The 57,671-nt window shown below is 57.8% G+C and carries 48 protein-coding genes, 1 tRNA gene and 1 pseudogene (2 of these 50 cut by a window edge); 19 read left to right on the plus strand and 31 right to left on the minus strand.

Annotation, left to right across the window (positions count from 1 at the left end; translation table 11 throughout):
• From BUC36_RS01700 to BUC36_RS01800, 21 genes are all read right to left on the minus strand, one after another.
• A protein-coding gene (locus BUC36_RS01700) for an alanine/glycine:cation symporter family protein (protein WP_073270820.1) crosses the window boundary here: on the minus strand, window positions 1-1,123 show its 5' portion. It extends 536 nt beyond the left edge of the window; only the first 1,123 of its 1,659 coding nucleotides appear in the window; its start codon is at window positions 1,121-1,123; its stop codon lies beyond the left edge, outside the window.
• A gap of 110 nt (window positions 1,124-1,233) precedes the next feature.
• Entirely contained in the window at window positions 1,234-2,256 is a 1,023-nt protein-coding gene (locus tag BUC36_RS01705; protein ID WP_073270823.1) for a D-cysteine desulfhydrase family protein, read from the minus strand.
• Window positions 2,257-2,384: 128 nt separating this feature from the next.
• Window positions 2,385-2,717, minus strand: a complete 333-nt coding sequence (gene yajC / locus BUC36_RS01710; protein WP_073270825.1) for a preprotein translocase subunit YajC — start codon at window positions 2,715-2,717, stop codon at window positions 2,385-2,387.
• Window positions 2,718-2,829: 112 nt separating this feature from the next.
• On the minus strand, window positions 2,830-3,276 hold the full coding sequence (locus tag BUC36_RS01715) for a helix-turn-helix domain-containing protein (RefSeq protein ID WP_073270827.1): 447 nt from the start codon (window positions 3,274-3,276) through the stop codon (window positions 2,830-2,832).
• A 439-nt stretch (window positions 3,277-3,715) separates the two neighbouring features.
• Window positions 3,716-4,192 (minus strand): thioredoxin-dependent thiol peroxidase, encoded by a 477-nt coding sequence (gene bcp, locus BUC36_RS01720; protein WP_073270829.1) that lies wholly within the window; start codon window positions 4,190-4,192, stop codon window positions 3,716-3,718.
• A gap of 81 nt (window positions 4,193-4,273) precedes the next feature.
• The gene (locus tag BUC36_RS01725; RefSeq protein WP_073270831.1) at window positions 4,274-4,795 is read right to left on the minus strand and encodes a DUF2244 domain-containing protein; all 522 of its coding nucleotides are present in this window, start codon (window positions 4,793-4,795) and stop codon (window positions 4,274-4,276) included.
• 248 nt (window positions 4,796-5,043) lie between these two features.
• Window positions 5,044-6,024: a malate dehydrogenase gene (locus BUC36_RS01730; protein WP_073270833.1), complete on the minus strand. Its 981-nt coding sequence runs from the start codon at window positions 6,022-6,024 to the stop codon at window positions 5,044-5,046.
• A gap of 133 nt (window positions 6,025-6,157) precedes the next feature.
• A complete protein-coding gene (locus BUC36_RS01735; RefSeq protein ID WP_073274421.1) occupies window positions 6,158-6,781 on the minus strand; it encodes a dUTP diphosphatase in 624 nt (207 codons plus the stop codon).
• A gap of 47 nt (window positions 6,782-6,828) precedes the next feature.
• Window positions 6,829-7,605 carry a TatD family hydrolase gene (locus BUC36_RS01740; protein ID WP_073270835.1) on the minus strand — a complete coding sequence of 259 codons (777 nt, stop codon included), beginning with the start codon at window positions 7,603-7,605 and terminating at the stop codon, window positions 6,829-6,831.
• 7 nt (window positions 7,606-7,612) lie between these two features.
• Window positions 7,613-7,966, minus strand: a complete 354-nt coding sequence (locus BUC36_RS01745; protein WP_073270837.1) for a PilZ domain-containing protein — start codon at window positions 7,964-7,966, stop codon at window positions 7,613-7,615.
• A 563-nt stretch (window positions 7,967-8,529) separates the two neighbouring features.
• Complete coding sequence (locus tag BUC36_RS01750; RefSeq protein ID WP_073270839.1) at window positions 8,530-9,549, minus strand: DNA polymerase III subunit delta'; 1,020 nt, start codon at window positions 9,547-9,549, stop codon at window positions 8,530-8,532.
• A 52-nt stretch (window positions 9,550-9,601) separates the two neighbouring features.
• On the minus strand, window positions 9,602-10,222 hold the full coding sequence (gene tmk, locus BUC36_RS01755) for a dTMP kinase (RefSeq protein WP_073274423.1): 621 nt from the start codon (window positions 10,220-10,222) through the stop codon (window positions 9,602-9,604).
• A 2-nt stretch (window positions 10,223-10,224) separates the two neighbouring features.
• Window positions 10,225-11,286 carry an endolytic transglycosylase MltG gene (gene mltG / locus BUC36_RS01760; RefSeq protein ID WP_073274425.1) on the minus strand — a complete coding sequence of 354 codons (1,062 nt, stop codon included), beginning with the start codon at window positions 11,284-11,286 and terminating at the stop codon, window positions 10,225-10,227.
• Window positions 11,283-12,053, minus strand: a complete 771-nt coding sequence (locus tag BUC36_RS01765) for an aminotransferase class IV (RefSeq protein WP_073270841.1) — start codon at window positions 12,051-12,053, stop codon at window positions 11,283-11,285. The genes mltG and BUC36_RS01765 overlap by 4 nt, the downstream gene beginning before the upstream one ends.
• A 48-nt stretch (window positions 12,054-12,101) precedes the next feature.
• On the minus strand, window positions 12,102-13,343 hold the full coding sequence (fabF, locus tag BUC36_RS01770) for a beta-ketoacyl-ACP synthase II (RefSeq protein WP_073270844.1): 1,242 nt from the start codon (window positions 13,341-13,343) through the stop codon (window positions 12,102-12,104).
• A 194-nt stretch (window positions 13,344-13,537) separates the two neighbouring features.
• Window positions 13,538-13,774 carry an acyl carrier protein gene (gene acpP / locus BUC36_RS01775; protein ID WP_067080870.1) on the minus strand — a complete coding sequence of 79 codons (237 nt, stop codon included), beginning with the start codon at window positions 13,772-13,774 and terminating at the stop codon, window positions 13,538-13,540.
• Window positions 13,775-14,012: 238 nt separating this feature from the next.
• The gene (gene fabG, locus BUC36_RS01780) at window positions 14,013-14,768 is read right to left on the minus strand and encodes a 3-oxoacyl-ACP reductase FabG (RefSeq protein WP_234994862.1); all 756 of its coding nucleotides are present in this window, start codon (window positions 14,766-14,768) and stop codon (window positions 14,013-14,015) included.
• Window positions 14,769-14,816: 48 nt separating this feature from the next.
• Window positions 14,817-15,761 (minus strand): ACP S-malonyltransferase, encoded by a 945-nt coding sequence (fabD, locus tag BUC36_RS01785; protein WP_073270846.1) that lies wholly within the window; start codon window positions 15,759-15,761, stop codon window positions 14,817-14,819.
• A gap of 45 nt (window positions 15,762-15,806) precedes the next feature.
• Complete coding sequence (gene plsX, locus BUC36_RS01790) at window positions 15,807-16,796, minus strand: phosphate acyltransferase PlsX (protein WP_268778188.1); 990 nt, start codon at window positions 16,794-16,796, stop codon at window positions 15,807-15,809.
• A gap of 27 nt (window positions 16,797-16,823) precedes the next feature.
• Window positions 16,824-17,015: a 50S ribosomal protein L32 gene (gene rpmF / locus BUC36_RS01795; RefSeq protein ID WP_069947959.1), complete on the minus strand. Its 192-nt coding sequence runs from the start codon at window positions 17,013-17,015 to the stop codon at window positions 16,824-16,826.
• A gap of 74 nt (window positions 17,016-17,089) precedes the next feature.
• On the minus strand, window positions 17,090-17,632 hold the full coding sequence (locus BUC36_RS01800) for a YceD family protein (RefSeq protein ID WP_073270850.1): 543 nt from the start codon (window positions 17,630-17,632) through the stop codon (window positions 17,090-17,092).
• 105 nt (window positions 17,633-17,737) lie between these two features.
• Between BUC36_RS01800 and BUC36_RS01805 the strand changes: the two genes are divergently transcribed.
• Window positions 17,738-18,331, plus strand: a complete 594-nt coding sequence (locus BUC36_RS01805; RefSeq protein WP_073270853.1) for a Maf family protein — start codon at window positions 17,738-17,740, stop codon at window positions 18,329-18,331.
• Here the strand turns inward: BUC36_RS01805 and BUC36_RS01810 are convergent.
• Together BUC36_RS01810 and rluC are read right to left on the minus strand one after the other, a co-directional pair.
• On the minus strand, window positions 18,328-18,972 hold the full coding sequence (locus BUC36_RS01810) for an HAD-IA family hydrolase (protein WP_073270855.1): 645 nt from the start codon (window positions 18,970-18,972) through the stop codon (window positions 18,328-18,330). The genes BUC36_RS01805 and BUC36_RS01810 overlap by 4 nt on opposite strands.
• Window positions 18,973-18,988: 16 nt before the next feature.
• Window positions 18,989-19,984: a 23S rRNA pseudouridine(955/2504/2580) synthase RluC gene (gene rluC / locus BUC36_RS01815; RefSeq protein WP_073274429.1), complete on the minus strand. Its 996-nt coding sequence runs from the start codon at window positions 19,982-19,984 to the stop codon at window positions 18,989-18,991.
• An 803-nt stretch (window positions 19,985-20,787) separates the two neighbouring features.
• Here rluC and rne point away from each other — a divergent pair.
• Both rne and BUC36_RS01825 read left to right on the plus strand, forming a co-directional pair.
• Window positions 20,788-23,697 carry a ribonuclease E gene (gene rne, locus BUC36_RS01820; RefSeq protein ID WP_073270857.1) on the plus strand — a complete coding sequence of 970 codons (2,910 nt, stop codon included), beginning with the start codon at window positions 20,788-20,790 and terminating at the stop codon, window positions 23,695-23,697.
• 188 nt (window positions 23,698-23,885) lie between these two features.
• Window positions 23,886-23,973, plus strand: a tRNA-Ser gene (locus BUC36_RS01825).
• A 340-nt stretch (window positions 23,974-24,313) separates the two neighbouring features.
• On the opposite strand, the gene BUC36_RS18680 is transcribed toward BUC36_RS01825, so the two are convergent.
• The 3 genes and pseudogenes from BUC36_RS18680 to BUC36_RS19365 form a co-directional block, all read right to left on the minus strand.
• The gene (locus tag BUC36_RS18680; protein ID WP_143186848.1) at window positions 24,314-24,868 is read right to left on the minus strand and encodes a hypothetical protein; all 555 of its coding nucleotides are present in this window, start codon (window positions 24,866-24,868) and stop codon (window positions 24,314-24,316) included.
• A gap of 12 nt (window positions 24,869-24,880) precedes the next feature.
• Window positions 24,881-33,004: an RHS repeat-associated core domain-containing protein gene (locus BUC36_RS01830; RefSeq protein ID WP_234994948.1), complete on the minus strand. Its 8,124-nt coding sequence runs from the start codon at window positions 33,002-33,004 to the stop codon at window positions 24,881-24,883.
• A 2,075-nt stretch (window positions 33,005-35,079) separates the two neighbouring features.
• A pseudogene (locus tag BUC36_RS19365) lies at window positions 35,080-35,244 on the minus strand (phage integrase central domain-containing protein); the annotation flags it as partial.
• Between the two features lie 1,277 nt (window positions 35,245-36,521).
• Here BUC36_RS19365 and BUC36_RS01840 point away from each other — a divergent pair.
• The 4 genes from BUC36_RS01840 to BUC36_RS01850 all read left to right on the plus strand — a co-directional run bounded on the left by BUC36_RS01840 (window position 36,522) and on the right by BUC36_RS01850 (window position 39,611).
• A complete protein-coding gene (locus tag BUC36_RS01840) occupies window positions 36,522-38,264 on the plus strand; it encodes a cytochrome-c peroxidase (RefSeq protein ID WP_159435964.1) in 1,743 nt (580 codons plus the stop codon).
• Window positions 38,265-38,783: 519 nt separating this feature from the next.
• Window positions 38,784-38,960: a hypothetical protein gene (locus BUC36_RS18935; protein ID WP_159435965.1), complete on the plus strand. Its 177-nt coding sequence runs from the start codon at window positions 38,784-38,786 to the stop codon at window positions 38,958-38,960.
• A 40-nt stretch (window positions 38,961-39,000) separates the two neighbouring features.
• A complete protein-coding gene (locus BUC36_RS01845; protein WP_073270868.1) occupies window positions 39,001-39,348 on the plus strand; it encodes a MarR family winged helix-turn-helix transcriptional regulator in 348 nt (115 codons plus the stop codon).
• Window positions 39,345-39,611 carry a hypothetical protein gene (locus tag BUC36_RS01850; protein WP_073270870.1) on the plus strand — a complete coding sequence of 89 codons (267 nt, stop codon included), beginning with the start codon at window positions 39,345-39,347 and terminating at the stop codon, window positions 39,609-39,611. Before BUC36_RS01845 ends, BUC36_RS01850 begins: the two co-directional genes overlap by 4 nt.
• A gap of 227 nt (window positions 39,612-39,838) precedes the next feature.
• Here BUC36_RS01850 and BUC36_RS01855 read toward each other — a convergent pair whose 3' ends face one another.
• The gene (locus BUC36_RS01855; protein WP_073270872.1) at window positions 39,839-40,117 is read right to left on the minus strand and encodes a hypothetical protein; all 279 of its coding nucleotides are present in this window, start codon (window positions 40,115-40,117) and stop codon (window positions 39,839-39,841) included.
• 554 nt (window positions 40,118-40,671) lie between these two features.
• Between BUC36_RS01855 and BUC36_RS01860 the strand changes: the two genes are divergently transcribed.
• The 9 genes from BUC36_RS01860 to BUC36_RS01900 all read left to right on the plus strand — a co-directional run bounded on the left by BUC36_RS01860 (window position 40,672) and on the right by BUC36_RS01900 (window position 49,672).
• A complete protein-coding gene (locus tag BUC36_RS01860) occupies window positions 40,672-41,379 on the plus strand; it encodes a TVP38/TMEM64 family protein (protein ID WP_073270875.1) in 708 nt (235 codons plus the stop codon).
• Window positions 41,379-43,619 (plus strand): hypothetical protein, encoded by a 2,241-nt coding sequence (locus BUC36_RS01865; RefSeq protein WP_073270877.1) that lies wholly within the window; start codon window positions 41,379-41,381, stop codon window positions 43,617-43,619. The genes BUC36_RS01860 and BUC36_RS01865 overlap by 1 nt, the downstream gene beginning before the upstream one ends.
• A gap of 9 nt (window positions 43,620-43,628) precedes the next feature.
• Complete coding sequence (locus BUC36_RS01870; protein ID WP_073270879.1) at window positions 43,629-44,903, plus strand: glycosyltransferase; 1,275 nt, start codon at window positions 43,629-43,631, stop codon at window positions 44,901-44,903.
• Window positions 44,904-44,916: 13 nt separating this feature from the next.
• On the plus strand, window positions 44,917-47,352 hold the full coding sequence (locus tag BUC36_RS01875) for an endonuclease/exonuclease/phosphatase family protein (protein WP_073270882.1): 2,436 nt from the start codon (window positions 44,917-44,919) through the stop codon (window positions 47,350-47,352).
• Between the two features lie 196 nt (window positions 47,353-47,548).
• Window positions 47,549-48,226 (plus strand): Bax inhibitor-1/YccA family protein, encoded by a 678-nt coding sequence (locus BUC36_RS01880; protein WP_073270886.1) that lies wholly within the window; start codon window positions 47,549-47,551, stop codon window positions 48,224-48,226.
• Window positions 48,227-48,294: 68 nt separating this feature from the next.
• Complete coding sequence (tusD, locus tag BUC36_RS01885) at window positions 48,295-48,687, plus strand: sulfurtransferase complex subunit TusD (RefSeq protein ID WP_073270888.1); 393 nt, start codon at window positions 48,295-48,297, stop codon at window positions 48,685-48,687.
• A gap of 2 nt (window positions 48,688-48,689) precedes the next feature.
• Complete coding sequence (tusC, locus tag BUC36_RS01890) at window positions 48,690-49,052, plus strand: sulfurtransferase complex subunit TusC (protein ID WP_073270890.1); 363 nt, start codon at window positions 48,690-48,692, stop codon at window positions 49,050-49,052.
• 3 nt (window positions 49,053-49,055) lie between these two features.
• Complete coding sequence (gene tusB / locus BUC36_RS01895) at window positions 49,056-49,337, plus strand: sulfurtransferase complex subunit TusB (protein ID WP_073270892.1); 282 nt, start codon at window positions 49,056-49,058, stop codon at window positions 49,335-49,337.
• Window positions 49,337-49,672, plus strand: a complete 336-nt coding sequence (locus tag BUC36_RS01900) for a TusE/DsrC/DsvC family sulfur relay protein (RefSeq protein ID WP_073270894.1) — start codon at window positions 49,337-49,339, stop codon at window positions 49,670-49,672. The genes tusB and BUC36_RS01900 overlap by 1 nt, the downstream gene beginning before the upstream one ends.
• 6 nt (window positions 49,673-49,678) lie before the next feature.
• Here the strand turns inward: BUC36_RS01900 and BUC36_RS01905 are convergent, their stop codons facing one another.
• Window positions 49,679-50,083 carry a secondary thiamine-phosphate synthase enzyme YjbQ gene (locus BUC36_RS01905; RefSeq protein WP_073270897.1) on the minus strand — a complete coding sequence of 135 codons (405 nt, stop codon included), beginning with the start codon at window positions 50,081-50,083 and terminating at the stop codon, window positions 49,679-49,681.
• A 64-nt stretch (window positions 50,084-50,147) separates the two neighbouring features.
• On the opposite strand from BUC36_RS01905, the gene trmA reads away from it, so the two are divergent.
• Complete coding sequence (gene trmA, locus BUC36_RS01910; protein ID WP_073270899.1) at window positions 50,148-51,236, plus strand: tRNA (uridine(54)-C5)-methyltransferase TrmA; 1,089 nt, start codon at window positions 50,148-50,150, stop codon at window positions 51,234-51,236.
• Between the two features lie 84 nt (window positions 51,237-51,320).
• Here the strand turns inward: trmA and BUC36_RS01915 are convergent, their stop codons facing one another.
• Genes BUC36_RS01915 through rmuC form a run of 3 tightly spaced genes read right to left on the minus strand, consistent with a single transcriptional unit; the run spans window position 51,321 to window position 54,103 of the window.
• Complete coding sequence (locus tag BUC36_RS01915; RefSeq protein ID WP_073270901.1) at window positions 51,321-51,785, minus strand: DUF2489 domain-containing protein; 465 nt, start codon at window positions 51,783-51,785, stop codon at window positions 51,321-51,323.
• Window positions 51,782-52,714: an AEC family transporter gene (locus BUC36_RS01920; protein ID WP_073270903.1), complete on the minus strand. Its 933-nt coding sequence runs from the start codon at window positions 52,712-52,714 to the stop codon at window positions 51,782-51,784. Before BUC36_RS01920 ends, BUC36_RS01915 begins: the two co-directional genes overlap by 4 nt.
• A gap of 6 nt (window positions 52,715-52,720) precedes the next feature.
• Window positions 52,721-54,103 (minus strand): DNA recombination protein RmuC, encoded by a 1,383-nt coding sequence (rmuC, locus tag BUC36_RS01925; protein WP_073270907.1) that lies wholly within the window; start codon window positions 54,101-54,103, stop codon window positions 52,721-52,723.
• Window positions 54,104-54,178: 75 nt separating this feature from the next.
• Here rmuC and murI point away from each other — a divergent pair, with 75 nt between their 5' ends.
• Both murI and BUC36_RS01935 read left to right on the plus strand, forming a co-directional pair.
• The gene (murI, locus tag BUC36_RS01930) at window positions 54,179-55,006 is read left to right on the plus strand and encodes a glutamate racemase (protein WP_073270909.1); all 828 of its coding nucleotides are present in this window, start codon (window positions 54,179-54,181) and stop codon (window positions 55,004-55,006) included.
• An 88-nt stretch (window positions 55,007-55,094) separates the two neighbouring features.
• Window positions 55,095-57,671: the 5' portion of a PD-(D/E)XK nuclease family protein gene (locus BUC36_RS01935; RefSeq protein WP_073270911.1), read on the plus strand. Its footprint extends 123 nt past the window's final position; the window shows 2,577 of its 2,700 coding nt (coding positions 1-2,577); its start codon is at window positions 55,095-55,097; the stop codon falls past the right edge of the window.

Here is a 57,671-nt window from a genome sequence, read left to right on the forward strand (position 1 = left end):
CGCTGTAAGGTTTCACGTCGCTTTCACTGCCACTCAGGAAATGGAACAACTTCTGCACGTCTTCCGGTTTTTGATCGTTGTAGCTGCCAGCGACAGCAACCAGGTCGGCACGCTCAAACTTGTTCATGTGCTTTTCTGTCCAGACACCCGAAGACAGAATCACCAGACCGGTCAATGTACAGATGATGATGGTGTCGATAAAAGGCTCGAGCAGGGAAACCATGCCTTCGGAAACGGGCTCGTCGGCGCGCGCCGCGGCGTGCGCAATCGGTGCAGAGCCCTGCCCCGCCTCGTTCGAGAACAGGCCGCGGTTTACGCCGCGATTAAACGCGTAGGCAAAGCTGGCACCAAGGAAGCCACCAGCGGCGGCGCTGCCATTAAATGCATCGCGGAAGACGGACACGAATGAGGGGATGATGTTCTCATAGTTATACAGGATGACCGCGAGTGCGCCGATAATATAGAACACAGCCATCACCGGCACGATGGTAGAGGTTACTTTGGCGATACGGGTAATGCCGCCAATAATCACCATGCCGAGCAGGATCGCGAGCACACCGCCCGTCAGTTCCTTGTCGAGACCAAAGGTATCGTTCATCGCCTGAGCGATATTGTTGACCTGTGGCAGGCTGCCGGTGCCGAAAGAACTGATCACAGTGGCGACAGCAAACGCCACCGCAAGCCACTTCATATTCAGGCGGCGTTCCATATAAAACATGGGTCCACCGGCATAGTAGCCGTCCGCCGCTTTGATTCTGTATTTATGCGAAAGGGTCACCTCGACAAATTTTGTCGTCATACCGAGGAAGGCGGTCATCCACATCCAGAATAGCGCCGCAGGACCACCGAGAAAGATCGCCAGGCCCACACCACCGATGTTGCCGGTACCCACGGTGCCGGACAGCGCGGTAGACAGGGCTTGGAAGTGGGAGGTGTCACCGGGATCACCTGGCTTATCGTATTTGCCCTGCACGATCTTGATCGCATGGCCGAAATAACGGAGCTGCGGGAAGCCGAGGTAAATTGTGAAAAAGAAACCGACGCCGAGCAGCACCCAGGGGAACCAGGGTGCCGAACCTAGCATGCCGTCCAGTGACAACAGCAGTTGATTAAAGGATTCCAAACTAACCCCCACTACTCTGACTTAATTCTGATTGTTTTGTGTACAGTTTCAACTGTGATTTGCTGCGCAGGTTAGCAGCTTCCGCAACAGTAGAACAGTAACAGGACTTTTTACAGCAGGAACGGAAAGTTTTCCCGGTGAGGAAACAGGCCGAATTGCCCACCGGTATGTACAAACACCAGGTTTTGGCAGTCCCGATAAGTGCCTTTGTGCAGTTCCTGCAACAAACCGTAAAAGGCCTTGCCGGTATAGACAGGGTCCAACAGTAACCCTTCCAGGCTGGCCGCCTCGGCAATCGCACGGTACACCGGTTCTTCGGCAATCGCGTAGCCCGGCCCGATATAGTCTGCGTTAACATTTATAGATAAAGCGGATTCATCCACGGCGTTGCCACTTAAGCTGCTCCAGTGGCGAATATCTTCGCGAACTTTCTGCTGGAAGTACTCCGCATTGTCACAAACAGCATAGCCTGTCACACGGGCCGTCGAACCGAGCAGCTGGCAACCCAGCGTCAGGCCGGCCTGGGTGCCGCCGCTACCCGTCGCACAAACGATATGTTCGGGCACAAAACCGCGATCTCGGCAATTTGCCAGCAATTCCTCAGAGCCAGCGATATAGCCCCAGATGCCGAGCCCGTCACTGGCTCCGGTGGGAATACAAAATGCCTTGTGGCCCCGCTCGGCATAGAAATCTCGCCAGTGCTCGAAAAGTTTTTCGAGATCTGAGAAATACTCCCGCGGTGGATAGAAGGCGGTCGCCGCTCCGGCCAGCTGATCGACCAGGAGATTGCCATCGGGAATGCCTTCAAATTCACCGCGCAAAATCAGCTGTACCCGCATCCCCAGGCGCGCGCCGACCAGGGCCGTTGTGCGGCAGTGATTGGACTGCACGCCGCCGCAGGTAATCAAGGTGTCACAGCCCTGCGCACGCGCTTCACCAGCAACAAATTCCAGTTTGCGCAGTTTATTGCCGGACATGGCCGTTTCCGTCAGGTCATCTCGCTTGACCCAGATGCGGGGCCCGCCATGGGGGGTGGAGAATTTCTCTGTTATGCGATCCAGTGGCTGCAACGGAGTGGGCAAATGGGCCAGATTCACGCGCGGGGGATAGGAGAGTGGCTTTTGGGTGACCAAGTGTGGTGCCTCCTGGCTTGAAGTCCTTATTTTTCCGGCGCAAAGTCACGAAAGGATAAAACCGCCTCACTCGACACAAAAAACCCGGCAACAGCCGGGTTTTTATAATCGAGGCGACAGCAGACGCCTTAGATCTTCTTGATGGTACCTTTCGGCAGAATTGCGTGAACGGCTACCTTCTGGAACTTGAGTGACATATTGTCGGCAACCTCAAGAACGATGTAGTCGTCATCGACTTTGTCGACACGCCCCAACATACCGCTGGTCATTACCACTTCGTCGCCCTTTTTCAGCGCGCCCACGAGCTCCTGGTGCTCCTTCTGGCGCTTGCGTTGCGGGCGAATAATAAAAAACCACATAAATGCAAACAGGCCCGCGAACATCAACAGGGTTATCATCGGATTACCCTGCGGCGCCGGAGCGGTCTGTTGTGCCACAGCAGCGGGAATAAAAAAGCTCATGCAGAACCTCAAAGAGTCAGCCTATAAATTTGTCGCCAACTCTAACGGGTTTACCCTGCCGAGGCAATGGATCGGGCCGGTTCCGGGAGGTTCCGGCCGTCTATCCGCCCGGTCAGAAACGTTGACGCACCTGGCGGCGGTAGCCAGTTGGTGACATGCCGGTCCAGCGCTTGAAGGCACTGGTAAAACTGGTCCGGTCTGAGAAGTCCAGGATACGCGAAATGCCGTCCACACTGAGCGCGGTATCTTTCAGGAAATGCACCGCGTGGCGGAAACGCACATGATCGCGCAATGAGGCGAAACTCAGATTGTGCTCCTGCAGCCGACGCTGCAGCGTGCGAGTTGACATACTGAGGTCTGAGGCCACCGGACGGATGGCCAGAGAAGCCTTACCGATACGTTGCTCCAGTACGTCGATTACCCGCGCCGCAATACCGAAGCTGGTCGCTTCCGGCGGTGCCAACAGCTGGTCGAGAATATTCGGGTCACCGGATATCCTGGCCTGCTGAAGTGGTTTGTCTTCTGAGAGCGAAGTCTGGTCGGGCTGAATGTGATTCATCGAGCTGCTCCTTTTAAGTTCCGTGAGCCGCAGTTATTTTTCTATGTCCGCTTCCTGCGAACCCCTTATTCCTCAACCTGCCCTTGTTACTGTTTACCAGAGCGGGCTACTACCCGGGTGCGGGGAGGCACCTGAAACTGACATGGAATCCTTCACAGAGCTGTACATTTTTTAAACTTTTGCCCCGGCAATATCCCGTCGGGATACAACTCTCCACCGGCGCACCTTTCCTTCACATCAGGCAGTATAGACCAAGAATTCAAAATGCAAGGAACGTCAACAAATTTTTTTTGCCCGCTGTCACATAAGGCATAACGCGCCATATGTGCACAAATGTACCTGTTGTCACATGGTAATGGTGAAGTAAGCGCAAATAGGAGGGAGATCGATGCCAGGGACGAAAATTGAGTCATCCCCGGCGAGGAACGAAAGTACCAGATTAGTCGAGATTGTCGCCAATCCAACCGAGTACATCGTCGTGGTGTGTTTTCGTTTTTACCTTGTCGATGATATGGCACAAGCGCCCTGCTTTATCGATGATAAATGTGGTCCTCAGCAACCCCATATATTCCTTACCCATAAACTTCTTCAGTCCCCAACAGCCATACTTGTCGGCGACCTTGTGGTCTTCATCGGAGAGCAGATCAAAGTTCAGTTCGTGTTTCTCGATAAACTTCTGCAACTTCGCCTCAGGGTCCGGGCTGACACCCAGTACCACTGTATCGACGGAGTCGAAGCCCGCAGCGCTGTCGCGAATACCGCAGGCCTGGGTGGTACAGCCCGGTGTTAACGCCTTGGGATAGAAATAGAGCACCACGTTACTCGTGCCGCGAAAGTCCTTTAGCGACACTTTCTCGCCATTCTGGTTTGTAAGAGTAAAAGCCGGCGCAAGGTTGCCGATCTTGGGAAATGCCATACTAACCCCCGTCAATGCTGCAGATATGAGGGCGCGATTATAGCGAAAATTACGGGTGGTAAGCGCTGTTGATAGTTGCAGTCAAAACTCCTGCAGCCGATATTCCCTTTCGCGCCGTGCGCAGATGCCGCACTGATTGAGCTTTTGTATCAGCTCTGCGCGCTCTGCATCGGTGAGGAAGTCACCCACTTCCAGACAGCCCTCAGGTCCACTGAAACAAACTGAGGCCGGTTCGGTGGCACTGCCCCCCATTCTCACCAGAATCGCCAGACTCTCGCGGGAAAACTCCTGGTGATAGACACTCTGCTGTCGGTGCCCTTTGCAGCAATCGAGTATCACACGCTCGTTGCTGATGCGAATCACTTCCCGTCGTGTCCCCTCCAAATAGACGTAGCCGAACAAGACGGCGAGCAATGCCAGTTCGAGACCGGCAAACGGCAGTATCATCCAGGCCCCGGCCAGGGCAAACGCGAGACTGATACCCAGGGATACCGCAACCAGAGAGACGAATACCCACAGGTTGCCAGAGAGGGAGAGGGACTGATTTGGCTGCAGCAGTATGCAGGCACAGCGCGATGAATTGCGGCCGACTTCAGTAACCATAGCGCGCAGCTCCGGAAAGCACTTGAATTCAGTGTAGTGCGGTTCCCCAGCCTGAACACATTGCACCGCTCGTGCCACTGTCCTCGCGGGGGCCAATAGCGGCGACGTCATCGGGGTATCTTCGATTTTTTCGGTTCTTCTCCCGTGAATTGCCCGAGATAAGAGTGATTAGATCGAACATATTCCCATAAAAAAACCCGCACCTGAGTGCGGGTTTTCCGTCTGCCGGAGCTGAGCGACTGCGGCTGTTACGGCAGCAGGTGTGCTACGGCATCACGCTCTTCCGCCAGCTCCTGCTCAGTGGCCGCCATCTTCTCGCGAGAGAACTCATTGATGTCGACACCCTGAACAATTTCCCAGTCACCGTTTTTACAGGTGCACGGGAAAGAGTAGATCAGGCCTTCCTGGATACCATAGGAGCCATCGCTGTACACGCCCATGCTGGTCCAGTCACCTTCGTTGGTGCCCAGTGCCCAGTCGCGCATATGGTCGATCGCCGCGTTGGCTGCAGATGCCGCGGAAGAGGCGCCGCGGGCTTTGATGATTGCCGCACCCCGTTGCTGGACGGTCGGAATGAAATCATTCTCGTACCACTCCTGGTCCACCTTATCCATCGCGGCCGCACCGGCCACTTTGGCCTGGTACAGATCCGGATACTGAGTGGATGAGTGGTTGCCCCAGATGGTCATGTGGGTGATGTCGTTGACGCTTGAACCGGTCTTGCCCGCCAGCTGCGACAGTGCGCGGTTGTGGTCCAGGCGGGTCATGGCGGTAAAGTTGCGCGGATCCAGGTCCGGCGCATTGCGCTGAGCGATCAGTGCATTGGTATTCGCCGGGTTGCCGACTACCAACACTTTCACATTGCGCGAGGCAACGTCATTCAGCGCCTTGCCCTGAGCAGAGAAGATCGCGGCGTTGGCTTCCAGCAGATCTTTACGCTCCATGCCCGGACCGCGCGGACGCGCACCAACCAGCAGCGCATAGTCGGCGTCTTTGAAGGCCACGGTGGCGTCATCAGATTGCACAATACCGGCCAGCAGCGGGAAGGCACAATCATCCAGCTCCATGGCCACGCCTTTCAGCGCTTCCAGGGCGGGGGTGATTTCCAGCAGCTGCAGGATAACCGGTTGATCTTTACCCAGCATTTCGCCGGAGGCGATGCGGAACAGCAGAGAATAGCTGATCTGGCCGGCGGCGCCGGTCACAGCAACACGAACAGGTGCTTTCACGATTCTTCTCCCTCGTTTGTAAGCGGCCCGCATTATAGAGACTTGCGAGCAAATTTCATCTCGCGCGGCGAGATTCTAGACCTAAGTATTAGGATGAATTGAATAACGATTGATCAATTAGCGAAACTTGAGCCTATGCCGGCGCGGTTTCGCTGTAGCGCGCCTGCAGCGCTCGGTAGATCTGTGCGCTGTAGTCAGACGCGGTGGTGTCCAGTTGAGTGGCTATCTCGGCGAGGTGCTCGTTGTCCTCCCGACCGGCCCAGTTCTTTACGTAACTCCCGTCCTTGTAGCCGTTGTCCTGACGGAAGCGATTGAGCACATTCTTGCCCACATAGCGCTGGTAAAGCTCGTCAAAAGTCAGCTCTGCGTCGGCCAACAGCTGCGCGAAACCGACCAGGTCGAACTGCTTGCTGGCCAGAGTATTCAATGTGAAGGCTTCCAGGTTACTGCGGAAGTCACCGGCTTTGCGCTGCCCTGCCCCCAACTCTGCGAGCATGTCGGCCGCTACCTGTTGAGGACTGCCCTGCTGCAGCTCCAGGCTGAGGCCAAAATGCCAGATGTCGACCAGTTCGAGCTTGACCTGGTCCATATCAGGCTCCTGCTTTTTCCACCACTTCCAGCCGTAGTGATCCAGCAGCTCGGCGCTTTCCACCCAGATCGCGCGATACCAGGCAAAATTCTGTGCGCGCCAGTTGTCGTTAACCAGCGTATTGATCTCATCTTGCAGCGCCAGCATGGTCTGCAACTGTTGTTTCATCATTGGGGAGGGATTCCTGTACTGAAATGGGTACCCTGTAGCCGGGCTCAGGCTGCCCGGGGGAAGAGTCGATAAAAGTTTTCCGTGGTGATCTCTGCCAGCTGCTCAAACGGCATGCCGCGGAGTTCGGCGATGAATTCCGCAACTTCGCGCACGTAGGCCGGAATGTTGGGCTTGCCCCGGTAAGGGGCCGGCGCCAGATAGGGCGAGTCGGTTTCCACCAGCAACCGATCGAGCGGCACACGGCGCGCCACATCGCGCAGCTCTTCGGCATTCTTGAAGGTGACAATACCGGACAGGGAAATATAGTAATTCAGATCCAGTGCGGCCCTGGCCATTTCCCAGCTTTCGGTGAAGCAGTGCAGTACACCCGCATGCTCGCTGTCACCGTGCTCGCGAATCAGGTCGATCGTATCCTCGCGGGCGTCGCGGGTGTGAACGATCACCGGGAGTTGCGCGCGGCCCGCCGCCTGTAGGTGCGCGATAAAGCTCTGCTGCTGCACCTCTTTGGTGTCCGTGCTGTAGTAATAATCGAGCCCGGTTTCGCCCAGCGCGACAACATTCGGCTTCCGCGCCATTTCGACCAACTCGTCGACACCGGCCAGGCCCGAATCCACATCCAGCGGATGCACGCCGACGGAACAGACTACGTCGTCGTATTGGCCTGCGAGCTCCACTACCCGTTCGACATTCTCAAGACTGATTCCGACACACAGGAACTTGCCGACGCCGCGACTGCGGGCGAGGTCTAGCACCGCATCGAGGTCACCGTCGAATTTGTCGAGTTTGAGCCTGTCGAGGTGACAGTGAGAGTCTACAAGCATGAATCAGTTACAGCGTGTGGGTCGGCCGGCTGGATTCGAGCGATCCCGCCAGATAGGTTTCGATTTTGTTCTGGGCAACATTGTCCTTGTCACTGAACTGCACACCAATACCCGGTGTGCGGTTCCCCTGCGCGCCACTCGGCGTAATCCACACAACCTTGCCGGCAACCGGGACCTTTTCCGGTTCATCCATCAGGCTGAGCAGCAGGAAGACCTCGTCGCCGAGGTTGTACGATTTGTCGGTGCTGATGAACAGGCCACCATTTTTCACAAACGGCATATAGGCCGCATAGAGTACGGACTTATCCTGTATCTTCAGCGAAAGGATGCCGTTGCGGGCACCGCCCCCCATGGCCTTCATAGCCGGACCTCGTTGTTCTTGATTTACGGTAAGGTATCTGAGCACTTCGGTTGTGTCCAGAAATCCGGCCGGCGGACTTGACGCAGCACCCGGCCAGCCGGTCGATCCGAGCTATTCTCAAGCAGCCCTCCCTGGGGCAGAGCCCGGCCCGGCCATCCATGGCCGGTCGCGAAACTGTACAGCGAGCGGTGCCACACAGAGCGTTGTTCTCAAGCAGCCCTCCCTGGAGCAGAGCCCGGCCCGGCCATCCATGGCCGGTCGCAAAGTTGTACAGCGAGCGGTGCCACTCAGGGCGTTATTCTCAAGCAGCCCTCCCTGGGGCAGAGCCCGGCCCGGCCATCCATGGCCGGTCGCAAAGTTGTACAGCGAGCGGTGCCACTCAGGGCGTTATTCTCAAGCAGCCCTCCCTGGGGCCGAGCCCGGCCCGGCCATCCATGGCCGGTCGCAAAGTTGTACAGCGAGCGGTGCCACTCAGGGCGTTATTCTCAAGCAGCCCTCCCTGGGGCCGAGCCCGGCCCGGCCATCCATGGCCGGTCGCGAAACTGTACAGCGAGCAGTGCTCGCTAGACGTACAGTTTCGCCCAGCGAATCATCAGTTCTTCGATCAACAGGCGCTTGTTGGGGTTGGCGCCGCTAATCAACGCCTGCCGCCCCAGCAGGAGTTGCTCGTAGAAGCCAAACAGCGGGCGCAGGCCCTCTTCACCGCTGCCCGGCAAACGCTGCAACAGAACCATCACCTGTTCGTCGGCCGTCAGATCACAACTCCGGGCCCGCAGCATCTGTGCCAGCCACTGCTGCCAAAACTGCAGCAGCTGGCTGAGCTCTACTCCATCTGGAGGACTCTCCCAGCGTCCCGCCAGCGATACGGCGCTCGCGGCACCCTGTGCCAGCGCAGTCAGATCAGCCAGAAACTGCTCGCGGGCCTCCCGCGCTTCCGGTTCTGCCAACTCCAGCGCCAGCAGCGGTGCGCCGCCCGACAGCGCCAGCGCGCGACGCGCAGCCTGGCCGTCCAGCCCGCCCTTCTCCAACCACCGCAGTGCCGACTCCTCGCCCGGTGCCGGAAACCCGATGGATTGGCAGCGGCTGCGTATGGTCGGCAACAGCCCCGATGGTGAGTCGGTGATCAACAGGAAAATGACCGAAGCCGCGGGCTCCTCCAGGTTTTTCAGCAGTGCATTGGCCGCGTTGACGTTCATGGCCTCCGCCGGCGCCAACCAAACCACCCGCGCGCCCCCGCGACCGCTGGTGCGGCCAACGAACGCACCCAGCTGGCGAATCTGCTCCACTTTGAGCGGGCCACCGGGCTTCTCCGGTTCCACCCGCAAAAAATCCGGGTGCGAGCCGGCCTGCCACAAACGGCAGCCGCGGCACCTGCCGCAGGCGAGCCCCTCGCGCGGCTGTTCGCACAGTATCAGCGCGGCAAACGCCTCGGCAAAGCGGCGCTTACCCAGACCCGCCTGCCCACTGATCAACAGTGCGTGAGGACAGCGTCCCGCATGCCACTGTGCGCCGAGCCGCTGCCACTGACTGGCCTGCCAGGGTAGCGGCGATGGGATGGTTGAATGTTCGACGTTTTCAGTCACTTGTTTTCGTCTAGTGGTTGGGTGCGATCACCGCTATGGCCGCACAAATACGCTATACAAGCTGTTCCAGTTCGCGACGCAGCTGTTGCTGTACAAGCTCCAATGACACGCCCGCGTCGATCACCGCATAACCCTCCGGAAAGGCTTCTGCCCGTTCGCAATAGGCGGCGCGTACTCGCTGAAAAAAAGCCAGCTGTTCGCTTTCGAAGCGGTCCGCCGCACCGGTGTTGGCAGCGCGCGACAACCCCACCTCGGGGTCCAGATCCAGGAGCAGGACCTTGTCCGGTCTCAGCTCGCCCTGCACTGTCTGTTCCAGCTGCGCGATCAGCGCCCTGTCGAGGCCCCGGCCTCCCCCCTGGTAGGCGTAGGTCGCATCTGTGAATCGGTCGCAAATCACCCAGTCTCCACGCGCCAGCGCCGGCGCGATCACCTGTGCCAGGTGCTGTGCCCGCGCAGCGAAGACCATTAGCAACTCCGCGGTGGGATCCACGGCTTCCTCGCGCCTGGCGAGCAGCAACTCCCGCAGCTGTTCCGCCAGCGGCGTACCGCCTGGTTCGCGGGTCTGAACAAAGGAGATACCCTGCTCGCGGAGCCAGTCGGTTACAAACTGCAGATTGGTGGACTTGCCCACCCCTTCAACACCTTCCAGGGTGATAAATTTTCCGCGTTGCAAAATCAATTTCCTTTTTCCGGACTGGACCGGTAATCGGCACGCCGCTTCAACTGATACTCTCGCACAGCCCGGTTGTGTTCCGTCAGGGTGGCCGAGAAATGGTGAGAGCCATCCCCCTTGCCGACAAAATAGAGACTGTCCCCCGACTTCGGGTTCAGCGCCGCGCGGATTGAGTCCCGGCCGGGCAGCGCGATCGGTGTCGGTGGCAGACCGCTGATCGTGTAGGTGTTGTACGGCGTTGGCTGGCGCAGGTGCGCGCGGGTCAGGTTGCCATCGAACTCCTCGCCCAGGCCGTAGATAACCGTGGGGTCTGTCTGCAGGCGCATACCTTTGTTGAGCCGACGGACGAAGACCCCGGCGATCTCACTGCGTTCCGACGGCTGACCGGTCTCTTTCTCGATGAGCGACGCCATGATCAGCGCCTCGTAGGGAGATTTGTACGGCAGATCCACGTCGCGCGCGCGCCACTCTTCATCCAGCACCCGCTGCATGCGCGCGTGCGCCTGCCGCAACAGCTCGATATCTGTGGTGCCGGAGCGATAGATATAGGTATCGGGAAAAATCCAACCTTCGGCGCTGTCCTCTTCCACCCCAAGCGCGCCTGTGGCCGTTGCGACGCTGCTACCGGCATCGGACTTGACGATATTGCGGCCGGCGCGCACCTGCTCGAGCGCCTGGCGGAAAGTCCAGCCCTCAACCAGCGTCAGGCGGTAGCGGGTCACATCGCCACTATGCAACCGCGCAACCAGATCCATGGCATTGCTGCCGTAGGGCAACAGATATTCGCCAGCATGAATGCCGGTTTTTTCCTGCCAATAGGCGTAGGCCAGCACCAGGCGTGGCCATTTGATGACGCCCTCATCCGCCAGATTCCGCAGTGCCCGGGACAGATTGCTACCGGAATCGACCTGGAAACGCAGACCATCGTCACCGACGGCGAGGGGCTGCACCAGTGCCGTTCTGGCAACCCAGAGCCCGGCGCCGGCTGCCATAACCAGCAACAGGACAGCGCCGCTGACATAGCGCCAGATGCGCGTGCGGGACTTTGCTTGTTTTTTCTTCACCACAATTCTTCCGCTATCAACTGCTGTAACCGTCGCACTTCGGGGCCCAGAGGCCAGCGACACACGCCGATCAGTTCCGTCACAGGCATCACGCCGCGCACACTATTGCAGAGCGCCACTTCCTCGGCCGCACAGAGGGTGTCGAGATCCATGTCCCTCTCGGCAAGCGCAAAATGACCACCCAGCCAGCTCATCATGACACCCCTGACGCCACATCGGTGCAGATCGGGCGTTATCCACTGGCCATCTCGCCAAGCGAGCAGATTACATCTCAGGCTTTCTATCACCCTGCCCCCACTGTCGCGCAACAACCCGTCGACCGTGACCCCGGCAGGTAACTCGGTACTGGCGCGATTATATCGCGTCCGCTGCAGTGTTTTGCAGCCGGGATTGGCAGTTTCGACAATTTCGAGCCGCGTTTGACACGGGAAAAGACGAATCCCCTGCTCCAGCTCTGGTGTCGCCTCCAGTGGCAACAGGCTCAGATCCCATTGCTGCCGGCCTTCGACAAGCCCGCAGCGCAAGCGCAGCTTGGCGGACTCCAGCGGGCACTCCGCAGCGATCTCCGCGATCACCGAACCCATGTCGGCCAATTGCTGTGCGGTTACCCTCCCGCTGCGCAACAGGCGCTGGCGGTGGAGCGGCCACAACGGCACGGAACCATGCTGGCAGCGCATAGTCTCCAGCAGCCCATTTGAATAGTCGTCGTCCGACGGCAGTGTGGGAGCGGCCGTGCCGCACAGAAAGAATTGCGGGAGCTTAGACATGCTTCCCTCGGAAAGAGCTGCGCCCGCCAAATCGGCGGGCGCAGTAGATCAGACGCGCTTGAAAATCAGCGAACCGTTGGTACCACCGAAGCCAAAGGAGTTGGACAGTACCGCATCAATGCTGGCTTCCTGCGTCTCCATGGGCACCAGATTGATGCCGTTGCAGGCTTCGTCCTGATTCTCCAGATTGATGGTGGGCGGCGCCACCTGATCGCGGAGCGCCAGCACCGAGAAGATGGCCTCAATAGCGCCAGCGGCACCCAGCAGGTGGCCGGTCATGGACTTGGTGGAGCTAACAGCCAGCTTATCTGCAGCGCTGCCGAAAACGGAGTGCACCGCCTTGATTTCCGCCTTGTCGCCCAGCGGCGTGGATGTGCCGTGGGCATTAATGTACTGAATGCCATCCGCCGTCAGGCCGGCATCGTTGAGGGCATTCTGCATGGACAGCGCTGCGCCGGCGCCATCTTCTGGCGGTGACGTCATGTGGAAGGCATCGCCGCTCATGCCGAAGCCGCTCAATTCTGCATAGATCTTGGCACCGCGCGCCTTGGCCCGCTCGTACTCTTCCAGCACCAGCACGCCGGCACCCTCACCGAGGACAAAACCATCGCGGTCCCGATCCCAGGGGCGACTGGCCGCCTGAGGATCATCGTTGCGCGTTGACAGCGCACGGGCGGCACAGAAGCCACCGAGGCCAACGGGCGTGGTTACCATCTCGGCACCGCCGCACACCATGACATCCGCATCACCGTACTGAATACAGCGCATTCCCAGGCCGATCGCATGGGTACCGGTCGTACATGCAGTCGTGGTCGAAAGGTTCGGCCCCTTCAAACCGTATTTGATGGACAGGTTACCGGCGACCATATTGATGATGGCCCCCGGAACAAAGAAGGGGGATACGCGGCGCGGCCCTTTTTCAGCGATCAACATGGCGTTATTTTCAATCGCCTGGATACCGCCCATGCCGGAACCGATACACGCACCAATGCGAGGGGCATCCTGCTCACTCACTTCGATCCCACAATCTTCCATAGCCTGGATGGCTGCCACCAATCCATACTGTAGAAACACGTCCATCTTGCGCGCTTCTTTTTCCGGCATATAGGGCGTTGGGTCGAAGTTTTTCACCGTGGCCGCAAAGCGGGTGGAAAACGCCGAAACATCAAAGGTCTCAATCGGTGCTGCACCACTGGTGCCCGCGAGGACGGCTGACCAGGTCTCGCCCAGGGTATTGCCCAGCGGACTCACCATGCCCATCCCGGTTACGACAACTCTTCTACGCGACACTCGTATTCCCCCGAATTTCACTACTGCCCGCTGACAACACCTCGAAAAGGCCGCCGAACAAAGCCGGCATCAGCGGTCACAAATCCTTAGAGCCAATAAAAGGAGAGCCGCGCTATGCAACATAGAACGGCTCTCACAAATCATTTGGTTGCGGATAGCAAGCGGCTATCCGAACCTAAACTACCCAGCGGGGATTAACCAAGGTTTTCCTTGATGTAATCGATAGCCAGCTGAACAGTAGTAATCTTTTCGGCTTCTTCGTCGGGAATTTCAGTTTCGAATTCCTCTTCCAGAGCCATTACCAACTCAACTGTGTCGAGGGAGTCAGCGCCCAGATCTTCAACAAAAGAGGCTTCAGGCTTAACGTCTTCTTCCTTCACGCCCAGTTGTTCAGCAACGATCTTTTTAACGCGCTCTTCAATGCTGCTCATGATTCAATTTAACTCCTAGTGGATAAAAATCTGTTGTAGTCGTTATTGTTCCCTGATTTTTGGGATTGGACCGCATTGAGTTGCGGAGATAACGACCGGCTCACACAGCTTCTGGTTAATGCGAGGCGGCATTGTACCCCAACTTTTTCGGGATGTAATGCGCAGCCTTTCATTGCCGTAAGCTTGAATATAAAAACCTTTTAAATCAATACGTTACATGGATTTTTGAGAAAAAATCTCACGCCATGTACATGCCACCGTTAACGTGGATAGTCTCTCCGGTCACATAACCGCCAGCATCACTGGCCAAAAATGCAACAACAGAAGCGATTTCTTCGGGCGCCCCGAGGCGGCCCAAAGGGATCTTGCTCATCAGTGATTCACGCTGGGCTTCAGGCAAAACTTTGGTCATATCGGTATCGATAAAGCCGGGAGCCACAGTATTGACCGTAATGCCGCGGGAGCCAACTTCAGCAGCCAGGGAGCGCCCAAAACCAGCCACGCCCGCCTTGGTCGCAGCGTAGTTGCTCTGACCCGCATTGCCCATGCTGCCGACAACGGAACTGATATTGATGATGCGGCCCCAGCGCGCCTTGGTCATGTCCCGCAGACAGGCTTTGGTCACACGATAAACAGCGGACAGGTTGGTATCGATGACCGATTCCCACTCGTCGTCCTTCATGCGCATCAGCAGATTATCTTTGGTGATACCAGCGTTGTTGACGAGGATGGTCGGCGCGCCGAATTCATTCTTGGCTGATTCCAGCAGCTCGGCCAGGCTTTCCGGGCTGGTAACGTCCAGGACCTTGCCGGCACCTGCGATACCCTTTTCCGCAAAGCGCGCGCTGATCTTTTCAGCACCGCCAGCACTGGTTGCAGTACCGATAACTGTGGCACCCAGACCGCCGAGCGTGTCGGCAATGGCGGCACCAATGCCGCGGCTGGCACCGGTTACCAGTGCCACCTTGTCATTCAGGGAAATTGTTAGTGTCATTGTTACTCCACGTAAATTCGGCAAAAGGTAAATTCGCCAGAATCGCGCTTAACCGGCGGCAGCCAGTAAAGCCTCATTCAATTGTGCCGGCGTGTCGATATTGTGGGCACTGAGGCCGCGATCGATTCGTTTCGCCAGGCCAGCCAGCACTTTGCCGGGACCACACTCGACCAGCTGCTCTGTACCCGCTGCAGCCATCGTCTGCACGCAAGCGGTCCAGCGCACCGGGCTGTAAATCTGCTCGATCATCAGCGCCTTAATCGCCGCCGGGTCTGCTTCCGGCTTGGCGTGCACATTGTGAATGACCGGGATTTCAGGGGCGTGAAAAACGGTAGACTCGATCTGCGGAGCCAGCTTTTCCGCCGCCGGGCGCATCAGCTCGGTATGGAAGGGCGCGCTGACCGGCAGCGGCATAGCGCGCTTGGCACCAGCAGCCTTACAGGCCTCGATCGCCCGGTCTACCGCAGCGGCGCTACCGGCAATAACCACCTGGCCCGGAGAGTTGTAGTTGACCGCCGCAGCCACTTCGCCCTGCGCGGCTTCCGCACAGGCGGCTTCCACCGCGGCGTCATCGAGACCGATCACAGCTGCCATCGCGCCCTGCCCGGCCGGTACCGCCTCCTGCATCAGGCGCCCGCGCTCTCGCACCAGTCGCACCGCATCAGTAAAGGCCAGAACCCCGGCACACACCAGAGCGGACCACTCGCCCAGACTATGCCCCGCCATCAGCGCCGGACGGGCACCGCCGTGGGCACACCAGACTCGATAAAGCGCGACACTGGCTGTCAACAGCAGCGGCTGGGTACGCTCGGTCATGTTGATATCGGCCTGTTCGCCCGTCTGGCACAGGTCCCAGAGGTCGTAGCCAAGTACGCTGGACGCCTCGGCAAAAGTCGCGTGGATTTCGGGAAACTCAGCCGCGGCATCCGCCAGCATACCAATCTGCTGGGAACCCTGGCCGGGAAAGACGAATGCGAGCCTTGCATTGGTCATGGCACATCCTTTGAAGCTGGTTTGCAGTATCTGAAAGGGGGAGTCTTAAGACTGCGCCATCGCCTGGCCGACCCTGGCCGCCAGATCGGCTTCGGCGCACTCTTTGGCGGTGATCATTGCCCGGTAAAATGCCTCACTACTGGCACCGCCGTGACTCTTGATCACATTGCCTTTCACCCCTAAAAAGCTGGCGCCATTATAGCGGGCGGGTTCCACCTGTGTACGCCATTTTCGCAACAGCTTTATGGCTAATTGGCCAAAAAATCGCTTGAAATACCCACTTTTCTCGATGGTGAACGCTTTTTGACCCATCAGTCGAATGACGCCTTCAGCGGATTTCATCGCCACATTGCCCATCAGCCCGTCGCAGACTACGACATCCACTACGCCGGTAAAGATATCGTGACCCTCAACGAAGCCAGCGTAGTCGATTTTTGCATCCCACTCTAAGAGTTCGGCCGCACGGCGGATCTCTTCGGTGCCTTTATGTGGCTCAGCGCCGATATTCAGCAACGCCACTTTGAGATCGCGCCTGCCGGTATGCACCCGCTGGGCCTCTATCCCCATGCGCGCAAACTGCAGTAGATCCTCGGCGCTGCAGTCGATATTGGCCCCCAGATCGAGCAGGAAACAGGAGCCCTTCTCCGTGGGAAGGGATTTCCCCAAAGCCGGCTTCCGCACTCCCTCGATATTGCCGAGAATGCTGCGACTCAGAGCCAGCAATGCACCGGTATTACCCGAGGTGACCACTGCCTGGGCTTCACCCCTGGCCAGTGTTTGCAGTGCCAGTGCCATGGAGGATTCGCGCTTGTGGCGCAGGGCATGAAGCGGGTTACAGCTTTGGGTAATGACCTGCTCGCAGTGAGAGATTTCGAGCCGACTGCTCAGTTGAGGCTGGCGCTCCGCATCAATCAGGCTTTGGAGCTGAGGGCTAGGGCCGAATAACTTCAGCTCTGCTTCGGGGAATTTCTTGAGGAATCTGATACAGGCCGGAACGACAGAGCGGGGACCTAAGTCCCCGCCCATCGCATCCACGGCCAATCGCAATTGGCTGGACAAAGTTTACTCTTCTTCAGAGCCGCCGACTTCGATCACTTTGCGACCGCGGTAGAAACCGTCTTTGGTCACGTGGTGACGACGGTGCTTCTCACCGGTAGTCGGGTCAACGGACAGGGTCGCACCGGCGCCCAGGGCGTCGTGAGAGCGACGCATACCGCGACGGGAACGAGTCTTTTTGTTTTGCTGAACAGCCATGGCTTGCTCCTAAAATAAACAAATTACACTGGAACCGGGGCGCCTACCGGCGAGCCCAAACTCATCGAACCGCCTTACGACTTGTTCGATGAACCCTTCAACTGTTCCAGCACTTTAAAGGGGTTTTCCCGCTGCTCACCCGCCTCAGCGGACTCTTCCCCGAACTGGAAGCGGTCGCGGGCGACACACTCCTGCTCGTGGTAGGCCACCATCGGCAGATTGAGCAAAATCTCATCTTCAAGCACCTGGTACAGGTTCAGCTCATCACTGTCCTGCACCACCGGGTCCAAATCCTTGGGCAGCGCTTTGCCCTGCTCTTCAGACCACACAATCCCCCAGTGGAATTCCGCTTCGACCTGCTCAGGCATCGGCTGCAGGCAGCGCTGGCATTCCAGCTGCACCTGACAGTGCAACTTGCCGCTGACTGTCAGATGACCCTGCAGGTTCCGCCCGAACTGAAGTTCGGCGCGGATATCCCCATCGATCGACTCCACCGCGGCGTTCAGTCGCTCGAGCGACTCGTGCGGCAGAGTGCCGATCAGTTGCTGCTCGCGCTGCACCAATTTGCGTGCATCGACGCTCTTCGGAAGCGCTGCTGTAGAGGGGGGTATCGACATAAGCGCGCAATTCTATGGACAAGCCCTACCCTTGTCAAAACAATTCAATCGCCGCAGTATCGGGCCCTGCAATCCATTTCTCTCAGCACCCGCGGACGCTTTTTTATGGCTCGCCCCTTGATTCTAGCCTCAAGCTCTCCCTACCGAAGAAACCTGCTCCAACAGTTGCGGATACCCTTCGACAGCGCAGCCCCCCATATAAAGGAAGAAGCATTGCCCGGCGAGCAACCGCGCGCACTCGCACGCCGACTCGCACAGGAAAAGGCACTCGCCCTGGCCGCCGACTTCCCCGACGCCCTGATAATCGGCTCCGACCAGGTAGCCGAATGCGAGGGGCGCGCACTGGGAAAACCCGGCAGCCGGGAGCGCGCCATAACGCAACTCGAATCCTGCAACGGCAAGAGAGTGCATTTTCACACCGGCATCAGCGTGCTGGATACGGCCAGCGGCCACCAGCGCACCGAAGTGGAAACATTTACCGTTTATTTTCGAAATCTGACCGAGGACCAGATCCGGCGCTACGTCGAGCTGGAGGCTCCGTATGACTGTGCCGGGTCCTTTAAAGTCGAAGGGCTTGGTATCGCTTTATTCGAAAAAATGGAAGGTTCGGACATGAATTCCCTGGTCGGCCTTCCATTAATTCGATTGGTAGATCTGTTGCAGGAATTCGGGATCAATCCTTTGGTGACTCGCGATTAAGGCACCAGCGGCGGCCAGCGCAACAACTCCGAGAAGTGATCGATGATCACCCGGGGGCGCAATGTTTCGAGCCGCTCCGGCGTGTGCACGCCGTAACTCACACCAATGGACGCCATGCCGGCCGCCGCGGCCATCTCGAGGTCATATACGGTATCACCCACCATGACGGCGTCATCGACTGCACGACCGGTCTCGACAAGGAGTTCGCGCAGCATCAGCGGATTGGGTTTGGAGGCCGTCTCATCGGCGCAGCGACTGGCGACAAACAGCTCACCCAGGCCATGCTCCTCAAACTCGCGATTCAGGCCCCGCCGGCTCTTGCCGGTCGCCACCGCCAGTTGATGCCCGGCACCCAGCAGCTGATCGAGAGTCTCCAGCACCCCGTCGAACAGCGGCAGCGGCTCAGTGCGCGCCGCCAGCCACTCCTCTGCATAGTATTCCCGCATCTGCTGGCGCTGCTCGCTGACCGCCTCGGGGAATAGCGACAAGATCGCCTCCGGCAGACCGAGCCCGATAATGTTGCCGATCGCCTCCGGCGCCAATACCGGCAGCCCCACCCTCTCGGCCGCGCGCTGCATACAGGCAACGATGCGTGCCTCGGAATTACATACGGTGCCATCCCAATCGAGGATTACCAACATGACGGTCAAACTGCTCCTATTGCTTCCGCAGCGCCACCAGCACCGCCTCCAGCTCATCCGCAAGCGGCGCCTTGACCTCTACCTTGTCACCGTTCGGCAGGGTGCAGCGCACCATTGCCGAGTGCAGGAAAAGGCGCCTCAGGCCCAGCTCGCGAAACTCCCGGTTAATCTCGTCGCCGGTGTATTTCGCATCGCCGGCCAGCGGACAACCGACAAATTGTGCGTGCACGCGAATCTGATGCGTGCGGCCAGTTACGGGCTCTGCGGACAAGAGTGTGGCCCCCTTGAACCGCTCCAGCACCTGAAAGCGGGTTTCAGAGGGCTTGCCTTCGGGATTGACGGAAACCATGCGCTCGCCGCTTTTCAATGTATTTTTCCGCAGGGGCGCCTCGACCACGCGGCGACCCCGCGGCCACTTGCCAGCCGCCAGCGCGAGGTACGACTTGCCCACCCGGCCACTGCGCAGCTCCGCCTGGACGTGCTGCAGCACCGAGCGCTTGCGCGCCACCATGATCGCGCCGCTGGTATCCCGGTCCAGCCGGTGAACCAGCTCGATAAACGGGCTTTGCGGATACATCTGTCGCAACACCTCGATAAGCCCCAGGCGCACACCACTGCCGCCATGGACCGCCAGTCCCGCCGGCTTGTTGATGACCAACAGCCCGTTCGCATCATAGAGTATGGATTCTTCCACCAATTGACGCAGTGGATCCCCCGCAACCGGAGCGGGAGCCTGTTCGGCCGCCCGAATGGGGGGCACCCGCACGATATCGCCCGCGGCCAACTTGTATTCCGCCTTGACCCTTCCTTTATTTACCCGCACCTCCCCTTTTCGGAGAATCCGGTAGATCCGGGAGCGCGGCACACCCTTGAGACGCGCCTGCAGAAAGTTGTCGATGCGCTGACCCGCCAGTTCGTCGGGCACAGTCAGAAGCTGCACGCCACCAGAGGGATTCCAGGTATCGGTGGGATTGGCCGCTGCGGCCGTATCGGAGGGGGGTCTACTTCGCATGGGGCGCATCATAGCGCCGCTGCCACAGCAATTGAAGCACCCCGCGGCCCGTGCTATATTCGGCCGGCCTGAATTGGGCTGGTTTTCGGCCATGCGCGGCTTCCCAAAGAGAAGTGACAGCCATGGTTTCAGAGAAAATACCGCCAATCGGCCGGGGCGCGCCTCTCCATTCGAGCAAGGCCGCGTCATTGAAAAAACTTCGCCGATTAGGTCTGCCCCAATCTAGAGAATCCGGGGCGCCTCGCCGGCTACAACCTCCCGCCATTGTGCGGGCAACTATCGCGAAGGTAAGACGGGCCGCAGCCCGCAGCGCTTGAAGGACGACTCATACACTTGCGTCCCGCTCTGTAAGAAGCCGCCAGCGACCGCACTGGCAACCCGGGCAGCGAAGATATCCGCAAACCCGGCGACACAACATATAGAGAACTGAGGGGAATCGGCCAAAAGCCGACCGACAGAGCCAAAGAAGGACGCAAAACCTCGCCGCCCGCACCAACTTTTATTGGAGGGTGGCGCCCAGCGAGAACGCACCCAAATACCAGGGGCGCGAAACCGGAACTGGGTAGTACTACATAAAAGGTGCTAAAGGTACCAACGAATGCCCCGCCAATTGCGCGCATTCGGAGTTAATGCAGTGGACTATTGGGTACAGACCCGCTTTGCCCCGCCCGAGTCAGTATCGGCGGAAGGCAGCACAAGCCCATAGTCCCTGCCCGCCCCACGGTCATTTCCGTGCGGCAGAACCCACAAGCCTGCGAACTCCGCTGTCCTGCCTTTGCGCAACGCAAGGACACATGACACGCATGAAGAGAATGCTAATCAACGCAACTCAGCCTGAAGAGTTGCGTGTAGCGCTGGTCGATGGCCAGTGGCTATATGACCTGGACATCGAAAACCGCACCCGCCAACAGAAAAAAGCCAACATCTACAAGGGCAAGATCACCCGCGTAGAACCCTCCCTGGAAGCCGCCTTTGTCGACTACGGTGAAGAGCGCCACGGTTTTCTGCCGCTGAAAGAAATTTCCCGTGAATACTTCGCCAAACAGCCCAAAGATATCGAAGGCCGCTTCAAAATTAAGGATGTGGTCAAAGAGGGCATGGAAGTTATCGTGCAGGTGGACAAAGAGGAGCGCGGCAACAAGGGTGCGGCGCTGACCACTTTTATCAGCCTCGCCGGTCGCTACCTGGTTCTGATGCCAAACAACCCCCGCGCCGGCGGTATTTCCCGTCGCATCGAGGGTGACGAACGCTCCGATCTGCGCGATGCCCTATCCAACGTGGAAGTGCCCTCCGGCATGGGCATCATCGTGCGCACCGCCGGCGTCGGCCGCAGCGGTGAAGAGCTGCAATGGGATCTGAATTACCTGCTGCAGTTGTGGGACGCCATCAAGAAAGAAGCGGACGGCTCAAAGGCCCCGCACTTCCTGTTCCAGGAAAGTAACGTCATCATCCGCGCCATCCGCGACTACATGCGCGACGATATCGGCGAGGTCATCGTCGATGACAAGGGCGCTTACCAGCTGGCCGCGGAATTTGCGCGTCAGGTGATGCCGCACTACGCCAACAAGGTGAAGTACTACGAAGACGCCATCCCGCTGTTCAACCGCTACCAGATCGAAAGCCAGATCGAAACCGCGTTCGAACGCGAAGTGAAGCTGCCCTCCGGCGGCTCTATCGTGATCGACGTGACCGAAGCGCTGGTATCCATCGACATCAACTCCTCCCGGGCCACCAAAGGCGGCGATATCGAGGAGACCGCGCGCAATATCAACCTGGAAGCGGCCGATGAGATCGCCCGCCAGCTGCGCCTGCGCGACATGGGCGGCCTCGTAGTAATCGACTTTATCGACATGCAGAGCAAGTCCAACCAGCGCGACGTTGAAAAGCGCATGGAAAAGGCCCTCGGCATGGATCGCGCCCGCGTCCAGATCGGCCGCATATCCCGCTTCGGCCTGCTGGAGATGTCACGTCAGCGCCTGCGCCCGTCCCTTGGTGAGACCACCTTCCGCGTCTGCCCGCGCTGCAGTGGGCAGGGCACCATCCGCGGCACCAAGTCGCTGGCGCTGTCCATCCTGCGCCTGGTGGAGGAAGAGGCGAAGAAGGAGCGCAGTGCAGAAATCCGGGCCATCACCCCGGTCAACGTCGCTACTTATCTGCTCAATGAGAAGCGCAAGACAATCTCCAATATTGAAGCCCGCAACAATACCCGCGTGGTAGTGGTGCCCAATGCCGAAATTGAAACGCCGCACTTCGAAGTGCAGCGCCTGCGCGACGACGAAACCGGCACGGTGGAAACCTCCTACAAGATTTCCGGCACAGTCGAAGACACCAGCGCCAAGCTGGAAGAGGAACCCACGCGCGCGCCTGCGCAGCCCGCGGTACAGCAGATTGCGCACACCGCCCCAGCGCCGACACCGGAGAAGAAACCGGAACCGGGCCTGTTCAGCCGCCTGATCAGCGCCATCGCCGCGCTCTTTACCGGCGAAGGCGACAAGACCAAGAAGCACAAGAAAAGCAAGGGCCGCGGCAAGGACTACAAGAACCAGCGCAGCCGCACCCAGCGCGGCGGTCGCGGTGCACGTGGTGGCCGCCCCTCCCGTCGCCGGGACGAGCGACGCGACGAAGGCAAGCAGGAAGCCAAGCGCGACGAGCGCCGTGAGGAACAACGGGAAGAGAAACGCACTCCCAAGCGTGAAGAAACCCGTGAAACCACTGCTGAGAGAGCTGCCGGAGAAGGCCAGCGTCGCCGTCGCCGTCGCCGCGGTGGCGAGGGACGTCGCCGTCGGGAAGAAGGCCAGACTGTAGCTGCAGAGACCGAAGTATCCGCAGTGACCACAGAAGAAACCGTCGAGCAGCCGGAAGAGTCTTCCGAGCAGCGCCCGGCACGCCGTCCGGGCAACGTCCGTGGCCGCCCGCAGGCACGCCGTCGCGGTCGCCGTGGTGACAATGCCGCTGCCGCCGCTGTCGCGCAAAGCCAGGAAGAGCTGGAACGCGAAGTCAATGAAGCGATCGACGAAGCCGAAGGTGAAGCCAAGAAATCCTCAGCTAAGACTGCTGAAGCTCCGGAGGTGACGAAACCCGCCGCCAAGGAAAGCTCTGCGGAACCCCAGAAACCGGAAGCACAACCCGCGCCCGTTATCGAAGCGGAGCAGCCGGCGGAGATCGTGGAAAAACCGGTCCAAGCAGAAGCGGCCGAACAGGCGCCGGAACCGGAAGCCGTTGCCGAAGAAGCGCCTGCGGCTGCTGTCGAAGCAGCTCCCCAGGCCGTATCTACAGAGGAAGCCACGATTGCCGAGACCACTGAAGTGGAGGAAGGTGTGGAAGAAGGTGTCGAGGAAGTTGCTCTGCAAGAGGCCGCCGAAGCTGAAAAAGCTATCGAGGAAAAAGCCGCTGTCGAGCAAACGGTCGAGGCTGCCGTCGAGGAAGACACCATGGCAGCCAAGGCAGAGGAAATGCCACAGCCGGTGAGTTCTGGGCTTCAGGGACGCGCCAGCAATGATCCGCGTGTTAACCCGCAGCCGCTGCAGGAACTGGCGATTGTTACTGAGCACCGCGACCTCGGTCCCCTGCGCCCGCTGGACACCGCCCAGCCTGCAGCCATTGAGCACAGCCCGCGCGCCCTGGCTCGCCCGGCCAACGACCCGCGTGTCGCACGCCAACCAGTGCAGGCCAATGACAACGGCAATAGTGACTCTGCGGCGGAGGCAAGCTAAGCGCCCGAGTCGCCTACGGGCAAGCCGGCCAGGAATGCCCGGCTTGCCGCGATTCAACCGTATCGGATTGGGCAAGCGATAGCTTCGGCATAACTGATCAATAAGTAGCTAACTTATTGAACCGCTTAAAAAAATCGTCTGCGCACTTGTACCGGAAAATTCGACCGGTATAATGCGCCAGACAATTTGGTGGGGTGGCTGAGTGGTCGAAAGCGGCGGTCTTGAAAACCGTTGACTGTAACAGGTCCCAGGGTTCGAATCCCTGCCCCACCGCCATACAAAAGAGCCCGGCTATATGCCGGGCTTTTTTGTATGGTGCTGGGGTAGCCCAGGATGAGAACCCCCGTTCGACTCGGAGGGCAAAGCCCGTAGAGCAGCGAGCGTAGCGAAGCTAATCCCTGCCCCACCGCCATATAAAACAACCCGAAGAGCACACCGGCAGCAGCCTAAGTTATCCACAGATCCTAGGAGGCAACTGTCAGGTGAATACCCTCACTGTACACGCTGATCAAGCAGCAGTCGGCTTGATCAACCGCTCCTACAACAAAGCCCCGGCAGGTTACCCTGCCGGGGCTTTTGTGATTCAAATCGATCGAGTCCGACCCCATCGATTTTTCTAGAACCTAAACCCCTGACCATTTGCAAGCAAGTATGTGCTCTCTACATACCTGGGACCTTCCGGGTCATATGTAAAAATTACAATTCCGGCAACCCCAATCTCTTTCGAGTACAGAACAATTGCCGGAGTCCCAAATGCTGACTTTGAGCTTATATTTGTAACCTCTATCGGGGTAACTCCTATACGCCTTCCCAATAAATTTAAATCTTTTAGTTCCTTGTTAACAAAGGCTAGCCCTTCGTATTCCCACGACAACCCTTCTTTTGGCGACCAATCACGCGGAATAACAAAATTGAACCCCAAACTTGTTATACCGCGCCACTTCTGAGAATCCAGAACTTGGTAATCATATTTAACGTTGTTGATCCCGACAGTTCTTTCTTGTGGGTTAAAAACTACGCGCTCAGTCTTCAACAAAGTTTCGGAAATTTCGCCCCGCTCTTCGAGCCAATAAGTCCTGAGAGATTCATATACTATCGATGATTTTTCCACAGGCTTTGCACTCACATTAAGCGTCACTAAAACTGCTGATATCAATATTGCCAATTTCACAAGCACTCTCCATCAGTAAACGCCGGGGTACACATTTCTTAGGAAGGTATCAGCAGCTCGTTCTTTTGGCCTCTGATCCAATGGCACCAATCTTCCGTTAATAGTTTGAACCATATTCCTTGGTATAGTGTGACCTACTTCATGCCCAATAATACCTCTAACTGCGTGTAAACCAGGCTTCATATCAACAAAGTAGCCTAGCGCTCGAGGCGCTTTTGACCCATTCAAGTAGGCGCTGTAGCTTCCCTGATAGAACGTAATATTCACACCAAGCGCTTTTACCTCTCCCGAAGCCATTCCCCCTAGGCGAGTTTCAGCCAACGCCTCAGCCCCATCAGGGCCTCTGCTATCCACATACTTCCAATTCGCTATTCGCATTCCATGCATAGCCTGAGAAATATCATCAGCTAGCTGCGCATCTCCCGTCCTCAGCGCCTCCATTCTACGCTCAGACAAATGGAGATAAGTGTTAGTAATTTCTTTCTCTAGCAGACCGATAAATTCTTGTTTTCCAGTGGAAAGTGCTTCTCGCCCATCTCCAGAATCACCCGCAGAAATCCTTGGTGCGAAATCATTTACCGAGACTTCATTACTCTGCCCACTGGAAGCATTATTAGCGCCACTTCTATTCTCATTGTCACGAGGAGAACTTACCGCAACCGCACCGATTTTTCCCCCACCATTGCCGTTACCTTTCAAATATACCACCGTCGTCCCATCGGACAACTTTACTTCGACACCACCACACGTACTGGAGTTGCAGGCCTCGATCGCCTGCTCCACTTGTTGACCAGCCTCGTCTGTAACTGCCTCGTTAGTACCCGCAAGATTCACTACGTATCCCGTTGGATCGGTGTATCGCAACGGATTATTCATGACATATGAATAGGGATTGTACGCTTGGCTGTTCCCCGGCATGGAGATAAACGGGTCCACGGAAAGAAACCGGCCCAGATTGTAATCATAGGCCCGCCCATTCATATGGATTAACTCCACCCCATCCAGGTGCTCGTGGCCACTGAAGCCTCGCCTGGTGATGTCCCTGCCAAGCAGCCCGCCGTTACTGTCGTCCTCGTTCAGGTCCCTGACCTTGCCGAACGGATCGAAGCCCCGCCTCTCCTGGATGCTTCCGGCTATATCGCTGATGCTCTCGATGGAGCCCAGGTGGTCCTTGTGCAGAAACTGCCAGCCGGTTGATTGCACCGAGCCGTTCAGGGTTTCGGTGCGATACTGGGCGAAGTCGGCCACGGTGGTGCGCTCCACCACGGTGGTATTGCCACCCTGCAGCGTTTCCTCGTACTCATAGGTCCCCAGGTAATAGCGCGTGGTCGTCGCACTGCCGTCGGTGGCGACCTGCTTATAGCGACTGTCGTCCGGCCCATAGTAGTAGCTGGCGCTGTTGCCGTTGCTGTGGCTGATGGACCTGGGCTTGTTGTTGACGCCGTAGCTGATGGTTCTGAGTCCATCGGCGGTCAGGTTGCCGTTCAGGTCGTAGTGGAAGGTGCGGGTGCTGAGGTCCTCCAGGGTGACCTGGGTGACGGCGTTGGGGCCGGCGTTGTTGATCGCCCGGCTGACATCCCCGTATTGATAGGCGTTGCCGGTGTCAGAGAAGTCGCTCTTGTACAGCAGGTTGCCGGCGGCGTCGTAGCCGTAGTCCACGGTGGCGTGCAGGGTGGCCGGGATATGGGTGTCCCAGCTGCGGCTGGACTGGGTGAGCCGATGCAGCTCGTCGTAGACAAAACTCTCGTCGACGCCGGCGATGGCATTGCGTCTGTGCCACAAGTTGCCGTAGCTGTCGTACTGGTCGTAGATCAGGTTGGACTGCGCGCAGTTGCCAATGATCGAGCTGACGCAGCGCTGGTTCAGCAGGCCGGCGGCGTTATACTGACTCTCCTCGATCAGCGCGTTGGCGAAGCTCTGCTGGGTGATCGCATCTGTGGCAGTGCGGCTGTCGACGGTGCGCAACTGGACGCCCGCGACAAAGTCCCAGTCCTCGGCGACGCGGCCCGTCTGGTCGTAGAGTGTTTCGACGATGGTGCCGTCCGGGTACTGCACACCCTTGATGCGGCCGTAGTTGGCGTCCCAGGCAGTTTCCTGCACGAACACGCGGCCGTCGATCTGGGAGGTGCGGACGGTTTCCCGCTGCAGGCTGTCGTAGCTGTAGATGCGCTCGAAGTCGGGGCTGCTGCTGGAACCAGTGTACTCCCGGTCGAGAGTACCGCGGGCACTGTCGTCGAACTGGAAGTGGTGGGCGGCGTCGCTGCCCGGGTAGGCATCGGTGAGCCGCCCAAGGGCATCGTAGTTGAAGGTACTCACCTGCGCTTTGGCGTCCCGCTGCCAGCGCAGTTCGCCGAGGGTGTTGTAGAGGAACTGCCAACCGCCCATGTTGGGGTCGTTCAACGCGAGCTTGTGGCCAAAGCCGTTGTAGGTGGCGGTGATGGCGTTGCCGGAGACATCCTGGATCATGGCTACATTGCCCAGGGCGTCGTAGCGGAAGCGGGTGAACTGCCCTTTGGCGTCCCGGTGGTACATTGGCTGGCCGAGCACGCTACTGCGGCTCGCCATCATCAGCACCGGCCCGAGACCATTCGGGGTGACGGTGATATCGGTGGTGAGACCACTGTAGTCGTAATTCACTTCGTAGCTAATCGGCAGGCGGCTGACGGACTTGTGGCCCGGGCGGCTGAGACCATCGAACTGCGAGAAATCGACGCTGCCGTAGTCATTGGCAGCGGCGTTGCTGTAGTGGGGATCGACCACCTGGGTGACCCTGCCCCGGCTGTCGTAGCTCTGCCACTGCACGATAGTGTCGTCGGTGCCTTCGGTTTCCCGGTAGACCTCGCGGCCCAGCGCATCGTAGTAGCTCAGCACCATAGGCGCGCCGGCCTGGGCGGCGATCTGGAAGTAGACCGCGTGGCGGCTGGTAGCTGCGGAGGGGCAACCGGCACTGCACCACTGGCGCGACAACTTCTGCGCCGGAACGCCCGGGGCGTCGGCTTCGGTCAGGTGTCCGAAGTGATCGTACTTATTGTTGGTGGTGTGGCCGTTGGCGTCCGTCTGCGTCAGCGGTAGGCCGGTGCGCGCATCATAGGTGGCACTGTTGGCGGCGACTGTCAGTCCCCAAGCACTGTTGTAGGTCTTGACCACAAAATAACCGTCGTCGCTGCCGGTGGAATAGCTCATCTCGGTCCAGCGGCTGCCCTCGATAGCGGTGTTGCCGCTGCCGTTACTGGTCAGCGTAACCCGATCCAGCTGCTTGTAGGGGCCGGTGTAGCGGTTGGTGGTCACCAGGTTCAGTGAGGTGTCATCGCTCGTCGTTGTGATACTGGTCGGCTGGCGGGTACCGCTATCCGTGTACCCGTAGGTCTTGGTGACCGTGACATCCGTCAGTGCTCCCGCAGGCAGCTGCAACGGGTCCTGGTAGCTGATCTGGTGACGCTCGGAAGCGTTATCCAGCTTGAACCACCAATTAGCGGTATCCAGGGTGAAGTTAATGTCCTTGGTGGTAGTCTTGGTGACGTCACCGCTGTTGTCGCTGACTACGGATGTCTCATCGGTGAGCAAGCCAAGGTAGTGGTAGGTGCGCGTGACTGACTCGGTGCTAATCAGACTGCCGTCCAGCTCCTTTTTTGTCGTCGTCGAAGTATCTGCATAGACAAATTTGGTATTGGCCAGTTGGCCATTGACCACCGTCAGCTGGTTATCCACCACTGCTGTTGTGACGAGAGTTCCGCTGTTGTTGCGCACCTTGGTATCCTGGTGCAGCACGGAGCCGGTTTCCGGGAAGTCCTGGGCAAAGGTTGTCACCACTTCCGCATAGGAATCAGTGTCGGAGTCCGATGCGAATTTGCGTTCGGTAATCTCCCTGAATCCCTGGTGCCCCCTGCCCTGCAGATTGAACAGCGCATCCTTGTAACTGAAGGTGGTCTTGTTCAGGCCACCGAGTCCGTCACTCGTGCGATATTCTTTTACTGCCATGGTAGCAGTACTACCGTTGATAACTGGGAATGCATGATTCGTGTTAGTAACGTTGTAGAAGTCTGGACTACTCCTGAGAGACTGGTAACTGAATTCATGTCTTACCCCTAGCGCCGTGGAAATACCAGTCACAAGATCCGCGTCGGAACTCTGGTTGTAGTACACATAGATGCCCGGCTGGCTATATGGGCCAGCCATGGTCAATTCAGCTCGGTTATCGTTAAGTGTGCGACCAAAGCGAGTCAGAATATCCGCATAACTATCACCATTTTGATCGACCATACTGATATCGGTAAGCGGTGCGATTACGGGAAGTGAAACTTCATCGCTAAATGTCACTTTTCCATCGTTCTCAATTTTACCGAGAACAACACTCCAAGAATAAATATCGAATTTATCCCCATAACCGTTATCGTTGATCCAGAACTGACAACCATTGGTTTGAAACTGCTCGCATTGCACCTGATGAAGAGCCGTTGCCGATGGATAGACAAGATCTGAAATGCCATCGCGATTAAAATCCATCACACGAATATACGAATCCAGATAGCGCTCCACCCTTTCTCCATGGAAATATTCTTGATAAATTTCCCGCTCCCATGAAACCAGATAAGAATCACTGGTCAAATCACCGCCACTATTCTCGTATAATCGCCAATCCTTTACAGCGGGTTGATACACTAATACATCGAGTAAACCATCGTTATTTGCGTCAAAAAATAGCGGATTAACATTGTATTGAACAGAAACACCAGTATCAGTAGTTGCGATTGATTCGATAACACCGTTATTCCAAACAGGTGCCACGACTATTACTTTATTTGATCCTTTGAGGGGCTCCTCTGTGACACCAATCAGCTCCTCCAATCCATTTCCATCATAGTCAGCCACCACCATCGCTTTATCGATCTTGATATTTGGGCTTGAACCAACAAATACAAAAGTTCCATTTTCGCTCCCCTCATAAAACCTGAGAGTAACCGGTAAACTTTCTGTACTGCTAGATTGATAAGTTGTCACCAGATCTTGGATTCCATCGCCATTAAAATCCAGAGAATAAGCGGAACACGCACGAAACTGGCTAAGAGATGGGTCGTTCATTACATCATCATAGGGGTAATTTACGCACTCATAGCTCACGCCGGTATCACCCTCGACAAAACTTGAACCATTCCAGCGGGCATATCGTAGCTTTCCGTCGCTCAAGCCAATATTATCGACGCGTCCATCCAGATCAATATCAAATCCGCTATTACTAAAGCTTTTGGATTGCTCAAAAAGGCCACCTGGAATTTCGTATCTATATGGAAGTGTCTCTTCTTGCCCTGAGGAAGACAAGGTAACTTTCGTCCCCAGTGAAAAGTCCGGTGTACCATCACCGTCATAGTCATGGAAACTACTGATCGGCGAGTCAAATTCCTGCTCGGATATACTGAGCACTTTAGTGGGCGTTGAACCTAAGACAAAGTCCCAATCTGTCCAGTCCAGCACAGTACTCGGGTAGCATTTCTTTTGAGCACCCACCGCACCCCAACCGCAAAGCTGAATGTTGTCAATTTTAGATACGTTAGTGCCTTCCCTGTAATATACCGAGTATTCTCTAACCGGCGAGCCATCCACATAAGTAGAAATAGACTTCAACCTTATATCTGCGACTACCTCACTCTTATTCCTATAGCTACTTATGACGTCATCTCGGTCTTCATATGTAAAACTAACCTCACGATTACCCTGCGTATCGCCGTCTCCGGTGTAGAATATTTTCGAGAGGTAAGAGGCGCCACCACTAAAATAATAGCTATAAATCACGCTGTTATTGTGAAGATCCTGGATCTTTCTCAATTTCCAAGAAATAGTAGACCCACTTCCGCCGCGCCTTACTCTGCTATTTTCCGTATCGCCAAAATATTTTTTCACGCCATTACTAGAATCAACAGAAAAGGATGCGCCACTCAAAGCACCAGACTGAACAATACGAACAGCCGGATTTGTCTCTGGATAATAGACCGAACCAGAATCTCCATATGTACCATCGTCGTCATCCAAGATAAGCCTTACACCATTAATACATAACTTATCTTGAGAATCATCGGAAACACTCTCGGCACTACCATCCAATGCATAAATATCTGCGCAGCGATCTATTGAACCTCCTGTACTCAAGGACCAGCCCATCCCGAGAATTCCGTTACCAGAGTTGCTACTGTAATTTAGCTTTACACTAGGCTGTAGGGCCGCCCTCCCCGGAGGGATAATGATTGGTATTGATAATATAGAGCTACCACCACTAACAGTCACCTCGGGATCAATATGACCCACTGTGGAGTCATACTCAGGCACCACCGGATCTGGCAGCACATCATCTAAGATGTCACCAAAGTCTAGCTGCACGATATCTACAAGTGATACGGGCGTGGTCACGCAGGCAATTGACGTGTTGCATGCCGTTAGCTGATACTCCCAACTTTCATCAGGGATCGTTTTCGTAATGCTCGCACTTCCCGCTTGGCCCGTATAAATCGAATTCCAATTGACATCACCGAACAACCGCTCCTCCAGATCCCAACTGGTTACGGTGCTGCTCGCTGAAAATCCCGCTGAATAGGAACGTCTTGGCTTTCCTTCTGCCGGCAGGTTCAACCATACTGACTGAGGAAGCTGCCTCGCCTCCACACTTGCGCTTACAGCGCTCGGTTCAGAACAGGCCCATTCGAATCCATTACATTGCACTAATTGAAAAGACCAGTAGCCATCAGACAGGCCTGTAACTGTTGCATCGTCGGTAGTTATCTTATCGCCCGGAGTATGCTCCGAAAAAGTGCCCGATGTACCCTTACGGCTCAATACTTTGTAGTATTCACCTGAAGCCGGTGCTTCACTAAAAGTTAATAGTGCTGACTGATCAAGTGTCTGAGAAGGCGCTGATGGCGGAGCTGGCTTTGCTGGTGACTTCCGGACTCGCACAGTGTTTTCTGAACTGAAAGCAGAGCAAGCCCATGCAAAATCATTACAGGCGGCCACCTTGAAATGTAGCTCATCTTTATCTTGCCCGGATTGAGGGCTTTGGCTAGTGGTGGCCTGACCAGCACCCGCATATGGCCCGCTGCCAACACGCTTTTCTATGAAATACAGATTTGCGGGAGCTACATCCGGCCAGTCGACCGTAAAAGTTGTAGTGTTCGAATTGATATCCGAAGGCTTGCCTGGAATCGGCGGTTTAAAACGAACCTGTGTAAAGGAAGTATCGGCACTTAAAACGCTCGTACATGCCCAAGACCTTAAATTACATGCGAGGACCCGATAATAGTAATCTCCTTCACCTTCTGAAAGAGGATAGTTTATGGTGTTACCACCATCTACTATATTGGCGTCTACAAGACCAAAATTTGTACCATCGCTACTTTTGTATAGCTGGTAGTAGGTCGCATTGCCTGAAGGCCTATTCCAACTTAGCAAGATTTCAGCGGAAGTGCTATTGGCTGGAGCTACTAGATCCGGCTCATCGGGACGCAGCCGAACTTCGACAAGTCCGATGTTTTCCGGCGAGTAACTGGAACAGGCCCAACTAAACTCATTACATGCTCTTACCCGGAAGTTCCAATAACCATCGGTAAGGCTCGAAACAGGAGCACTGTTGCCTGATGTGTTAGCTGCAGCATTTATCCAGCTTCCGCCATTAATTTCTTTTGCTTGCACATCATAATATGTCGGGTTTCCGGTTGGTGTATCCCAAGTAACTGTCGCTGCACCATCCGTCGTACGAGCATCGTCTTCTTCTATTTCGATAATCTTGCCATATTCGTCTTGCCAGATCGTAATCCCAACAACACCTGGTTGGGCGACCCGGCCGGGAGTAAACCGTACGTAGTTGTTGCCGCTGGCGCTGGAGTAGCTGGAACAGGCCCAGCTAAACTGGTTACAGGCGCTAACACGAAATTTCCAGTCCCCTTCACCAAAGCCGCCACTACTTTGACTAGTAGTACCCACATAACCATCAACATACTCTGGACTGCTCCAATTGTTAGATTTAGTTCCTTGAAGCTTGTAATAGCTGGCCGTGCCAGATGGTTTAGACCAGCTCGCAACAATAATTCCGTCAGTACTTTTATAATCCGAAGACGGGGCGCTAGGTTTACTTGGTTTGAAGCGGACCTGCACCAAATTTGGGCTCGAATAGGCAGAGCAGGACCAACTGGTGTTACATGCCGCAACCATATACTCCCAGTCCGTATTGTTTCCCTTTGCTGCCGGCTCGTAACTGGCCGTACTAATCGTGACGGCCGGCCCCCAACTTCCGCCTTTGGAACGCTCTTTTACCAGGTAGGAATTAACAGTACCGGCGGGCTTTGTCCAATTAAGTGTATAGGTGCTACTTGTAGTATTAATATTTCCAGGAGCAGATGGCTTTGACGGGCGATCAGCAACTGTCGCTCGCCAAGTACCTGAATACGATGAGCAGGCCCAACTATAACCATTGCAAGCTCGCACACGATAATCATACCCACCATCCGAAGACACAGTATTGGATGTACTGATTGAAGAGTAACCAGTAACGACGTTGGCCCAGGATGTAGTACCCGCCGGAGCTCGCTGGAGATCGTAGTATGTAACAGTGCCGCTTGGCTTTGACCAGCTTACAGTAAATGTTTTAGTGGTCGCATTGAAGCTCGAAGGCGTAGATGGTTTACTTGGTTTTTTTCTAACTTTAATAATTCCTGAATATGTGTACCCACTGCAAGCACCATTACAGGCCTGAACCCTATACTTGTAGTCACCATTTCCGCGCCCACTAATCGAGTAGTTTGTATCGGGGTAATCAGCCAAGCCAATATGCGAGTATGTAATCCCCCCATCAAGTGATTCCTGAATCCAGATTTCTGTAAGTCCTACAGTTCCATCTGGATTACTCCATGATAAATTGTAGCTACCGGAGGTATTGGTTGAGGGTACTGAAACATTGGTTCGTATAGAAGGAGCAGTAGGGCCACCTCCTCCTATGGGTGCAGCGTAAAGTTCAGACCACGGAAAGATAACTAGAAATGCTAAAACCCTGAATACAAGGTGAATAGTGCTCACTTGCTCCCCCAAGGATGACTTTATTTAATTTATTTTTATATAGCCTTCTAAACGGATAGCACCGAGGCCGGCCAGGAGCTTTATATCAAGTTTCAAAAAATAATTAGAACTAGTCTCCTGTCGCGGAATATAACTTAGAAAGTATTTCCATGGCCATTACACGTCATTACAAGCGCCGAACTGTGACCTGACGCACAAAAACCCTATCGTTCAAGGCGCGCAGATCTACGCAAAGCACACCAAAAATGAGCCTTCCTGCCATTGGCCGCTCCCTTAGGTAGCAAGGCGCGAGCTTTTGATCAGTCGGCCTATTTAACTCAAAGTCCCTTTTCGAAACATCAATATGTGACTATTAAGACGTGGCCATTGTCAGGGACAGCTTACGGACTGGCGGCCGGCCATAGAATTATGCTCTATGTAGTGGCACACTAAATTTTGCCACCTCTTTTTTGATTGGCTCAATTTTCGTTACAGAACCTGGCCCACTCCTCCATCATTCTCCGACCCTCTTCAGCTAACTCTCCGCGAGCATATGCCGACCGGGTTTTATCATCATTAATATGTGCCAAAGCTAGCTCGGATCAGTGGTCGGGAAAGCGCCCATTTTGGAAAGATCAACCCTTGAAATTGGTCCCGAACCCATGTGGCGTAGCGACGCGGCCTTATTTTGGATCGAGAAATCCGGGTCCGCCAGCTGCAATATCTGCTTAATGGGCTCGTTTGATTATCGCTCCCTTGGCCGCATTGCTCATGCCGTCACCGCTGGCACGTGAAAAAATAGAAGCGGCATTTTGTGGAACGCTCCTGAGTATTCGCAATGCCACATCTGATAACGGTACTATATGCACCCACCCGGCTTTCATTCGCTCTCGAGTAATTCACCATAGGGGCTCTGGTAGGTGTACTTCCATCCAAGCAGTGTCGGGATTTTGATCAACTTATGAGGCAATCACTTCCCACGGGCGGGAGGCAGCAAATATGGCAAATTTCAACGCTCTTGCCGCCATTCCTCTTTGTTTAGCTATCGCAGCCATGAAACGGGGCATCTCGCGTATAGGACGTGTAGGATGGTGTGCCCGGGCCTTCATTTTGACAAGCCTATCGACACTTGGTAGCAGTGGCTTCAAGAGCTGAAGTCGTGCGGGGTTTTCCATATCTCAGAAACCGGGGGCAACTGCATAGCCAAAAACATTCTCCATACGCTGAATAACCCTGCTGGCGGTTTCAGTTTTCACTGTCCAAAAGGGAGACAAGGTAGTCAGCAGCTCCTGCCGGTTGATTTCAGCTACAGGCCTGTCACCAATTTTCTCAAAAGCAAAATTCTCAAGTGTCCGCTACTATTGTTTTGAGCACTTGGTGTTCCTGATCTCCTGACGCTTGATCCCGCGGCGCGTAATTGCCGCATTCCGGAAGCTGGTCAGTTTGGCCTGCGATGCGATTAACTTAATCCGAGCCTCAGCCCGTTTCATTACTTGATCACAGCCCTCCCGAATTACGGCGCGCATCTCGCGAGCAATTGATCTCTGGATAAGCTCCCAAGCCGATCTCCTTCCGCTTACTCCCGACCTGGCGCGAAGTATCCAACTTACTGCGCCGCTGCTTTGTACCTGCAGATGGAAACCCGCTACCCCGCCTGCGGAATTCAACCCTTTGGTGGAAATTCTGCGCACTTCAACCGCCTTCAGCTCTCGAGCCAATTTTGGCATCACTCTCGACTCATAAACATCCGGGTGGATTCTACCCAGCATTAAACTCCACATAAGTATTGAGATTGAGTAAAACTGAACGGACCTTCATGAGACAGTAATAATTTTAACTTGTTGTTTTTATTAGATTATTTAGATGGCATGGCACGGCATGAATCAATCGTTTGGCGGTCTGCCCCACCGTCATAAAAAAAACCAACCCCATCTGTCTGGCGTGAATCAATCGCACTTGGCCACAGCAGTTTCACAGCGACTCTCGCTACACTCAATTTTCCGCCTGTTGGGAACTCCCCCGGCCAAAAGACTAAATCAAGACGTCGCCAGCTTTGTTGCGGGCTCGCTAGTTTTTCTCTGCGGCCCCATACGCGCTTCCATCTCTTCGCAGAGAAGGCTTCTGGAAACAAGAGTAAATTACTGAACCCGCCTCTTATGAAGATTTGCTGTAAGGCGATCTATACAAAACGCCTGGGCCCAAATTTCGCCAATCAATTCTTTTCACGCCTTCGAAATTTCCGGCACGGACCACTTGGAATTCCTTTTCGCCTTTTGACACAAGCAAGTTTCGTTACGAAACCCAGCAACGAATGGATCCCTCAATGCACCATTCAGAGTCATTTTTTGGCGCAGGCCTATTTCTCATGGCAATTTTTCACTGTTCAATTTTTAACCATTATCTACCATTCAGATATGGCTGAATTTTGACCATCCCCGGTCAACACTGGCCATAACCAAAACCTAACCGTATCGGCGGCGCCGGGCTCGTGCGCACAGGAGGCTATTGCCCGCAAAAACTGTACGGCTGGTTTATTGGTGTGCGAGGCGCACACCCGACATTTTTACGGGGTTGATTGCAACTTAATGGTTTACAGCGTGATGTAATGAGGAGTCCACCTATGGAAAGGTCGGAGCGGAAAAGACAGAATTTCTTGATGCCAGCATCAGCAGTTCTGCTGACTATGGCGTTTGGGGTAAACGCAGTAGCGGAAGAGGAGGCCATTCTCAGAGAACAAGCCTTGAAGGTGCTCGGTAAACACGTGTTCTTCGATACAGACCTATCGATGCCTAAAGGCAATCAGGCCTGTGTCTCCTGTCATGAACCTTTCGCTGGAGGTACCAGCGGCTTCTCCGACGTAAATGAAACGACCGTCGGCGTGCCCGGCGCAAACTTTGATACGGACCCAACCGCAATAGGTGGCCGCAAGCCACCTTCTAATACCTACGCAACGTTTAGCCCCTCATTCTCTGTGGCTCCCTTCCCCCCTTCACCTGATGGACCATGCTTCGGTCTGTCTGTATCAGGCTTTTGCGGCGGTAACTTTTGGGACGGACGTTCACAGGGTGAATCAACGGACGGCCTAATCTTCCGTGACGCTGGCACGGCTGGCCCCCACTTGGGCATGGAAGTTTTCTATAACATCGAAAATGCCGCGATAATGGCATTTGCTAAATACCGCGGCCCGACCTCGGATCAAGCACTAAACCCGATGCCCAATGCGGTTGAGCAAAATATTGGCCGCAAGGAAGTATGTGAATTAGTAGCTGAGTCTACCTACAGTCCACTCTATAAGCTCGCATGGGGCGAAGACATAGACTGCAGCAGTACTTATGCCTACTTAGGCGAAACGCATTACGACATCAGCTTTAAACGGATGATGCTAGCGGTCGGTGCCTACCAGCATAGCGAAGATATCAACTCGTTCAGTTCCAAACGGGATATAGCACTGAGGTCTGAGTTGGCCTGTGACGGCTATAGCTTCCCGGAGCATTATAATCCCGCAGTGTGTAAGAAGCTCTACAAGTCGGGTAAAGAGCCCGGTAAATTCCCACTTATGCTGCTAACAGATCAGGAAAACGAGGGGCACGATCTGTTTTACGGTGAGGCTGGATGTCAATTCTGCCACAGCAATAAGCCTACCATAGCTTTTGGCCCCTTTAATTTTCCCGGAGATGATGGCACCGAGCTAGAGCAAACTTACACCGACCACGGTTATCACAACATCGGTGTGCCGGTAAACGCGCTCATTCCTAAGTTCAATGGGCCAGATACGGGGGCAAATAATCATCAGCTAGGTGCACTTGATGGCCTACACAGGACACCGACGCTGCGAAATGTGACAAAAGGTGAAAAGTCCAATTTCGTCAAGGCTTACACGCACAGTGGCTGGTTTAAGACCCTCGAGGGGCTGGTTCATTTCTATAATACGAGCCGGAATTTCGGGGACGAAGCTGGCCAGAAAAAGCGCTGCGAGGAGCTCTTCCCTGAGCAGGAAACTTTTACTATGGCGGAAGCTCTCGCCAATAATTGCTGGCCAGCCCCTGAATTCAATACCGGGCTTGCGCCAGCAAACTTCGTTGGCAATATTGGGCTTACCGAAGACCAAGAGGCGGCTCTGGTGGCCTACATCAAGACATTGAATGACCAGCACACCGCTAAAACGCCAGTTTTAGTGAAATCCAATTCTTTCCACATGAGTCCGGTGGCAATGCTCTTCGCCACAGAAAAGTGGAGCGAAGAGATCTGCGAAATGGGCACTCCATCGAATGGCGTATATTCGGTTAAGGTAAAGTCCCCCAAGAACTGCGTGCGCTTCAAAGACCTCTTGGACATTTTGGGAGAAGGTTACTGGGTTAAGTAGCAAGTTCCCGCACAGCTATCACTAGTCGTTTAACTAATCAAAGGGTTTCCCCTGCGGCAGCGGGGGAAACTCTTTTTCGTTGCCGAGTCTGGGCCAGCTCAATCTTTTGATAAACCATAACGGACATTACTAAGTCGCGTTGGATTAGAGACTGGGGGCCGGTCACAGCGAAAAAAGGCGGATATCAGCTATTACGTGATGACCTATTACAACCGACAGTCTTCCCATCAGCACATCCACGGAATACCGCCAGGCAAGGCGGAAGAGAAGCTCAATTTACTGTCTGGAAGTAGCTGACTACGACAAGCCAACAACAGTAGCGCCGGACCAAAAATGTCTATCCGGTCACTTACAGTGACTTATGAGTCCAACTTAAAAGTTGCAATACTGAGCCTTGGCCTTAAACTTACAGTTACTAGATATTTATACGCACTGCACTTAACTGCGTGAGCGGCAACCACCATTGCACCAGCCCTGATGCAAGGGCTTAAACAGAGCATCGGCACAAAGAGGTAAACCATGAACTTTATTAAAGAATTTTTTGATGCTGAACCGAAGCAAGTAGAAACCCTAGACCGCGGCAAAGCTGACATTGGGCTGGCTCAGGAAGCACCAGCCCATGGTAACGAGAGTAGTGCGGAATTCTTCTTGACCACAACAGTTACCTCACACCTGGCAAATGCCGGACTGATTTAACCCGCTGATACGCAGCACTACAGACTAAGCGAGGTGAAGAATGGAGCTGAAGATTTACAGGAGCCTTAAAGGATTCCTGGGGCTTCTAAAGGATCGAGGGACTAACGGCCGGGAAATGCCAGTAGGAGCAGCACAGGTATTCCTTGAGCTGGCTGCAGACGATGGACTGACGATGACCCAGGTTATGCAGAGAACGGGTCAGACACAGTCCAGTGCCAGCCGAAATTCGAGGATGCTCACGGCTTGGACCACGCCCAAGCTACAAGGACTCGACTTGGCCGAGTGGAGAGCAGCCCCTGACGATTTTAGAAGCAAGCACCTTTTCCTTAACCCCAAGGGTAAGAAGCTGATCAAGCGTATAACGCACATCATGGGAGAAGTAGTATGAAGCGTCGAACACTGGAAATAGTTTGGTTGATGTTGTTCCTTGCGGGTCCTCTCGTCATCATGATTCCCAGCTACAGCGCACAACTGGGCGTCTATGAAGCATTGGGATTGCTGTCGGTAATTCTGCTGATTGCTCCGTCAGAATCCGCCAGGAGAAAGAAGCAAGAAACAGAGCACAAGCACTATGCGGCCTCAGTCACGGGTGGCATGAAACATTCCGGAAAGTGCGAGGAATCTGACAGCTCGCCCCCCGAAACCAGATGAGCAAACAATGAAACGTCAATCGCCAAATAACACGGTAAAAGGCAGTGGCCTGGTGACAATCAGGCCCGCCTTTGTGCGACTGCTAAACAAAAACTCTAATGCTCAGTGTGCCCGCTGGACTCCCACCCACGCTCCAATAGTAGCTGTGTTTATTCGCTACCAACCCTGAAGAAGTCCCTGACCATTGGCATCACGCCTGAGCCCGTTACCAAAGCCCACCCCCCTGATCACAGGTGCTTCTGCAGCTCCGCCAGATTCAGCGTCGGGGTTATCCAAATCTCCGCATCCAACGCCGCGAAGAATGCCTCGTTGTGCGCCATCAGTTTGTCCTGTTTCATTTCCTCAAAGATGAAAATCGCCGCCCGCTTTCCCTCTTTCAAGTGGAAGAAGGCTGCCTCCGGCTTGGCGGCATCAATAAACCGATTGATCGCGGCGGACATGGATTTGTCGGCAACGGCGGCATTGCCGCGCGCAACCGGGATCAGGACTTCCATTAGCAGTCGCACAGGTCTTCTCCGGAGAAATGGATATCGGTGACTGAAACCATAGATCTCAACCTTGTCGGTGTGGAGCTTTTCCCGTCAGTTACTGCGCCATATCAGTGACCGGGTTCAAGCGCGCGCGCCTATGCCATGGGCCTCCGTGACTAGCATTCCGTCCTCGACCTCTCCCCGAACACCGGCACTGTGAATACGCAGGGGCCGTTATGCGGTGCCGAGCCACAAGATAGACCGGGTTTCCGGCGGCAGCGCTGCGCTTTTCTCAACAATCTGTATCCCAATTCTCACTTCGAGTGTTTGGACAACTGACCAGTGCCCGAGCATCCGCAGCCGCGGAAGCGGCATGTGTAAACAAACGCCTCGATAGAGGATTCCGACTGTTATGAAAACTGTTTCACCTATCACGATCTGCTCTAAGCAGCCCGATAGTGCCGATACCGGTAGGACGCCCGTCAAAGGAGGTATAAGTGGACGCATTTCCGCACATTTATGGTGATTAGCTAGGCTATACATTGGCGGCGATGAAATCTCGTGGCACGGCGGTGCTCCAGAGCGAATCTATGGCGGTACGGTATTCCCCTATTCTGTTCCTTTTCGTCTGCATCCTGGTTGTGTCTGTCGCCGTGGGGCTGCTGTTCTATTTCGACCTGGACGACCGCATCATCGAGCTATTGCAGTGGATGGAAAGCCGCGGCTGGCGGGCCACTCTGTGGTTTATCGTGATCATCGCGCTGGCCATAGTGGTACTGGCGCCCGGGGTGATCTTTACGATGGGCGCGGGATTCGTATTCGGGGTCATTAAAGGAACTTTACTGGTGATTGCCGGAACAGTGTTGGGGTCGACAATCGCATTCCTGATCGCTCGCTACCTGTTCGGCGAGCGGCCTTCCCGCTGGATCATGTCCCATATCAAGCCGCCGACGATCGGTGAAGTGATTCGGAAGGAGGGGTGGCGCATGATCATGTTGACGCGCCTGGTACCCCTCTTCCCCTTCAAACTGTCCAATTATTTCTTTGGGCTGACACCGGTACGGCTGCGGGATTTTGTGCTCGGCAATGCGATCGGCATCATTCCGCTTACGCTGCACAATGTTTATGTCGGCTCTATCGCCGCAGATCTGACCACCATGGGGCAGATGGAAGAACGTACGCCGGTGCAATGGGCGCTGTACGGTATCGGCTTCGTACTGGCAGTCATTGCCGTTATCGGGCTGACGCGTATGGCGCGCCGGGCCCTGAAGGAAAAAATAGAAAGCGAGGATCTGTGATGCCCTGGATGAAATGGCTCCCCTGGCGTTTCTTTGTGCGCAGGTTTGCCACCGCGCACGGTTTCCTTGACCCACTTACGCTGATGGCGAGGCTGCAGAGGTTCGCGGAACCGTCGGAGGTCAGTGAACCAATCGAATTGCTGCGTGCCGGTGCGGTCTTTCACGCGCGCGCGCTAATTAACAGCAAAGTCATCCAGCACAACCTCGACTGGGTCTGGCCCTACTGGATTGAGCGGCAATTCGATCCCCGCGACGAGTCCTTTATCCCGCGGGCCTTTTCCATTACCCATTGCAACCTCAGTCACCGCAACTGGACCGCCGTGGGCCTGCCGGATTGCGAGGAAATGCCCGTCGTGGATCCGCGCGGCCTGCTGACGCCGCACTATGACGGTTGGTCGATTGACGCCTGGGTCGTCAGTGACAAAGGCGAACAGCTGATCCCGTCAAAAATCCTGAACTGCGACCAGCGACTGGAACTCGACGAAAACATTTCCGTTGTCACCGAGTCCGCACAGGACGGCCTGCGACTGCACAATTGCGCCAGGGTGGAACTGGACAAGAGCGGCGCACACTGCCTGCTGGACCTGAAGGCGGAGTGCCCTGCCGGGGGCTGGCTGGTGGTAACCCTGCGACCATGCAATCCGGAGGGCGTGAGTTTTGTACACAAGGTCCGCCTGGATGAAAACCGCCATCGCTGGCTGATTGAAGACAAGTTCGCCGTCCACTTTGAGCAACCGGTAGAAAAGCACCTGGCCTCCGACTATCGCCATGGCGACATCTATCTGCACCTGCAGGACGAAGGCGGCCGCGTACACGGGGAGTGTGAAGTGGGTATGGCGTCGGCCGCCGCGCTATTCCGCATCGAAGACGGCAAGCCGCTGCGTATTGGTGTTCGTATTCCGCTGCACACCGAGAAACAGAAAAAGCCGACGCCGCTGACCTGGCCGGACAGTCTGCAGGGCCACTGCGCCATGCTGGTGCCCGACACACAGTTTCAGTTCCTCTACGACGCGGCCATTCGCACCCTGGTGCTCCACTCACCGAAGGATGTGTACCCGGGCCCCTACACCTACAAGCGCTTCTGGTTCCGCGATGCCGCCTTTATGATCCAGTCACTACTCCAGGCGGGCCTGGTGGACCGGGCCGAGCGCGCGCTGGATCAGTTTCCACACCGCCAGAAACGCGATGGCTTCTTCCACTCGCAGGACGGCGAGTGGGATTCCAATGGCGAGGCTCTGTGGATTTTGGATCTCTACTGCCAGCTGACCAATCGACCTCTCAAAGCGGCGTGGCGCGAACCGGTGCTGAAGGGGGCCAGCTGGATCAACGACAAACGGCTGCCGAAAGACGGCAGCCGATGCGCCGGGCTGCTGCCGGCGGGTTTCAGTGCCGAACATCTGGGTCCGAATGACTGCTACTACTGGGACGATTTCTGGGGCGTTGGCGGTCTGCGCGCCGCCGCGGCAATCTGCTCGCGCGAAGGCCTCGAGAACGACGCACACCTGTTTAACGCACAGGCCCATGATTTCCAGCAGACCATCGACGAAAGCCTGTCTGCCGGCATGGCAAGACTGGGCAGACCGGCAATGCCCGCGTCGCCAAACCGGCGGCTCGACGCCGGCGCGATCGGCTCCATTGCCGCCGGCTACCCGCTGCAACTGTACCCACCGGACGATCCGCGCCTCACCGATCTCGCCAATTTCCTGATCGACAACTGTTTTGTCAGCGGTGGATTCTTCCAGGATATGATCCACTCGGGCATCAATGCCTATCTGACACTGCATATCGCCCAGGTATTGTTGCGCGCTGGCGACCCGCGCTGCCTGGACCTGATGCGCTGCGTGGCGCGCCTCGCTTCGCCCACCGGCCAGTGGCCCGAGGCCATTCACCCGCACTCTCTCGGCGGCTGCATGGGTGACGGCCAGCACGCCTGGGCCGCAGCGGAATGGGTGACGATGCAGCGCAACTGCTTTGTGCGCGAGGAAGGCGACACCCTGGTACTCGCTTCCGGATTGCCGCCGGAGTGGCTCGTCAACGAAGCGGCCGATGAGCCGATTCGCTTCGGTCCCGCCCTCACCCGCTTCGGCAAGGTCAGCCTGGAGATCACGCCCGGAGCGAGTCCGCGCGTGTCCTGGCTCGCCGAGTGGTACCGGGGCAGCCCGAAAATCGAGATCCGCGCGCTCGGATTCAAGCCGGTCACCGCGGCACCGGAAGCCAACCACGTGGAGCTCAGTGCTTAGGCCGCCCCTATGAACATCGTCATGCTCACCAACACCTATCTGCCCCACGTTGGCGGTGTGGCGCGTTCGGTATCCGCGTTTAGCGATGAATATCGTAAACGCGGCCACAGGGTGTTGATTGTCGCTCCGGAGTTTCCCGACAAGGTGCCCGATGAGCAAGACGTGGTACGCATTCATGCCATCCAGAATTTCAATGGCAGCGACTTTTCGGTGGCCCTGCCCTTCTCCGGCGACCTGAGTGAACGCCTCGACGAATTCTCTCCGGACATCGTTCATTCGCATCACCCTTTCCTGCTCGGCATGAGCGCCCTGCGGGTGGCTCGCGAGCGGGAGCTGCCGCTGGTTTTTACCCACCACACGCTGTACGAACGCTACACCCACTATGTGCCGGCCGATTCCCAGGCGTTAAAACGCTTCGTGATCGAACTGGCCACGCGCTATGCCAACCTGGCTAGCCAGGTATTCGCACCCAGCCAGAGTATTGCCGAGCTATTGCGCGAACGCGGCGTTAAGTCGCCGATCGCGGAAGTGCCAACCGGCGTGCAACTGGAACAGTTTGCCGGTGGCGAAGGTACCAAGATGCGCAGCCGCCTGGGCATTCCAGAGTCCGCGTTTGTGATCGGCCATCTCGGCAGGCTCGCGCGAGAAAAGAATCTGGAATTCCTCGCGACGGCGACGGCCGAATTCATGGCGCTGCACGCCGATGCGCATTTCCTGCTGGTCGGCAGCGGGCCTCTCGCCGAACAGCTGAAGGTCCTGTTCGCCAGCCGCGGCCTGGCCGAACGTCTTCACATGCCGGGTACGCTGCTCGGCGACGACCAGCGCGATGCCTACAGTGCGATGGATGCGTTTGTTTTCGCCTCCACCAGTGAAACCCAGGGGATGGTGCTGAGTGAAGCGATGGCCGCGGGTGTGCCGGTCATCGCGCTGGATGCCAACGGTACCCGTGAAGTGGTATGCGACGGTGCCAACGGTCGACTGGTGATGCGTGAGGAGCTAGGCGATTTTGTCGCCGCCACGGAATGGCTCTATGGCCGTTCAGCGGAACAGCGCCAGGCGCTATCGAAAGCCGCACTGAGCACCGCACAGGATTTTTCCATGGAGAACTGTGCGCAGCGCGCCCTCGACCTGTATGCGCCACTGCTTACACAGCACTGGCCACTGGACGACTCGCTCTACGCGCAGTGGTCGCGCCTGCGCAATCTCATCGGCGCACAATGGGAAATTCTCGAGGGCGTCACCGGTGCCGCCGGAGCCGCCCTGACAAACTCACCACAACGATAACAGTCGGGCCGCGATGCTGAGCCGAATTGGATCTACTCTGCGCCGCTGGCGCCGCCGCTTCAGCCGCAGCGAGTGGATGGCGCATCTGCTCGGCCTGTCCACCAGCGAAAGCGCCCCCAGTGATCCCGGCCTGATCCTGATTCAGGTGGACGGCCTCGCCTACCCGCAATTTAAGAGGGCCATGGCCAAGGGTCGCCTGCCGTTTATGAAACGGCTGATCAAAAAGGAGCACTACCACCTCGAGCACCTGTACCCGGGGATCCCGACAACCACACCCGCAGTCCAGGCGGAGCTTTTCTATGGCGAGCGCCAGGTCGTGCCGGCATTCTGCTTTTTGATGCATGAAACTGGCGAGCTCGGTCGCATGTACGACCCGGAGGTCGCCGCGCTGGTGGAAAAAAGGATCACCGCAAAGGGCCGCAACCCCCTGCTGAAAGGTGGCAGCTGCTACCTGAGCCTGTTCCGCGCCGGCACCGAGCACGGCGAAGCGCACTTCTGCCCCGCCGATCAGGGCTGGGGGCCGGCGCTGCGAGAGGCGAGCCCGTGGAAGGTCTTCCTGCTTTTGCTTACCAATGCCTGGAGCCTGGTGCGTACCGGTGCGCTGATCGTGGTGGAATTCGTGCTGGCGCTGGTCGACTGCGTACGCGGTGTGATCCAGGGGCAGGACCTGATGCGCGAGCTGATGTTCGTGCCGACGCGGGTCGCGGTTACCATCCTGATGCGCGAGCTCTGTACCATCGGGGTCAAAATCGACATCGCCCGCGGCCTGCCGATTATCTATGTCAATCTGCTCGGCTACGATGAACAGGCCCACCGCCGCGGCCCGCGCTCCGCCTTTGCCCACTGGGTGCTAAAGGGCATCGACGACGCCATCCGCCGTATCTGGCGCGCCGCGCACGCGTCCGACCGCCGCCATTACGATGTATGGATTTTCTCCGACCACGGTCAGGAACAGACCACACCCTACGAGGAGCACTTCGGGCGCAGTCTGGGCGACGCCCTGTCCGAGGCACTGTCAGAGTTACCGGCAAAGCGGAGCCTACACCGCAGAAAGAGCGGTCGGGGCGTACAGCTGGAACGCGCGCGGCTGTTCGGCAGCGAGTGGATGGAGAAGATGATCCGGGAGGACGAATCAGAATCCCCCGACGCCAGTTCGCCGCTGGCACTGGCGGCACTGGGCCCGGTAGCCATGCTCTACAACGTGGACATGAACGGCCACAGCCGCGCCGATATCGCCCGCCTGATCGTCGAGAAGGCCAGTGTGCCACTGGTGCTCTATCGAACCGATCCCGACGATCCCGCTGCGCCGGTGCACGGCTGGTGGCGGGAGGGGGCCGTGCGACTGCCGGAGGACGGCGCCAAACTGTTGGGCAGCGGACACTCGTTTCCGATACAGACCACCGCCGATATGATCCGTCTGTGCAGCCATCCGGATGCCGGCGACTTTATGATGTACGGCTGGTGCGACGGTCAGGATCCGCCGCTGACCTTCGCGATGGAAAACGGCAGTCACGGCGGTGTGGGGCCCAACGAGACCCACGCCTTCGCCCTGATGCCGGAGGATATACCGCCGCCGGATCCCAAACGGGGCCACTGGCGCCCGCAGGAACTCCGTTCGACGGCCCGCGCCTATTTGCGCGGTGTCAGACCCGCCGCGGTCAAGCACCGACCGCAGCGGGGCAACACGCTGCGGGTAATGACCTATAACGTCCACAGCTGCCGCGGCCTGGACGGTAAGCTGTCGCCACAGCGCATTGCCCGGGTCATCGCCCGCTACCAGCCGGATGTCGTGGCGCTGCAGGAGCTGGACGTGATGCGCGAACGCAGCGGCAGCCTGGACCAGGCCGAGCGGCTCGCGCGGCTGCTGGCGATGAATGTCCAGTTCCACCCGGCCCTGCACCTGGAAGAGGAGCGCTACGGCGACGCGATACTGACGCACCTCCCCGTGCGTCTGGCCAAGAAAGGTATTCTGCCGGGCCCGCCGCCTGGCCAGAGTGGCCTCTTCAATCCGGCCGCCGATGAGCCGCGCGGTGCCGTGTGGGTAGAGGTCCAGCACAATGGCCAGAAGCTGCACATCATCAACACCCATCTGGGGCTCTCCCGGGCCGAGCGCCTGCGCCAGGTAGATGCCCTGCTGGGAGAGGAATGGCTGGGGCACCCCGACTGCGACGGCCCCAGGATCCTGGTGGGGGACTTCAATACGCTGCCGAGTTCGGCCGAGTGCAAGCGACTGGCCGGACACCTGCGCGATGCCCAGGTACAGGCACCCGACCATAATCCGCAGGGAACCTTTTTCAGCCGCATGCCGACGCTGCGTATCGATCACGTCTATGTCAGCCCCGACATCAAGGTGAAAGGAGTGCTGGTACCGCAGACGGAGCTGACCCGTCAGGCGTCAGATCACCTGCCGCTGATCGTCGATATAGAGCTGCCGGACGGGAAAAGCTGAGGTCTGCGGCGGTTGAAATCCGGCGCACGAACCCCAATCTATGGCTTTAACCTTGCGGCTAAAATCCGCAAAGAACGCAGGGGTTTTGCCGATCTGTCGTGAATCTGTCGCCAGTAGTGGCGAACTGCCCGGCTGACTTGATGGTCCAAACCACTGCCTATATGATTCTCGTATCTTTCACTAGCAGGAGTCGCTAATGCAGCCGCAAGTCTATACCCAAACCCGTGCACTGGATCGCTCGGAATCGGCGAAGGTACTGCGCAATACCTATGCCCTTCTCGCCATGACCGTACTGTTCAGCGCCTTTACCGCCGGTATCGCCATGGCGATTGGCATGAGCCGCGGCGTTGGCATCATCTGTTCCCTGGCCGCGCTGGGCCTGATCTGGTTCGTGCTGCCGCGCACCGCCAACTCCGGCAAAGGTATCGGTGTCGTTTTCGCGTTTACCGGCCTGCTCGGTGCCTCCCTGGGCCCGATCCTGAATTACTACATATCGGCGGGTGCCGGCCAGGTGATCACCCAGGCACTTGGTACAACCGCGCTGATTTTCTTCGCGCTGTCCGCCTATGTACTGACAACCCGCAAAGACTTCAGCTTTATGGGCGGCTTCCTGTTTGTCGGCCTGATCGCAGTACTGGTCTGTGCGCTCGGCATGATGATCGCCAGCTTCTTCGGCGTGCACATGCCGTTGGCCAGCGTGGCCCTGAGCGGCGTGATCGCCCTGCTGTTCTCCGGCTTCATCTTGTATGACACCAGCCGCATCGTGAACGGTGGCGAGACCAACTACATTATGGCGACTACATCCCTGTACATCTCCATTCTGAACCTGTTCACCAGCCTGCTGCACATCTTCGGCTTCGCCTCCGACGATTAAGCCCCCGCAGCTGTCTGTGGTAAGAACCGATGCCCCGCACTGCGGGGCATTTTACTATCCGGCCCCCTATGAAATTTTCCCTCGCCGTCTACTCCGCCCCCCACTCGTCGCAAGCCGCCGCCAGTGCGCTGCGCTTCGCGCGTGCGCTGCTGCGTGAAGGGCACCAGCTCTACCGGGTATTTTTCTACTGTGACGGCGTGCACAACGGCAGCAGCCTCAGCGCACCGCCGCAGGATGAAACGGACCTGCTGGCCGGCTGGCAGGCGCTGCAGCAACAGCACCAGCTGGATCTGGTTGTCTGTATCGCCGCCGCACAGCGGCGCGGTGTCCTCAGCGACAGCGAGGCCAGCCGGCTGGAAAAACCCGCGGCCAATCTCGCCGCGGGCTTTGAGCTGGCCGGACTCGGCCAACTGGCCGACGCGGTGGCACAGTCGGACCGCCTGGTGACTTTCGGAGGCTGACCATGACAAAACGCATTCTCGCCCTGTGCCGCCAGGCACCCTACGGCAATGCACTGGCCCGCGAAGGCCTGGAGGCCGTGCTGGCCGCCGCGGCCATGGACCAGGTCGCCGACCTGTTGTTCTGCGGCGACGGGGTCTTCCAGTTGCTGCCGGAACAGTCTCCCGCCGGCATCGGGCAGAAGAGCCTGCAGCGCAACCTGCAGGCACTGCCGCTGTTCGGCGTCGAGCAGGCCTATGTCTGTACCAAGAGCCTGGCGCAGCGCGGTCTCGACCTGGAGGCACTGAGCCAGGGGCAGCTGCCGCTCGTACCCGTCGACGACAGCGCCGCACTGATCGCCACCTATGATTCGGTCCTGAGTTTCTAATTTATGAGCCTGCATATCGTCAGCAAATCCCCCTTCTCCAGTACCGCGCTCAGCGACTGTCTCGACGCCTTTGCCGAGGGCGACGCCCTGTTGCTGATCGAAGACGGGGTCTACGCGCTCAGCGGGCGCATGAGCGAGCGACCGGCGGTCCAGCCGGTATACTGTCTCGCGGCGGATGCCGCCGCCCGCGGCCTGCAGATACCCGACTCGGTCACCGCCGTCGACGACGCCGGCTGGGTCGCGCTCTGCGCCGAACACAACCCCGTAGTCAGCTGGTTCAAATGATGCAGAGCATTCAGGTAGAGGGCCGGGAGGTCCCGCTCGACAAAGAAGGATTTCTGCGTGATCTGCAGGACTGGACGCCGGCGGTGGCGGAGCAGTTAGCGCGCGCCGAAGATATTCAGCTGACCGAGGCCCACTGGGAAATCATCGAACTGCTGCAGCAGTTCTACCGCGAGTTCGAGCTGTCCCCGGCGATGCGCCCGCTGGTCAAATATATCGGCCAGCATCTCGGCGCCGACAAGGGCCGCAGTATCTATCTGATGCAGCTGTTTCCGCCGAGCCCGGCCAAGATCGGCAGCAAGATCGCCGGCCTGCCGAAGCCCACCAACTGTCTGTAACGCCGATCACACATGCAGTATCACCCGGCGCTTACCGCGCTGGTGGCGATGCTCCCACAGGTAGATACCCTGCCAGGTACCCAGCATCATCCGGCCATTCCTGACCGGAATGGAAAGGCTGGTGGCCGTTAACGCCGCCTTGATATGCGCCGGCATATCGTCCGGGCCCTCCAGTGTGTGGGTATACAGGCTGTCGTTTTCGGGTACCAGCCGGTTCAGCCAGCTCTCCAGATCCGCTCGCGCGCTGGGATCTGCGTTCTCCTGAATCAACAGGCTGGCGGACGTGTGCTGGATAAACAGGGTGCACAGTCCCTCGACGACCCCCTGCCCTGCCAGCCACGCGGACACTTGGTCCGTAAATTCGTACAGCCCCTGCCCCCGCACTACTATTCCTATCTCACCAATTGCCATAGGGATTCCTACACACTTTCCTTTACAATGCGCGCCCGCTCGTAGATTCAGACTGCATTCTAATATGGCGATACACCGCGTTAATACCGACGACTACCCGGCACAGCTTCAGCGCAAGGCCGAACGCCTGCGCGAGGCCTTTAGTGCCTATACGGATCTGCGGCCGGAGGTTTTCCCATCACCACCGGAGCACTACCGGCTGCGCGCCGAGTTCAAGGTATGGCAGGAAGGTGGCCGCGCACACTACGCCATGTACCGACAGGGCGAGTACAAGAAGCCGTTTATCATCGACGAATTTACCGTGGGCTCAGAGCTGATCAACCAGCTGATGCCCAAGGTGCTCAACGCAGTGAACGAAAGCGAGACCCTGCGCAAGCGACTGTTCTCGGCGGAGTTCCTGACCACGCTGAGCGGCGATGCGCTGATCACGCTGATCTATCACAAGAAGCTGGACGACGAGTGGGAAGCCGAGGCCCGCGCGCTGCAGGCAAAACTCGGCTTTCCGATCCTGGGTCGCTCGCGCAAGCAGAAAATCGTGCTGGAGCGCGACTATGTCACCGAGCAATTGCCGATCGGCGACAAGAGCTATCGGTACAAGCAGGTGGAAGGCAGCTTTACCCAGCCGAACGGCGATATCTGCCGCGCGATGATCGGCTGGGCCAAGGATGTCTGCAAAGACAGCGCAGGCGATCTGCTGGAACTCTACTGCGGCAACGGCAACTTCACCATCCCGCTGTGCGAGCACTTCGACAAGGTGCTGGCTACTGAGGTGTCCAAGGTCTCGGTCAACTCGGCGCAGGAAAATATCCGCGCAAATGGCGTGACCAACCTGGATATCGTGCGGTTGTCGAGCGAGGAGTTTACCCAAGCCATCGACAAGGTGCGCCCGTTCCGGCGCCTAAAGGAGATCGATCTGGACAGCTACGACTTCTCCACCGTGCTGGTAGATCCGCCGCGCGCGGGGTTGGATAAAGATACCTGTGCGATGGTCGCCCGCTTTCCGCGGATCCTGTATATCTCCTGCAATCCGGAGACACAGCTGGAGAACCTGCAGGAGCTGAGCAAGACCCACCGGGTCGAGCGCTTCGCGCTGTTTGATCAGTTCCCCTACACCGATCACACCGAGTCGGGGCTGTTACTGGTGCGCAAATAACTTATCTGTCGTCATGCCGGCACGGGCCGGCATCCAGGCGTCGGACTCCGGCAACTGCACACCGGCCTGCGCCGGTGTGACGAATCAAAAAGATCGGCCGAGAATCCGGCGCGCCGCATCCAGCGCAAAGTCTTTGTACTCTTCCTCGATCTTGGCCATCTCTATTTCGTACTGAAACTGCTTCTTGCGCGGCAGTTTCTTCCAGTCGTTGAGAATCGGGATATGGCTGGTCTTCTCGGCGATCTGGTAAAACGCCACAAACTCATCGCGAATGCCCTGCTCTACCTGCAGCGCGTCCAACAGGACACGGATACGAATCGAAGCCTCGGTCAGGCCGACACCGTCATCCAGCAACGTGCGCGCGATAATCTGGATGCTGTCGTTGACACGCTGGCGCTGATCCGCCGCGGCCCGTTCCAATTCGGCCAGCTGTTGCGCCTGCGCCTTCTGCGCCACGCTCAGCTTGCGCAGGTAGAAACCTGCCACTGCAGCAAGGATAAAGATTATCAGCGCGGCCACGATCAGCAGCCAGGTCGGAAATAGGCTCATCGGTAAATTACCTCTAGCAGTGCCAGCCCCAGGCTGGCGGTGACGATGGAGAACAGCGTACTCAGCGCAACGATATTGGCCGCGAGCTGGCTGTTGCCCCCCATTGCGCGGGCCATGATAAACGAAACGGTCGCGCTCGGCGCGGCCGCGAGCAACAGCAGCACGCCCATGGATTGCGCATCGAGACCGAACAGCCAGCCAAAGGCCAGCAGCACCACCGGCACCGCCAGCAGTTTGAACGCCACCGCGCCGAAGGCGGTCAACGAGCTGCGCCGCAGCAGGCTCAAGTCCAGGCTGGCGCCGATGCACAGCAACGCCAGTGGCAGCGTAACGGAAGCCAGGTAATTGCCGGTCTGCAGCAGGATATCCGGCAGTCGCAGGCCGAACTGCCGCCCGAGCAGCGCCAGCACAATGGCAATGATCAGTGGGTTCTGGGCGATGTCCCGGCCCAGCCTGCCCCAGCTGAATTTCACTTTCTGGCTGTATACCGCAAACAGCGCGACTGCGGTCAGGTTATACAGAATCGTTACCACCGCCATCACCAGCGCCGCCTGCGCCAACCCGCTGCTGCCGTAGGCATTGGCGGCCCAGGCCAGGCCGATAATACCCAGATTGCCGCGGAAGGCGCCCTGGATAAACGCGCTGCGGTCACCGGTTGCCAGCGGTCGCGCCGCCCCCCACGCAAGCGGTATCGTCACCAGAGTGCCGAGAAAGCCCGCCGCGAGCAGCGGCAACTGCTGCCCCAGTTCCGCGTCCGCGGTGAAAATTTTGATAAACAGCAAGACCGGCAAGGTGACCAGGAACACCAGCCGCGAGGCGTCATCGACAAATGACTCCCGCAACAGGCCGATGCCGGCCAGCCAGTAACCGATAATCAGTGTGAGGAAAATCGGCCCGGTAACCGACAGCGCGAAGGAGAGTGTCTCCATGAAAAATTATTCGCCTTCGACTTCGGTTTCCAGCTCGGGCTCCGGCAGGGATTTTAGATCTGGCGAATCGGCTCGCTCGCGCAGATCTGCGGCAATTTGCTTGCGGGTCTTGGCGCCGAGTTTACGCAGGCTGTCGATACGCTTCACCGCGTTGCCGCGGCCGGTAGCCAGGCGCTTGTAGGTCTGCTGATAGGCCTCTTCTGCCTGGCGCAGGCGCCCGCCGAGGTCGTCGAGGGATTCCAGCACCATTGCGAACTGGTCGTGCAGCTTGCCGGCCTCGTCGGCGATCTTTTCCGCGTTCTTGTTCTGCTTCTCGTAGCGCCAGATATTTTCCACCGTGCGCAGTGTCGCCATCAGGCTGGTGGGGCTGACCAGCACGATCTGCTTCTCGTAGGCGAAGCGGAACAGCTCCGGGTCCGCCTGCATCGCCAGCATATAGGCCGCTTCGATCGGCACGAAGATGAACACGAAGTCCAGTGTGCGCACGCCCTCGAGCTGCTCATAGGCTTTCTTGTTCAGTCCGGTAATGTGTGCGCGCAGGGAGTTCACGTGCTGCTTCAGCGCCTGGGTCCGCTCCTCGTCGCTCTCGGCGGAGCTGTAGCGCTCGTAATCCACCAGCGAGACCTTGGAGTCGATGATCAGGTCCTTGTGTTCCGGCAACCGCACGATCACGTCGGGTTGGCGGCGGCGGCCGTCGCTGGTAATGGTCACCTGTGTCTCGTATTCGCGCCCCTTCTGCAGGCCGGACTCCTCCAGCAATCGCTCCAGCACCACTTCGCCCCAGTTGCCCTGGATCTTGCGGTCGCCCTTGAGCGCGGACGTCAGGTTCAGGGCCTCGTCACTGATGCGCTGGGTCTGCTCGCGCAGCGCCTTGATCTGGCCCAGCAGGCTGTTGCGCTCCGCATTCTCGCGGTCGTACACATGCTCCACCCGCTTGCGGAAATCGCCCAGCTGGCGCTCCAGCGGATCGAGGCTCTTGCGCAGGCTGTCCTCGCTGCGGCGCACGAACGCCTGCTGCTTATCCTCGAAAATGCGGTTGGCCAGGTTCTCGAACTGTTCCGCCATCGACTTGCGGGTCTGCTCGAGCAGTTGGCGCTGCTCCGCCAGTGCCGCTTCGCTCTTCTCCACCAGTACCTGGCTGCGGGTCAGGCGCTGCAGCTTGTCGTCCAGCTCCGCGCGCAGCGTCTGTACCTCGTGGGAGAGTTGCGCCTCGCGCTCACGGCTGCCGTCCAGGCGCGCCTCGGCCACCTGCAGTTCCGCCGCTGTCTGCGCCAGCTTGCGCCGGGCACTGGAACCGGCGAGCCAGAATACCAGTCCCAGCAAAAAGACCAGGACAGTAGCGGCCAGGATTGCCTGTTCGAGGCTCAGTTGCAGCGGAAACGTTGGCATTGGTTCTCTAATACTCCCTGTAAATTGAGGTATTCTTCTGGGACTGAAGTTGTGGTCGGGATTCCGAAGTTATCTATGCAGACGCAAAGCGCCCATTCTAACAGCTTGCCCCCCAGCGCGCTGATCTTCGATTCTGGCGTGGGCGCCATCAGCATTGCGCGGGAAATCCGTCAACTGCTACCGGGGCTGACGCTGCACTTCGGCATCGACAACGGCTTCTACCCGTACGGCAGCAAGAGTGAAGCGGCGCTGCGGCCGCGTATCGTCGAACAGGCCAGCGCCATGATGGCACGCAGTGGGGCCGACATTCTCGTGGTCGGCTGCAATACCGCCAGCACGCTCGCCCTGCCGCAACTGCGGGAGGCGCTGACGAAGCCGGTGATCGGCGTGGTCCCTGCGGTGAAGCCCGCCGCCGCGGCCACCCGGACCCACACCATTGCCCTGATCGCCACCGAGGGCACCGTCAACCGCAATTACACCCGCGATCTGATCGAGCAGTTCGCCAACGGCAACCGCGTCATCAACGTGCCGGCGCCGGAACTGGTGCACCTGGCCGAAGCCAAGCTGCGCGGTGAGACGGTGACCGCGGCGGACCTGGAGCCGGTGCTGCACCGGATCTTCCATACCGCCGGCGGCGACAAGGTGGATATCGCCGTACTCGCCTGCACCCACTTCCCGCTGTTGCGCGACGAGCTGAACCGCTATGCACCGCGCACCATTCAATGGCTGGATTCCGGCGCGGCCATCGCCCGGCGCGTACAGTGGTGGCTTGGCGAACTGGCCCTGGAGCTGCCCACCAGCCCCGCGCAGGGCCTGCTGTTGACCAGCGCCCCCGACAGCGATGGCCGCATCGCCGGCGCCTTCGCCGAGTTTATCCCCGGCGCCAGTTATGTGGCCCGCTGACGATCGGGCGCCAAATCCGGTTGACACCGCGGCCACAAACCGCGACCGTTAAATCCAAACTACAAGCCCGAACTGGTGCCCCGATTCCATGCTGCAACCGGCGTTCCCCGTCCTGGAAATCCTTGCGCAACTCCCCCCGGGAGGCCTGCTGCTAACCCCGAACAATCGCCTGCGCAACCGCTGCCTGCAGGTCTACGCCGCCCGCCAGGAGGCCGGCAGCTGTTGGACACCGCCGCCGGTGGCATCCCTGCAAGGCTGGCTCGACAAGCTCTGGTTCGAACTGCAACAGCAGGGCTGGACACCGGCGCTGAAACAGGTGCTGAACGGCGAACAGCGCCAGCTGCTGTGGCAGCGCGCCTTCGACCAGGCGCTGGAGCGACAGCTGCTGAACAACCAACAGCTGTGCCGGGATGCGGACGCTGCGCTGGGGCAACTGCTGCAGTGGCAACTGGTCACCGACATCGAGCGGATAGACACCGCCCTGGCCCCACTACTGGAGCAGTTTGCGCTGAGCCTGAATCCGGGCGAACAGCCGCTGATTGCGATGATCGAGGCCTTTGCCCACCAGCTGCACACCCACAACGCCATCACGCAGGACCAGCGCGACCAACTGATCCTGCGCGCACTGCGGGAGGAGGTGATACCCAAACTGCCGCAGATCGATACCGCCGGCTTCGCACAGATATCACCGCTGGCGGACGCAATCGTCCACGAGGCCGCCGTCAAGGTCGTCGCACGCCCCTCGGCCGAGCGCCAGGGTGAGGTCCGCAGCGCCCCCTGCCAGAGTCTGGAAGACGAGTTGTACCAGGCCGCCCGCTGGGCCGCGGGGAAACTCGGGCAGAATCCGCGCGCGAGTGTCGGTATCGTCGTCAATAACCTCGGCCAGTGCCGTGCGCAGGTAGAGGCCATATTCACCCGCGTGCTGGAGCCGCAGTACCTGGACCCGGAGCAGCACCGCTACACACTGCCGTTCAACTTTTCTGCCGGTACACCGCTGGCACAGACCCCAGTCGGCAGTGGCGCCCTGCAGCTGCTGGAACTGCTGCGCGACGAATGGGACTACTCACAGCTGCGCAACCTGTTGTTCAGCCCTTTCTGGGGCAGCGCGGAAGAACTGCAGCTGCGCACCGCCCTGTTCCGCCGCCTGCAGAGGCTGGAACTGCGCCGCATCGACGGCGCGACCCTGCGCTACTGGGCCGAACGCGTGGCGCAAGGCCTGGGGCTAGAGGCGCCGCAGCTACCGGGACAACTCGAGAAGCTCGGTGACTGGCAGCGCCGCTGGCAGCGCGCGCCGACGGAAGTCTGGGCCGCGCGTTTTTCCGAAACACTCGCCGCCCTCGGCTGGCCCGGCCCGCGCAATCCCGACAGCCAGGAATACCAGCAGTTGATGCACTGGGAAAACGCACTGGAAGAGCTGGCCGCGCTGTCCGCCTACGGCGGCAGCCTGCCCCTGAGCCAGGCACTGCAGCTGTTGCGCCAGATTGCCAGCCGCACGCCCTTCCAGGCCCAGACCCACGACGGCCCGCTGCAGATTCTCGGCGTGCTCGAGGCCGGCGGCCTCACCTTCGACCACCTGCGCCTGGTCGGTTTCGGCCAGCAACAGTGGCCGCCGGCACCGGCGCCCAACCCGCTGCTGCCGGTACAGTGGCAGAAGCACTGGAAAATGCCGCGCGCCAGCGCCGAACGCGAACTGGAACTGGCGCGCGAACTGAGCGCCGACCTGCTCAACGCCAGCAGCGATATCGTTATCAGCTACGCGGCTGAGGAAGACGGCGTCCACCAGGGCCTGAGCAGCCTGTTCGGAAGTCCCGCGCCTGCGGCGCCGATCGACTCCGACCCCCTGGGCGAACACTATGCGCAGCTGGCCAGCGCCACCGAACTGGAAAAGGTCGCCGACGAGCGGCTGCCAGCACTGCCGCCCGCCGACTGCGAACACGTGCGCGGCGGCGCCTCGGTGCTGAAAGCCCAGGCCCTGTGCCCCCTGAATGCGCAACTGCGCTACCGCCTCGGCGCCACCGGCTTCATGGCGCCGGATATCGGCCTGAGCCCCGCCGAACGCGGCAACATCGTGCACCAGGTGCTGGCGGAGTTCTGGGAGCAGTGCGGCGATGTCGCACACCTGCAGTCGATGGATGGCGACCGGCGTCGCGAGCAGATTGACGAAGCCATCGACAACGCCCTGCGCAACGTGCGCAGGAAGCACACGCACCTGCCGGCGGGCTTCTGGGCCATGGAGCAGAAGCGCTTGTCGCGTCTGCTGGAGCAGTGGCTAGAACTCGAAGCCGACCGCCCCGCGTTTGCCGTGGAGAAAATCGAATGGGAACAGCAGGTGGAGATCGGCGGGCTGCAGTTCAACCTGCGCCTCGACCGCCTCGACCAGCTCGCCAGCGGCGAGCAGCTGGTGATCGACTACAAGACCGGCACGCCCGGTATCAAGGACTGGCTCGGCGAGCGCATTCGCGAGCCACAGCTGCCACTGTACGCGCTGTTCCAACCCCGCGCCCGCGCTATTGCCTTCGGCCAGGTGCGCAACGGCGACTGCAAGTGGAACGGCTGCGGCGACCTGGAACAACCTATCGACGGCATCAAGGCGGCCGCCGACACACAGAAGGACTCCCCCTTCGCCACCTGGGACGAACTGACCCAGCACTGGCAATGCGGCCTG

It is taken from the genome of Microbulbifer donghaiensis, assembly GCF_900129095.1.
GTDB lineage: Bacteria > Pseudomonadota > Gammaproteobacteria > Pseudomonadales > Cellvibrionaceae > Microbulbifer > Microbulbifer donghaiensis.

Excerpts from the sequence above, each read along its gene's own strand:
- BUC36_RS01740 (WP_073270835.1), bottom strand. The coding sequence starts at position 7,605 with ATGCTTGTAGACTCTCACTGTCACCTCGACAGGCTCAAACTCGACAAA.
- BUC36_RS01905 (WP_073270897.1), bottom strand. The coding sequence starts at position 50,083 with ATGGCAATTGGTGAGATAGGAATAGTAGTGCGGGGGCAGGGGCTGTAC.
- BUC36_RS01915 (WP_073270901.1), bottom strand. The coding sequence starts at position 51,785 with ATGAGCCTATTTCCGACCTGGCTGCTGATCGTGGCCGCGCTGATAATC.
- BUC36_RS01765 (WP_073270841.1), bottom strand. The coding sequence starts at position 12,053 with ATGTCTAAGCTCCCGCAATTCTTTCTGTGCGGCACGGCCGCTCCCACA.
- BUC36_RS01850 (WP_073270870.1), top strand. The coding sequence starts at position 39,345 with ATGAAGCGTCGAACACTGGAAATAGTTTGGTTGATGTTGTTCCTTGCG.
- BUC36_RS01715 (WP_073270827.1), bottom strand. The coding sequence starts at position 3,276 with ATGAATCACATTCAGCCCGACCAGACTTCGCTCTCAGAAGACAAACCA.
- BUC36_RS01870 (WP_073270879.1), top strand. The coding sequence starts at position 43,629 with ATGAACATCGTCATGCTCACCAACACCTATCTGCCCCACGTTGGCGGT.
- BUC36_RS01725 (WP_073270831.1), bottom strand. The coding sequence starts at position 4,795 with ATGGTTACTGAAGTCGGCCGCAATTCATCGCGCTGTGCCTGCATACTG.
- fabD (WP_073270846.1), bottom strand. The coding sequence starts at position 15,761 with ATGACCAATGCAAGGCTCGCATTCGTCTTTCCCGGCCAGGGTTCCCAG.
- murI (WP_073270909.1), top strand. The coding sequence starts at position 54,179 with ATGCAGACGCAAAGCGCCCATTCTAACAGCTTGCCCCCCAGCGCGCTG.
- tusB (WP_073270892.1), top strand. The coding sequence starts at position 49,056 with ATGAGCCTGCATATCGTCAGCAAATCCCCCTTCTCCAGTACCGCGCTC.
- rpmF (WP_069947959.1), bottom strand. The coding sequence starts at position 17,015 with ATGGCTGTTCAGCAAAACAAAAAGACTCGTTCCCGTCGCGGTATGCGT.
- yajC (WP_073270825.1), bottom strand. The coding sequence starts at position 2,717 with ATGAGCTTTTTTATTCCCGCTGCTGTGGCACAACAGACCGCTCCGGCG.
- BUC36_RS01735 (WP_073274421.1), bottom strand. The coding sequence starts at position 6,781 with ATGAAACAACAGTTGCAGACCATGCTGGCGCTGCAAGATGAGATCAAT.
- BUC36_RS01900 (WP_073270894.1), top strand. The coding sequence starts at position 49,337 with ATGCAGAGCATTCAGGTAGAGGGCCGGGAGGTCCCGCTCGACAAAGAA.
- rmuC (WP_073270907.1), bottom strand. The coding sequence starts at position 54,103 with ATGCCAACGTTTCCGCTGCAACTGAGCCTCGAACAGGCAATCCTGGCC.
- fabG (WP_234994862.1), bottom strand. The coding sequence starts at position 14,768 with ATGACACTAACAATTTCCCTGAATGACAAGGTGGCACTGGTAACCGGT.
- BUC36_RS18935 (WP_159435965.1), top strand. The coding sequence starts at position 38,784 with ATGAACTTTATTAAAGAATTTTTTGATGCTGAACCGAAGCAAGTAGAA.
- BUC36_RS01800 (WP_073270850.1), bottom strand. The coding sequence starts at position 17,632 with ATGTCGATACCCCCCTCTACAGCAGCGCTTCCGAAGAGCGTCGATGCA.
- rne (WP_073270857.1), top strand. The coding sequence starts at position 20,788 with ATGAAGAGAATGCTAATCAACGCAACTCAGCCTGAAGAGTTGCGTGTA.
- bcp (WP_073270829.1), bottom strand. The coding sequence starts at position 4,192 with ATGGCATTTCCCAAGATCGGCAACCTTGCGCCGGCTTTTACTCTTACA.
- BUC36_RS01840 (WP_159435964.1), top strand. The coding sequence starts at position 36,522 with ATGGAAAGGTCGGAGCGGAAAAGACAGAATTTCTTGATGCCAGCATCA.
- rluC (WP_073274429.1), bottom strand. The coding sequence starts at position 19,984 with ATGCGAAGTAGACCCCCCTCCGATACGGCCGCAGCGGCCAATCCCACC.
- BUC36_RS01845 (WP_073270868.1), top strand. The coding sequence starts at position 39,001 with ATGGAGCTGAAGATTTACAGGAGCCTTAAAGGATTCCTGGGGCTTCTA.
- BUC36_RS01805 (WP_073270853.1), top strand. The coding sequence starts at position 17,738 with ATGGCTCGCCCCTTGATTCTAGCCTCAAGCTCTCCCTACCGAAGAAAC.
- BUC36_RS01860 (WP_073270875.1), top strand. The coding sequence starts at position 40,672 with ATGGCGGTACGGTATTCCCCTATTCTGTTCCTTTTCGTCTGCATCCTG.
- BUC36_RS01880 (WP_073270886.1), top strand. The coding sequence starts at position 47,549 with ATGCAGCCGCAAGTCTATACCCAAACCCGTGCACTGGATCGCTCGGAA.
- trmA (WP_073270899.1), top strand. The coding sequence starts at position 50,148 with ATGGCGATACACCGCGTTAATACCGACGACTACCCGGCACAGCTTCAG.
- BUC36_RS01745 (WP_073270837.1), bottom strand. The coding sequence starts at position 7,966 with ATGAAGGCCATGGGGGGCGGTGCCCGCAACGGCATCCTTTCGCTGAAG.
- tusD (WP_073270888.1), top strand. The coding sequence starts at position 48,295 with ATGAAATTTTCCCTCGCCGTCTACTCCGCCCCCCACTCGTCGCAAGCC.
- BUC36_RS01865 (WP_073270877.1), top strand. The coding sequence starts at position 41,379 with ATGCCCTGGATGAAATGGCTCCCCTGGCGTTTCTTTGTGCGCAGGTTT.
- BUC36_RS01875 (WP_073270882.1), top strand. The coding sequence starts at position 44,917 with ATGCTGAGCCGAATTGGATCTACTCTGCGCCGCTGGCGCCGCCGCTTC.
- BUC36_RS01920 (WP_073270903.1), bottom strand. The coding sequence starts at position 52,714 with ATGGAGACACTCTCCTTCGCGCTGTCGGTTACCGGGCCGATTTTCCTC.
- acpP (WP_067080870.1), bottom strand. The coding sequence starts at position 13,774 with ATGAGCAGCATTGAAGAGCGCGTTAAAAAGATCGTTGCTGAACAACTG.
- BUC36_RS01810 (WP_073270855.1), bottom strand. The coding sequence starts at position 18,972 with ATGTTGGTAATCCTCGATTGGGATGGCACCGTATGTAATTCCGAGGCA.
- tusC (WP_073270890.1), top strand. The coding sequence starts at position 48,690 with ATGACAAAACGCATTCTCGCCCTGTGCCGCCAGGCACCCTACGGCAAT.